At 65.7% G+C, this 42,791-nt stretch carries 42 protein-coding genes and 1 tRNA gene (1 of these 43 only partly in view); 24 read left to right on the top strand and 19 right to left on the bottom strand.

Annotated elements, in window-relative coordinates:
- Nucleotides 1–122: 122 nt before the first annotated feature.
- Nucleotides 123–1,193: an ABC transporter ATP-binding protein gene (locus R3P93_RS13680; RefSeq protein WP_094638718.1), complete on the bottom strand. Its 1,071-nt coding sequence runs from the start codon at nt 1,191–1,193 to the stop codon at nt 123–125.
- A 116-nt stretch (nt 1,194–1,309) separates the two neighbouring features.
- Between R3P93_RS13680 and R3P93_RS13675 the strand changes: the two genes are divergently transcribed.
- Nucleotides 1,310–3,118, top strand: a complete 1,809-nt coding sequence (locus R3P93_RS13675) for a multicopper oxidase family protein (RefSeq protein ID WP_317533242.1) — start codon at nt 1,310–1,312, stop codon at nt 3,116–3,118.
- A gap of 36 nt (nt 3,119–3,154) precedes the next feature.
- A complete protein-coding gene (locus R3P93_RS13670) occupies nt 3,155–4,993 on the top strand; it encodes a DUF222 domain-containing protein (protein WP_317533241.1) in 1,839 nt (612 codons plus the stop codon).
- 254 nt (nt 4,994–5,247) lie between these two features.
- Here R3P93_RS13670 and R3P93_RS13665 read toward each other — a convergent pair whose 3' ends face one another.
- Complete coding sequence (locus R3P93_RS13665; RefSeq protein ID WP_317533240.1) at nt 5,248–6,180, bottom strand: polysaccharide deacetylase family protein; 933 nt, start codon at nt 6,178–6,180, stop codon at nt 5,248–5,250.
- Between the two features lie 346 nt (nt 6,181–6,526).
- On the opposite strand from R3P93_RS13665, the gene R3P93_RS13660 reads away from it, so the two are divergent.
- The 11 genes from R3P93_RS13660 (at nt 6,527) to R3P93_RS13610 (ending at nt 18,059) form a co-directional block, all read left to right on the top strand.
- Nucleotides 6,527–7,132, top strand: coding sequence for a TetR/AcrR family transcriptional regulator (locus R3P93_RS13660; RefSeq protein WP_394855302.1), 606 nt, complete (start codon nt 6,527–6,529; stop codon nt 7,130–7,132).
- On the top strand, nt 7,129–8,637 hold the full coding sequence (locus R3P93_RS13655) for a flavin-containing monooxygenase (protein ID WP_068054035.1): 1,509 nt from the start codon (nt 7,129–7,131) through the stop codon (nt 8,635–8,637). The genes R3P93_RS13660 and R3P93_RS13655 overlap by 4 nt, the downstream gene beginning before the upstream one ends.
- Nucleotides 8,634–10,325, top strand: a complete 1,692-nt coding sequence (locus R3P93_RS13650) for a GMC oxidoreductase (RefSeq protein ID WP_094687634.1) — start codon at nt 8,634–8,636, stop codon at nt 10,323–10,325. The genes R3P93_RS13655 and R3P93_RS13650 overlap by 4 nt, the downstream gene beginning before the upstream one ends.
- Entirely contained in the window at nt 10,325–10,966 is a 642-nt protein-coding gene (locus R3P93_RS13645) for an acetoacetate decarboxylase family protein (RefSeq protein WP_317533239.1), read from the top strand. Before R3P93_RS13650 ends, R3P93_RS13645 begins: the two co-directional genes overlap by 1 nt.
- Nucleotides 10,967–11,011: 45 nt before the next feature.
- The gene (locus tag R3P93_RS13640) at nt 11,012–11,446 is read left to right on the top strand and encodes a Fur family transcriptional regulator (protein ID WP_149407288.1); all 435 of its coding nucleotides are present in this window, start codon (nt 11,012–11,014) and stop codon (nt 11,444–11,446) included.
- A gap of 91 nt (nt 11,447–11,537) precedes the next feature.
- Nucleotides 11,538–13,070 carry a catalase gene (locus R3P93_RS13635; protein ID WP_269596518.1) on the top strand — a complete coding sequence of 511 codons (1,533 nt, stop codon included), beginning with the start codon at nt 11,538–11,540 and terminating at the stop codon, nt 13,068–13,070.
- A 135-nt stretch (nt 13,071–13,205) separates the two neighbouring features.
- Nucleotides 13,206–13,679, top strand: coding sequence for a Dps family protein (locus tag R3P93_RS13630; RefSeq protein ID WP_068054046.1), 474 nt, complete (start codon nt 13,206–13,208; stop codon nt 13,677–13,679).
- 80 nt (nt 13,680–13,759) lie between these two features.
- Nucleotides 13,760–14,452 carry an HAD family hydrolase gene (locus R3P93_RS13625; protein WP_317533238.1) on the top strand — a complete coding sequence of 231 codons (693 nt, stop codon included), beginning with the start codon at nt 13,760–13,762 and terminating at the stop codon, nt 14,450–14,452.
- Nucleotides 14,449–16,248, top strand: a complete 1,800-nt coding sequence (locus tag R3P93_RS13620; protein ID WP_317533237.1) for a glycoside hydrolase family 15 protein — start codon at nt 14,449–14,451, stop codon at nt 16,246–16,248. The genes R3P93_RS13625 and R3P93_RS13620 overlap by 4 nt, the downstream gene beginning before the upstream one ends.
- A 29-nt stretch (nt 16,249–16,277) precedes the next feature.
- Entirely contained in the window at nt 16,278–17,078 is an 801-nt protein-coding gene (locus R3P93_RS13615; protein WP_149407291.1) for an SDR family NAD(P)-dependent oxidoreductase, read from the top strand.
- Nucleotides 17,079–17,087: 9 nt separating this feature from the next.
- Nucleotides 17,088–18,059 (top strand): LLM class F420-dependent oxidoreductase, encoded by a 972-nt coding sequence (locus R3P93_RS13610; protein WP_149407292.1) that lies wholly within the window; start codon nt 17,088–17,090, stop codon nt 18,057–18,059.
- Nucleotides 18,060–18,112: 53 nt separating this feature from the next.
- Here the strand turns inward: R3P93_RS13610 and R3P93_RS13605 are convergent, their stop codons facing one another.
- From R3P93_RS13605 to R3P93_RS13580, 6 genes are all read right to left on the bottom strand, one after another.
- The gene (locus R3P93_RS13605; protein ID WP_317533236.1) at nt 18,113–18,868 is read right to left on the bottom strand and encodes an ABC transporter permease; all 756 of its coding nucleotides are present in this window, start codon (nt 18,866–18,868) and stop codon (nt 18,113–18,115) included.
- Nucleotides 18,865–19,611: an ABC transporter permease gene (locus R3P93_RS13600; protein WP_317533235.1), complete on the bottom strand. Its 747-nt coding sequence runs from the start codon at nt 19,609–19,611 to the stop codon at nt 18,865–18,867. The genes R3P93_RS13605 and R3P93_RS13600 overlap by 4 nt, the downstream gene beginning before the upstream one ends.
- Nucleotides 19,608–20,510, bottom strand: a complete 903-nt coding sequence (locus R3P93_RS13595) for an ABC transporter ATP-binding protein (protein ID WP_317533234.1) — start codon at nt 20,508–20,510, stop codon at nt 19,608–19,610. The genes R3P93_RS13600 and R3P93_RS13595 overlap by 4 nt, the downstream gene beginning before the upstream one ends.
- Before the next feature lie 92 nt (nt 20,511–20,602).
- Nucleotides 20,603–21,028: an SRPBCC family protein gene (locus tag R3P93_RS13590; protein WP_068054078.1), complete on the bottom strand. Its 426-nt coding sequence runs from the start codon at nt 21,026–21,028 to the stop codon at nt 20,603–20,605.
- A 117-nt stretch (nt 21,029–21,145) separates the two neighbouring features.
- Nucleotides 21,146–21,219 (bottom strand) — tRNA-Pro (locus R3P93_RS13585).
- A 17-nt stretch (nt 21,220–21,236) separates the two neighbouring features.
- A complete protein-coding gene (locus R3P93_RS13580; RefSeq protein ID WP_231893981.1) occupies nt 21,237–22,175 on the bottom strand; it encodes a metallophosphoesterase in 939 nt (312 codons plus the stop codon).
- Between the two features lie 206 nt (nt 22,176–22,381).
- Between R3P93_RS13580 and R3P93_RS13575 the strand changes: the two genes are divergently transcribed.
- Entirely contained in the window at nt 22,382–22,846 is a 465-nt protein-coding gene (locus R3P93_RS13575; protein ID WP_032395267.1) for a GatB/YqeY domain-containing protein, read from the top strand.
- A 63-nt stretch (nt 22,847–22,909) separates the two neighbouring features.
- On the opposite strand, the gene R3P93_RS13570 is transcribed toward R3P93_RS13575, so the two are convergent.
- Nucleotides 22,910–25,258 (bottom strand): penicillin-binding protein, encoded by a 2,349-nt coding sequence (locus tag R3P93_RS13570; protein WP_094638699.1) that lies wholly within the window; start codon nt 25,256–25,258, stop codon nt 22,910–22,912.
- Nucleotides 25,259–25,552: 294 nt separating this feature from the next.
- Here R3P93_RS13570 and R3P93_RS13565 point away from each other — a divergent pair, with 294 nt between their 5' ends.
- The gene (locus R3P93_RS13565) at nt 25,553–25,876 is read left to right on the top strand and encodes a WhiB family transcriptional regulator (protein ID WP_008712729.1); all 324 of its coding nucleotides are present in this window, start codon (nt 25,553–25,555) and stop codon (nt 25,874–25,876) included.
- Between the two features lie 21 nt (nt 25,877–25,897).
- Here the strand turns inward: R3P93_RS13565 and R3P93_RS13560 are convergent, their stop codons facing one another.
- The 3 genes from R3P93_RS13560 to R3P93_RS13550 are packed head-to-tail and all read right to left on the bottom strand — an operon-like array spanning nt 25,898 to nt 29,451.
- Nucleotides 25,898–27,028 (bottom strand): ArsA family ATPase, encoded by a 1,131-nt coding sequence (locus R3P93_RS13560; protein WP_094638698.1) that lies wholly within the window; start codon nt 27,026–27,028, stop codon nt 25,898–25,900.
- Nucleotides 27,025–28,032 (bottom strand): ArsA family ATPase, encoded by a 1,008-nt coding sequence (locus R3P93_RS13555; RefSeq protein ID WP_068054088.1) that lies wholly within the window; start codon nt 28,030–28,032, stop codon nt 27,025–27,027. The genes R3P93_RS13560 and R3P93_RS13555 overlap by 4 nt, the downstream gene beginning before the upstream one ends.
- A 45-nt stretch (nt 28,033–28,077) precedes the next feature.
- Nucleotides 28,078–29,451: a wax ester/triacylglycerol synthase domain-containing protein gene (locus tag R3P93_RS13550; RefSeq protein WP_317533233.1), complete on the bottom strand. Its 1,374-nt coding sequence runs from the start codon at nt 29,449–29,451 to the stop codon at nt 28,078–28,080.
- Nucleotides 29,452–29,508: 57 nt separating this feature from the next.
- Here R3P93_RS13550 and R3P93_RS13545 point away from each other — a divergent pair, with 57 nt between their 5' ends.
- Both R3P93_RS13545 and R3P93_RS13540 read left to right on the top strand, forming a co-directional pair.
- Complete coding sequence (locus R3P93_RS13545; protein ID WP_094638696.1) at nt 29,509–29,676, top strand: DUF4177 domain-containing protein; 168 nt, start codon at nt 29,509–29,511, stop codon at nt 29,674–29,676.
- A gap of 6 nt (nt 29,677–29,682) precedes the next feature.
- The gene (locus tag R3P93_RS13540; protein WP_068054093.1) at nt 29,683–30,141 is read left to right on the top strand and encodes a RidA family protein; all 459 of its coding nucleotides are present in this window, start codon (nt 29,683–29,685) and stop codon (nt 30,139–30,141) included.
- A 67-nt stretch (nt 30,142–30,208) separates the two neighbouring features.
- Here the strand turns inward: R3P93_RS13540 and R3P93_RS13535 are convergent, their stop codons facing one another.
- A complete protein-coding gene (locus tag R3P93_RS13535; protein WP_176460210.1) occupies nt 30,209–31,063 on the bottom strand; it encodes a Gfo/Idh/MocA family protein in 855 nt (284 codons plus the stop codon).
- A 58-nt stretch (nt 31,064–31,121) separates the two neighbouring features.
- Between R3P93_RS13535 and R3P93_RS13530 the strand changes: the two genes are divergently transcribed.
- Nucleotides 31,122–31,913: an MBL fold metallo-hydrolase gene (locus tag R3P93_RS13530; RefSeq protein ID WP_317533232.1), complete on the top strand. Its 792-nt coding sequence runs from the start codon at nt 31,122–31,124 to the stop codon at nt 31,911–31,913.
- 27 nt (nt 31,914–31,940) lie between these two features.
- On the opposite strand, the gene R3P93_RS13525 is transcribed toward R3P93_RS13530, so the two are convergent.
- Both R3P93_RS13525 and R3P93_RS13520 read right to left on the bottom strand, forming a co-directional pair.
- On the bottom strand, nt 31,941–32,615 hold the full coding sequence (locus tag R3P93_RS13525; RefSeq protein ID WP_027494494.1) for a Crp/Fnr family transcriptional regulator: 675 nt from the start codon (nt 32,613–32,615) through the stop codon (nt 31,941–31,943).
- 267 nt (nt 32,616–32,882) lie between these two features.
- A complete protein-coding gene (locus R3P93_RS13520; RefSeq protein ID WP_068054099.1) occupies nt 32,883–33,152 on the bottom strand; it encodes a hypothetical protein in 270 nt (89 codons plus the stop codon).
- Nucleotides 33,153–33,325: 173 nt separating this feature from the next.
- Here R3P93_RS13520 and nth point away from each other — a divergent pair, with 173 nt between their 5' ends.
- Genes nth through marP form a run of 4 tightly spaced genes read left to right on the top strand, consistent with a single transcriptional unit; the run spans nt 33,326 to nt 36,568 of the window.
- Nucleotides 33,326–34,012: an endonuclease III gene (nth, locus tag R3P93_RS13515; RefSeq protein ID WP_231893979.1), complete on the top strand. Its 687-nt coding sequence runs from the start codon at nt 33,326–33,328 to the stop codon at nt 34,010–34,012.
- A 50-nt stretch (nt 34,013–34,062) separates the two neighbouring features.
- Complete coding sequence (locus tag R3P93_RS13510; protein WP_149407340.1) at nt 34,063–34,671, top strand: TlpA family protein disulfide reductase; 609 nt, start codon at nt 34,063–34,065, stop codon at nt 34,669–34,671.
- Between the two features lie 23 nt (nt 34,672–34,694).
- Nucleotides 34,695–35,381, top strand: a complete 687-nt coding sequence (locus R3P93_RS13505) for an NUDIX hydrolase (RefSeq protein ID WP_094670605.1) — start codon at nt 34,695–34,697, stop codon at nt 35,379–35,381.
- Nucleotides 35,378–36,568 (top strand): acid resistance serine protease MarP, encoded by a 1,191-nt coding sequence (gene marP / locus R3P93_RS13500; protein WP_317533231.1) that lies wholly within the window; start codon nt 35,378–35,380, stop codon nt 36,566–36,568. The genes R3P93_RS13505 and marP overlap by 4 nt, the downstream gene beginning before the upstream one ends.
- Here the strand turns inward: marP and R3P93_RS13495 are convergent.
- A complete protein-coding gene (locus R3P93_RS13495) occupies nt 36,565–37,068 on the bottom strand; it encodes a MarR family winged helix-turn-helix transcriptional regulator (RefSeq protein ID WP_217901101.1) in 504 nt (167 codons plus the stop codon). The two genes, marP and R3P93_RS13495, sit on opposite strands and share 4 nt — an antisense overlap.
- Before the next feature lie 99 nt (nt 37,069–37,167).
- On the opposite strand from R3P93_RS13495, the gene R3P93_RS13490 reads away from it, so the two are divergent.
- On the top strand, nt 37,168–38,079 hold the full coding sequence (locus tag R3P93_RS13490; RefSeq protein ID WP_394855304.1) for an NADP-dependent oxidoreductase: 912 nt from the start codon (nt 37,168–37,170) through the stop codon (nt 38,077–38,079).
- A gap of 27 nt (nt 38,080–38,106) precedes the next feature.
- Here R3P93_RS13490 and R3P93_RS13485 read toward each other — a convergent pair whose 3' ends face one another.
- Nucleotides 38,107–39,039 (bottom strand): alpha/beta fold hydrolase, encoded by a 933-nt coding sequence (locus tag R3P93_RS13485; protein ID WP_317533229.1) that lies wholly within the window; start codon nt 39,037–39,039, stop codon nt 38,107–38,109.
- A gap of 22 nt (nt 39,040–39,061) precedes the next feature.
- Nucleotides 39,062–39,556 carry a phage holin family protein gene (locus tag R3P93_RS13480; RefSeq protein ID WP_068054119.1) on the bottom strand — a complete coding sequence of 165 codons (495 nt, stop codon included), beginning with the start codon at nt 39,554–39,556 and terminating at the stop codon, nt 39,062–39,064.
- Between the two features lie 250 nt (nt 39,557–39,806).
- On the opposite strand from R3P93_RS13480, the gene R3P93_RS13475 reads away from it, so the two are divergent.
- Nucleotides 39,807–41,177, top strand: a complete 1,371-nt coding sequence (locus tag R3P93_RS13475) for an MFS transporter (RefSeq protein WP_179272182.1) — start codon at nt 39,807–39,809, stop codon at nt 41,175–41,177.
- Between the two features lie 67 nt (nt 41,178–41,244).
- Here R3P93_RS13475 and acs read toward each other — a convergent pair whose 3' ends face one another.
- Nucleotides 41,245–42,791, bottom strand: the 3' portion of a protein-coding gene (gene acs, locus R3P93_RS13470) for an acetate--CoA ligase (protein WP_317533228.1). The gene runs 424 nt beyond the window's last position; only the last 1,547 of its 1,971 coding nucleotides appear in the window; its start codon lies off the right edge, out of view — the gene reads right to left on this strand; it ends in the stop codon at nt 41,245–41,247.

Genomic DNA, 42,791 nt, shown 5'->3' with positions numbered 1-42,791 from the left:
TTCGCCACCGCATCAAACACTCTGCCCGCCCCAGAAAAAAAAACGTCACATCTCGGTTGTGTGGCTTGTGGGCCGGGTGGGGTTTGGCGCCCCCCGCGCCCCCCCCCCCCCCCCCACGACGATCAGTTCAGGCGGTGACCCTCGGCGGAGGCGTCGAAGATGTGCGCGTGCGCGTCGTCGATACGGACGTGGACGCGGTCACCCTTCTCGGGTGGGCTGCGCCAATCGGCCCGTGCGACGATGGTCTCGGTGCGGCCGTTGATGTCCGCACGGCCGAACACGAAGGCCTCGGAGCCGAGTTCCTCGACCACGTCGATCTCCAGAGCGATTCCGCTGCTCGCGATCTCGATGTGCTCGGGCCTGATGCCGAACATCACCTCGGTGGCCGAGCCGAGAGTTTGTCGCGGCACCGGTATCACCTGATCGGCCAGGCGAACGCCGCCGTCGGTGACCGGGACGCGGAACAGATTCATCGACGGTGAGCCCATGAACCCGGCGACGAACGCATTGACCGGCTTCCGGTACAGCTCGCGCGGGGTGGCGCACTGCTGCAGCACACCACCTTTCAGGACGGCGACGCGATCGCCCATCGTCATGGCCTCGACCTGATCGTGGGTGACGTAGACCGTCGTCGTCCCGAGCCGGCGCTGCAACTGCGCGATCTGGGTGCGCGTCTGGACTCGCAGTTTGGCGTCGAGATTGCTCAGGGGCTCGTCCATCAGGAACACCTGGGGTTGGCGAACGATGGCGCGGCCCATGGCAACTCGCTGCCGCTGCCCGCCGGAGAGCGCCTTGGGCTTGCGATCGAGAAACGGCTCGAGGTCGAGTAGATTCGCGGCCTCCTCGACGCGAGTGCGAATGTCGTCCTTGTTCGCCTTCGCCAACTTCAGAGCGAAGCCCATGTTCTCCGCGACGGTCATGTGCGGATACAGCGCATAGTTCTGGAACACCATCGCGATGTCGCGATCCTTGGGTTCGGAGTGGGTGACGTCCTTGCCGCCGATGAGGATGCGACCGGAATTGACCTCTTCGAGCCCCGCGAGCATCCGCAGCGACGTCGACTTTCCGCAACCCGACGGGCCGACCAGAACGAGGAATTCACCGTCCTCGATGTGCAGGTCGAGCTCGTCCACCGCGGGGGCGTCTGAGCCCGGAAACAGCCTGGTGGTGCGCTCGAAAGTAATCGTTGCCATGACAGATAGATCCCTCCACCGGCAGGAACGTGCCGGACGATCCGAGTGTGGGGTGACGGCGGGAGCCGACGGGCACATAGTATGGCCCCAATCACAACAAGGAGAGAGGTGGCTCGGTGAGCGGATCTGTGTCCAGGCGAACCGCCCTTCGAGGGCTCGCCGTCGCCGCAGTAGCCGCTGGTGCCGCTGCACTCCCGGTGGCGTCGACGACGCGCCGCGCGATGGCCGACGACTTCCTTCGTGGCCAGAGCCCCCTGCTGTTCCACTCACCGCCCCTCACGCCGTTCCGGGACGAGCTGCCCAGGTTGCCGCTGATCAGCGGTACCGAGGTGACGTTGGACGCGCACAGCTCCACCCACGTGTTCCACGCCGATCTGCGACCCGCGCCCACCTTCGGATACGGCCAGTGCGACTACCGCGGACCGACCATCGAGTCGCGGACCGGCCAGCCCTGGACACTGAAGTACTCCAACACAACCGCAGGCAACCCGCTCGCCGCCGACATCGACACCTCGCTGCACGGCATGAGCGAGATGGACCGCACGATGACACCGACGGCGCTGCACTTGCACGGTGCCGTCACCGAACCGGCGAGCGACGGTCACTCCGAGATGCTGGTGCGCCCGGGGGAGTCGATGACGCACAACTTCTCGGGGCTCAACGACGCCGCGGGACTCTGGTACCACGATCACGCCATGTCGATGACGCGCATCAACGTGTACGCGGGCCTGCTCGGCATGAACCTCGTGCGGGACCGTTGGGACACCGGTACGTCCGACAATGTGCTGGGTCTGCCGTCGGGTGAGTTCGAGCTGCCGTTGGTGCTGCAGGAAAAGATCATGAATCCCGACGGCAGCATGAGTATCCGTTCCAACATCACTGTGCCGCAGGGTAAATGGGAGGGCGGCGGCACCGGAGACGTGGGCGTCGTCAACGGCAAGATCTGGCCGACGATGGAAGTCGCCAGGGGAATGTACCGACTGCGCGTCGTCAACGCCGGGTCGTACAGCGTGTGGAACCTGTTCTTCACCAACAGACTTCGATTCTGGGTCATCGGGAACGACGGGGGATTGCTCGACGCTCCGGTGGAAGCCACCAGCATCCGACTCGCCCCGGCCGAGCGCGCCGACATCCTCGTCGATTTCGGTGCCGTGGAGCCGGGCGCACTGATCGAGCTGCTCAACGACGAGCCACCACCCGCTCAGGCGGCATCGCTCGGTGCGGTCCCGATGCCGATGTTCTGCCAGTTCCGCGTCGCGTCCGCGGCGGGGTTCCGGGGCGGCATGCCGACGCTGCTGCGCGGTGGCAAGGGGCAGCCGGATGTGTTGCCGCCGTTGCCGACCGCGACATTCACGCGAACGGTCACCGTCAACCAGCCGTCCGGTGGGCTCAACCTGGACATGACGCTGATGAACCTGAACAACCTGAGGTACTCGGACCCGGACATCGAGATGCCCAAGCAGGGGACCGTGGAGATGTGGAACATCGTCAACACGACGGTGGAGCCGCACCCGATTCACCTGCACCTGGCCCACTTCCGGACGCTGGGACGCATCCCGATCGACCTCGCCGCCTACCAACGTGATTTCCCCAGGCCCACATTCGGTACCCGATGGGCTCCGCCGGTGGAGAAGTTCCTCACCGGTCCGTCGGTGCCCCCGGCGGCGTGGGAAGCCGGGTGGAAGGACACCGTCAACACCTACCCGGGCACCGTCACGCAGATCCTCGTTGGATTCCCGACGGCCGACGAGCTCGGGTTCGACCCCGACGCCACCTTCGCCGGGCCGGCCGCGCACCACGGCGGCGAGCACGGTGGACACGACATGGGTGGGGGCGGCGAACTGCAGGGGTACATGTGGCACTGCCACATGCTCGATCACGAGGACCACGAAATGATGCTCAGGTACCGCACCGTCGCTCCGTGACAAAGCTTGTCGGTGGGTGGGTATAGCTTTCGTGGTGTGAAGACATGGGGGGATGTGTTCGGGCTCGGCGACCAGGATTTGGTCTCCGAGCTCGCTGGCGTGTCCTCCCTCGAAAACGAGCTCGCTGCAACGCGATTGACGCTGCTGGCGGAGATGGACCGGCGCGGTCTGGCCATGAAACTCGGCTACTCGTCGGTGACCCGGTGGTACGCGCGATCGGTGCGTATCACCGACGGGTCCGCGGCCCGTCAGATGGAGCTGGGGCAGTGGCTCACCGACCGGCCCAGCGTGTTGGGTGCCCTCGCAGGTGGTGACGTCCACGCCGCGCACGCCTCGGCGATCGCCGACGGCTACGCCACCGTGGTGGTCGCCGACCCCACCCTCGACGAACAACGCCGCGACGCGGTCGTCGCCGAACTGCTCGAAACCGCCATGCGCAGCACCGCCGGGCAGGTCGCCTCCCGCGCGCAGGCACTGGCGCATTCTGCGGCCGAGGACGCCAGAGCCCGCCACGAGCAGGCAGAGAAGCAACGACAAGAACAGGAGCGGGAACAGGAGCGGGAGCAAGAGCGGGACCGTGCGAGCCGAGCTGACGCGGGTGACGCAGCCGGCTCGGGCGAGCCCGAACCTGCTCGGCCCGAACCTGTTCCAGCTGGACCGCCGCCGATACCAGTGTCGGAGAACCCGGAGTTGAACCGTTTCGATGTTCACCCGCTTGCCAGTGGCCGCTTTCAGATGGGCGGCAACGTCGACCGACTCCTCGCCGAGAAGCTGCTCACCGCACTGTCGGCGTTGACCGCGCCGCAGCCCGGCCCCGGCGGTGAACGCGACCTACGTGGTCCGTCGAAGCGGCGGGCCGATGCCCTCGATCGGATCCTCGACCGGCACCTGAGCGGTGGTGGCCGCGGATCGGCGGGCGGGTCGCGGGCATCGGTGCACCTGATCGTCCCGCTGCGGGACCTGCTCGCCGACCGCGGACACACGCAATCGAACAGGCCAACAACGGGTTCGAAGGCATCCGGTGCAGGCGGCCACTCACAAACAAGCGATACCGAGGGCGGTCCCGATCGTGGCAACGGTCGTCGCGTCAGCGGGAGCGGCGCTGATGCCGATGCCGGTTCACGGACCGGTGATACCGAGGGCGGTCCCGATCGTGGCAACGGTCGTCGCGTCAGCGGGAACCTTGCTGGCATCGGTGACAGTTCACGGACCGGTGATGCTGGCGGCGGTCCCCACGTCAGCGAAAGCAGTGCTGGTGCCGGCGACAGTTCACGGACCGGTGATGCCGACACGGGTCCCGACGATGCTGATGGCGGTCACGACGTCGGGAGCGGTGTCGGCGACGGTTCACCGACCGGTGATCCCCGCGGCGATCGTGTCGGTCCCAGCACTGGTGCCGGTGACCATCGCGGACAGAGGTCGGCACCTGAGCCCGGTGATGCCGACTGGCCGTTCCACTTCGACTGGACCGGGCCGATGAGCCGCGCTTTTGCCGAACTTCTCACCTGCGATGCCGACCTCACACCGGTCATCGTCGACCACCACGGCGTCCCGCTCGCACTCGGCCGCACCACCCGACTCGCCAGCGACGACCAACGCATCGCCCTGACCATCCGCGACCGATGCTGCGTGATGTGCGGCCGCCCCGCACAGTGGTGCCAGGCCCACCACGTGAAGTTCTGGGAACACGGCGGCCGCACCGACCTGAACAACCTCGCGCTGGTCTGCGGAGAATGCCACCGCCTCGTCCACCACGGCGACTGGCAACTGCTCATGGGCGACGACGGACACCCCTACGCCGTCCCACCCGAATCCATCGACCCCACACGACAACCCATCCCCAGCTACCACCGCCGAAAACGGCGCGCAGCCTGACAACACATCAGTCGCGCCACTCGGCCGCCCAAGCCATTCCCTCTCTCGAAGCCGTGCGCCGGCCGCGCGGCTTCGGCGGGCTGGCCCCCTGCGCGCACGGTGCTGTCGATCAGCGCTGACGGGCCAGGCACCTCACACATCAGCAGTTTTCCTGCCCGCCCGAGCTTTCACCAACGCCGGGCTGGCTTTGAACAGTCGGTAGGCATCGATGTGGACCAAATCGCTGGCGGCACCAGCGGTGTACTGTCCGTCGCCTATCCGTCGCGCAGCGGTCGACGGCCGGTGTCCGAGGGAGCTACGAGACCGCGATAGTGCGTGGCGATCTCGCCCGGTGTGGTGAACCAGACGCCGTCGCTGTTGTCGAGCATGTGCTGCAGGGCGGACCGGAACCGGCGAAGTCGGTAAGGCTGTCCGGTGAGAAACGTGTGCAGAGAGATGGCGAGCACTACGGGTTGGTGCTCCGAATTCTCCTTCAGTTCGTCGAAACTGTCGATTATGTTGCGCTCGAACGTCGCTGCGGTCTGGTGATGGTGAACGAACACCGGAAGGTCGTTCACCTCGTGCGGGTACGGAACGCTGAGCAACGGGCCACCGCGGGTCCTCAGCCAGACCGGCTGATCATCGATGGGCCAGTCCAAGGTGTATTCGTAGCCACGTTCGGCGAGCAGGTCCTCGGTCACTCGGCTGGGGTTGGCACCGGGGCTCATCCAACCCCGAGGCGGTGCTCCCTCGTGGCGCTCGATGGCGGTCGTCACCTCGTCGATCGAGCGTCGTTCGGCTTCCTCGTCTTGATCGTTCGGTTGCACGGCGTTCGTTCGTCCGTGCGCGACGACCTCCGCATCGAGGGCGCGGAAGGCGTCGACCAGCTGCGGAGCATGCTCGTACACCTCGGTATTGACGAGCAATGTCGGGCGAACTCCACTCCGGTGCAACGTCTCTGCGATCCGGAAGCCGCCGACGCGGTTGCCGTACTCGCGCCAACCCCAGTTGTAAGTGTTCGGCTGGTCCATCCCGGGTGTGTAGCCCAGCCCTGGCCCTCCGTCGTCGTACGGGAAGTGCTCGCAGTTGACTGCCACGTACACCGCGAGGCGCGCCCCACCCGGCCACTCGAACTGTGGGCGATCGCCGATGGGGGAGTAGTCGAAGCGGCCATGAGAAGCGAGGGGCATGGCGACGGAATTGCCCATGGTCGATCAGCGCAAACTGTGGTGCCAGCTTGTCTGCGGTCGCCGAGTCGGATCCACTGCTGCAGTCGGCTGAGGTGAACGCGTGGATTACCACGACTGCGCATGCGGCCCCACGAACACCGACGGTCGAGATTGTCATCGGCCCTCTTTTGCCTGATTCGACGCAGCATTCGCGTGGCTACAGCAGGTCGAACCGACCTGATCGTAGAGCCTAGACAGTGGAAATAGTTTGGAAAGCGGTGCGCGCAGTCCAGTCGACTTTCCGATCAACCGGTGAGATCGAGACCGACTGCTTCCCGAAGCAAACTTAAAGTCAGGCTGGACTGTTTGTTGATTTAGCGCTACTGTGCCAAGTGTGACTACCGACACAGGGCTCGACGACTCAGCGCCCACCGAGCGCCGAACGCAGGCCGAACGCACTGCGGGCACCCGGGCGAAGCTGCTCGACGCCGCGATCGATTGTCTGGTCGAACTGGGCTTCGCCAAGACCAGCACCCAGGAGATCGCGCGGCGTGCCGGTGTCTCGCGGGGAGCGCAGCTGCACCACTTCCCGACCAAGGAGTCCTTGCTGATCGCGGCCGTCGAGCACCTCGTCGATCGTCGTCTCTCGGAGATCCTCGAAGCCGAACCGGACCCCGAGCGAGGACCCGAGATCCTCGCCGACGCATTCTCCGGGCCCCTGTTCTACGCCGCGCTCGAGCTCTGGGTGGCTGCCCGTACCGACCCGGCGCTGCACGAGGCGATGATCCCCTTGGAGCGGCGCGTCGCCGAGGCCATTCAGGGCGGTGCCCAGATCGTCATGGGTAGCCGGATGTCCCCCGAATCCATCGAGCTCAGTGTCGAACTCGCCCGCGGACTGGCCGTCTCGGCGCTGTTCCGCACTCCCGAAGCCGACGCGCTGCTGCGCGGTCGGCTCCTTCCCGTCTGGTCCGAAAAGGTGATGGATTCGTGAACGCAACTCTCCCCGAACAGCTCGACGTGCTGGTGGTCGGTGCCGGTTTCGCAGGCCTGGCCGCGGTGGCGAAGATCCTCGCCGCCGACCCGACCGCCGACGTGACCGTCATCGAGCGCGCGTCCGACGTGGGTGGCACGTGGCGAGACAACACCTACCCGGGGTGTGCATGCGACGTGCCGACCTCGCTGTACTCGTTCTCGTTCGCCCCGAGCCCCAAGTGGAGTCACACCTTCGCGCGTCAGCCCGAATTGTTCGACTACCTGCGTTCGGTGGTGGATCGTCTGGACCTGAACGATCGCATCGTCACGAACTGTGAGTTGCAGTCCGCGACCTGGGACGAGGTGAACAAGCGTTGGTCGGTGCAGACGTCGCAGGGTTCGGCGAGCGCGCGTGTTCTGGTTGCCGCCACCGGCGCGTTGTCCACTCCGAAGATCCCGGACGTCCCCGGCATCGACACGTTCTCGGGCACCGTGTTCCATTCTGCGACCTGGAATCACGAGCACGACCTCACCGGCGAGCGGGTCGCCGTGATCGGCACCGGGGCGTCTGCGGTGCAGTTCGTCCCCGAGATAGTCGACCGGGCCGAGCGGCTCACCGTCTTCCAGCGCACCCCCGCGTGGGTGATTCCGCGCCTGGACCGCACCATCGGCCGGCTCGAGCGCACGCTGTACGAGCGAATCCCTCTGGCGCACCGCGCGGTTCGCGGTGTCATCTACGGCTACCGCGAGGCCTACGTGACCGTGCTGGCGGACAACCCGTGGCTGCTGCCCGCGGTGAAGGTGTTCGCGAAATCGAATCTGAAGCGCCAGGTCAAGAACCCGGTGAAACGTGCGGCGCTGACTCCCGACTACGCGCCCGGCTGCAAAAGGCTTCTGCTGTCCAATGATTGGCTGCCGACACTGGACCGGCCGGACGTCGATCTCGTCACGTCGGGGCTGACGTCGGTGACCGAGAACGGCGTCGTCGACGCCTCGGGCCGCAACCACGAGGTGGACACCATCATCTTCGCTACGGGGTTCACCCCCACCGAGCCGCCGGTGTCGCATCTGCTGCGCGGCAACGACGGTCGGACGCTCGCGGAGCACTGGGGCGGTAGCCCGCAGGCGCATCTCGGCACCACCGTCGCCGGCTTCCCGAACCTGTTCCTGATGTACGGCCCCAACACCAACCTCGGGCACAGTTCCATCGTCTACATGCTCGAGTCGCAGGCCAACTACGTGGTGTCCGCGCTGCACGCGATGAAGGATCGCAGGATCGCGGCCGTGGAGGTCAACGAATCCGCTCAGCGGCAACACAATTCGTGGGTCGATTCCGCGCTCGACGGCACCGTGTGGAATGCCGGCGGGTGCTCGAGCTGGTACCTCGACGCCAACGGCCGCAATTCCACGATGTGGCCCACCTACACATTCCGGTTCCGCAACAAGACGCGCGAGTTCGACGTGCCGAACTATCGGCTCGTCTCCGACGCTCTCGACTCAGACAACGAGGTGGTATCCGCATGAGCGACTACGACGTATTGATCATCGGCTCCGGTTTCGGCGGCAGTGTCGCCGCGTTGCGGGCAGTCGAGAAGGGGTACCGGGTGGCGGTTCTCGAGTCCGGTCGACGGTTCGAGGACGACGAGCTGCCGAAGACCAGCTGGCGGCTGCGCAAGTATCTTTGGGCTCCGGCGTTGGGTTGCTATGGGGTGCAACGTATCCACCTGCTGCCCGATGTACTGGTGATGGCAGGGGCAGGCGTCGGCGGAGGTTCGCTGAACTACGCGAACACCCTGTATCAACCCCCGGCGAAGTTCTTCGAGGACCCGCAGTGGGGTTCGATCACCGATTGGCAGCGCGAGCTGAATCCGTACTACGACCAGGCCCGGCGGATGCTCGGCGTCGAGACCAACCCGACCATCACCGCCTCGGACAAGGTGATGAAAGAGGTGGCCGAGGACATGGGGGTGGGGGACACGTTCACCTCGACCCCGGTGGGCGTCTACTTCGGAGATCGCGGCCGCACCGCGCCCGACCCGTTCTTCGGCGGTGCCGGGCCCGAGCGCACCGGCTGCACCGAATGCGGAGCGTGCATGACCGGCTGCCGCGTCGGCGCGAAGAACACCCTCGTCAAGAACTACCTGTACCTCGCCGAACACGCAGGCGCGCATGTTCTTCCGTTGACCACCGTCGTGGACGTGCGGCCGAACGGCGCGGGCTACGACGTGGTGACGCGTCGGACCGGTGGCAAGCTGCGTCGCAAGGAGAAGACGATCACCGCCGATCAGGTGATCTTTTCGGCCGGCACCTACGGCACCCAGAAGCTGATGCTCGCGGCCAAGGAGAAGGGCTCGCTCCCGCGGTTGTCGGACAAGATCGGCTCGTTGGTGCGCACCAACTCCGAGGCCGTGCTCGCCGCGACCGCTCGCGGCCGTGAGGTCGACTACCACGAGGGCGTGGCCATCACGTCGTCGTTCCACCCGGACGATCACACGCACATCGAGCCGGTGCGATACGGCAAGGGCAGCAACGCAATCGGCCTACTGCAGACCGTGCTCAGCGACGGCGGCGGGAAGGTGCCGCGCGTGCTCAAGACGCTCGGCGTCGCGCTCCGTCACCCCGGCGCTGCGGTACGGAGCCTGTCGGTGCATCGTTGGTCGGAGCGAACCGTCATCGCGTTGGTGATGCAGACCGACGACAACTCGCTCGAGCTCGGATCCAAGAAGGGGCCGTTCGGGCGTCGCCTCACCAGCAGGCCCGGCGCGGGTGATCCACCGCCGCAGTGGATTCCGCAGGGGCACGAGGCAATTCGTCTGCTCGCGGACAAGATCGGCGGTGACCCGGGCGGGTCGATCGCCGAGATCGTCAACATTCCGATGACCGCGCACTTCCTCGGTGGCTGCGCGATCGGCGACTCGCCGCAGACCGGCGTGATCGACGGTTACCAGCGCGTCTACGGCTACGAGGGGCTGCACGTGCTCGACGGTTCGGCCGTCAGCGCCAACCTCGGCGTCAATCCGTCCCTGACGATCACCGCCCAGGCCGAGCGAGCAATGGCGTTGTGGCCCAACAAGGGTGAGCCCGACCGGCGACCCGCGGTGGGCTCTGGCTATCAGGAGATCGCACCCACTCAGCCCGTGCAGCCGGTGGTGCCGGTGTCGGCACCGGGCGCCCTGCGGCTTCCACTGACCGTCGTGGGGAGGGATTCCTGATGTGGAGTGTCACCGAATCCGATACCGATCGCACCGACTGGCCGGTCAGTCCGGCAGCGCCGTGGCCGGCGAACGTGCGAGCCACGATCTGGTGGCATCGGGCCCGCTCGTCGGACTTCGCACCTGTCGGTGCCAAGACGTTGCCGATCACGATGGCGATGGTCGTCGACTACGTCACCTCACCGGTCGGCCCGTACCGCGAGATCCTGGCGAGCCCGGTGCTGCGCCGCGACGTCGGACGCGTTCCGCGGATGGCGGTGCCGTTCATCGCCGTCGATTCCGCGACATCTGTCCACGGCGGCCGGACCAACTGGCACCTGCCCAAGGTGCTGGCCGAGTTCGAGGGTGACGTGCTGGGCGAGGCCGGGGCGAGCGGCGACGAATGGTCGGTGCGGACGACGTCCCGCGCCGTGGGACCGCAGTTCCCGGTGCTCGGCTCCCTCGGTTTCGCGCAGCCCGTGTCCGGCGGCTCGGCCATCGCCACCGCGAGCCTGAAGGGCAAAGCCAGGTTGGCCCGCGTCGAGGTGGACGCGAAGGGCCCGACGCTGAGTCGCTGGATGCCGTCGGGCACGTATTTCGGCTTGCAGATCGTGACCGGTTCGATGCGGACGGGTGAAGCGCGCCTGGTCGGCCAGCCCTGAACCCTTTTTCTTGACTTAGTCCAGATTAGGGGCATACTGGAGTGCATGCAGCTCACCGAACGCGTCGACCCCGCAGCGCAGTTGCGCTCGGTCGGTCTCCGCGTCACCGGACCCCGGGTTGCAGTTCTGAATGCGGTCACAGCCCGACCGCATTCGGACGCCGACGACATCGCTGCCGCCGTCCGTGAGGACGGTGGTTCGGTGTCGACCCAGGCCGTGTACGACGTGCTCAGGGCTTGCGTCGATGCAGGTTTGCTCCGTCGCATCGAACCCGCCGGCTCGGCCGCGCTGTACGAGAGCCGTACGGCGGACAATCACCACCACCTCGTGTGCCGAGAGTGCCGCGTGGTGGCCGATGTCGACTGCGCCGTCGGAGCGTCGCCGTGCCTCGTACCCGGGGACACGCACGGATTCGTCGTCGACGAGGCCGAAATCGTGCTCTGGGGTTTGTGCGGCGACTGCACGAGGCATTCCGTCTGACATTGCGGTCCAGCGTACGGCCGCTCGGTTTCACAGCTTTTTCGAAGAGCAGCCCTCTTCGGACTCTATTCAGCCCTTCAGGAGGCTTCGTATGACCAAGCCGATCAGCAACAAGCCGACCACCAGCAACTCGGGAATCCCCGTCCCCAGCGACGATCAGTCGCTGACCGCCGGGACGCAGGGACCGATCCTTCTCCACGACCACTACCTCATCGAGAAGATGGCGCAGTTCAACCGCGAGCGGGTCCCGGAGCGCGTCGTGCACGCCAAGGGCGCAGGCGCGTTCGGCGAACTCGAGATCACCGGGGACATCAGCAAGTACACCAAGGCGAAGGCGTTGCAGCCCGGTGCCAAGACCGAGATGTTGGCGCGCTTCTCCACCGTCGCCGGCGAGCAGGGTAGCCCCGATACCTGGCGTGACCCGCGCGGATTCTCGCTGAAGTTCTACACCGAGGAAGGCAACTGGGACCTGGTCGGCAACAACACCCCGATCTTCTTCGTCAAGGACCCGATCAAGTTCCAGGACTTCATCCGCAGCCAGAAGCGCATGCCCGACTCCGGTCTGCGCGACAACAACATGCAGTGGGACTTCTGGACCCTCTCGCCCGAGTCGGCGCACCAGGTGACGTGGCTCATGGGCGACCGGGGTATCCCCAAGTCGTTCCGCCACATGGACGGGTTCGGTTCGCACACGTACCAGCTCATCGCCGAGGACGGCACGAAGACCTGGGTGAAGTTCCACTTCAAGACCGATCAGGGTATCGACTACCTGACGCAGGACAAGGCGGACGAGGTTGCGGGTACGTCCCCCGATCATCACCGTCAGGACCTCTTCGGATCCATCAAGAACGGCGACTTCCCCAGCTGGACCCTCAAGGTGCAGCTCATGCCGTACGACGAGGCCGAGAACTACAAGTACAACCCGTTCGACCTCACCAAGGTCTGGTCGCAGAAGGACTACCCGTTGATCGAGGTCGGCAAGATGACCTTGAACCGCAACCCGGAGAACTTCTTCGCGCAGATCGAGCAGAGCTCGTTCGAGCCGTCCAACACCGTGCCCGGCATCGGCTTCAGCCCCGACAAGATGCTGCTCGGCCGCGTCTTCTCCTACGCCGACGCGCACCGGTACCGCATCGGAGCCAACTACGCGCAGCTGCCGGTCAACGCCCCGAAGTCCGAGGTCAACTCGTACTCCAAGGACGGCAACATGCGGTACTCGTTCAACTCCCCGGAGACGCCCGTCTACGCGCCGAACTCGTTCGGCGGCCCGTCGGCGGACACGAACAAGTACGGCGACGACGGAGCATGGGACTTCGAGCCCCGCTTCGTGCGCACCGGGTACATCGAGCACCCCGAGGACGGCGACTTCGTGCAAGCGGGAGCCCTGGTCCGCGAGGTCATGGACGACGCGCAGCGCGAGCGCCTCGTCGGGAACATCGTGGGGCACGTCCTCAACGGCGTCAGCGAGCCCGTTCTGAGCCGGGTGTTCGAGTACTGGACCAACGTCGATCCCGAGCTCGGCAAGAAAGTCGAGGAAGGCGTTCGGTCGCAGCAGAACGAGACCGCACCGACCACGGGTGCAGGCGCAATCGACGATCCTGCCGACGAAGCAGCCAAGGTCTGATGTTGGGATCGGCGTCACAGCGGATGTGACGCCGATCCGGAACAACGCGGGTCGACCTGCCGTTGTGCAGTACAGACGAAAGAACAATAATGGTGTGCGATGCATACCGTCGTCCAACGGCAGGGAGGCCACATCATGACGAACCCCATCACCAGCACCCTCGACGCAGGCCAGCAGAAGATCGCCGGCGACGCGCTTCAGGGAACCGTGGTCGATCTCATCGACCTTTCGCTCATCGCCAAGCAGGCGCACTGGAACGTGATCGGCAAGAACTTCCGGTCGGTGCACCTCGAGCTCGACGAGTTGGTCACGGCCGCACGTGAATTCACCGATCAGGCCGCCGAGCGCGCCACGGCTATCGGCGTCAGCCCCGACGGCCGCGCAGCCACCGTCTCCTCGACGGCAGGAACCAAGGGCTTCGGTGCCGGATGGACCAAGGACAGCGAAGTCGTCCCGGCCGTCGTCGACAACCTCGCCGCGGTCGTGGAGCGTCTTCGCGGACGCATCGCCGACACCGGCGAAGCCGATCCGGTGACCCAGGACCTGCTCATCGGCATCACGGCTCGGCTCGAGCAGCTGCACTGGATGTGGCAGGCCCAGGCCAGCTGACGTTTTCCCACCCGACAGGCCCCTCGCGCACAGCGGGGGGCCTGTTGTTTGCCTGCACCACCCCCGGGTATCCGAAAACCATGCCTGTTTCCAAGCCGACGGTCGACGCGGTCCTGCTCGACATCGACGGCACCCTCGTCGATTCCAACTACGTGCACGTCGACGCGTGGTCGCGCGCGTTTCGTGAGGCCGGTGGTTCCGTTCCTTCCTGGCGTGTTCACCGCTGCATCGGGATGGACGGGTCGAAGCTGCTCGAGACGCTCGTCGGGTCCTCGGACAGCGCGCTTGCCCACGAAGCGAAGAAGCTGCACGGCGAGTACTACGCTGCTGCGTCGGCGGATCTCGAAGTGCTGCCGGGTGCCCGTGAACTGTTGGCGGACTTGAACTCTCGCGGCATCACCGTGGTGCTTGCGACCTCGGCTCCGGAGAGCGAGTTGTCGACGTTGCGCGACCTGCTCGACGTCGAGGACTCCGTTGCCGTGGTGACCAGCGGTGAGGACGCCGACGTAGCCAAGCCCGAGCCCGACATCGTTGCGGTTGCACTCGAACGGGCCGGTGTCGAGGCCTCCAAGGCGGTGATGGTCGGCGACAGCGTCTGGGACATCGAGTCGGCCGGTCGCGCGGGTGTACGCGCCATCGGTGTTCGCAGTGGCGGGATCTCACGTGGTGAGTTGCTCGACGCGGGGGCGGTAGCAGTGTTCGACGACCCCGCCGATCTGCTCGCCCACATCGAGGACAGTCCCTTCTACTCCGATGAAAAGGCAAGTGCTTGAGCGAGTTCCGCAAGCCGCACCCCAGGGTCGACGGTTATGTCCCCATCGAGAGCTACGGCGCCATCGGTGACGGCCGCACCGTGGCGATGATCGCCGACGACGGCCGGATCGATTGGTTTCCGGTTCCGAACCTCGATTCGCCGCCGCCGTTCGCAGCGTTGCTCGACGCTGGGAACGGCGGATACATCCAGCTGACGCCGCTGGAGGAGTTCACCGTCCAGCGTGAATTCGTCCCTGGGACAAATGTGCTGAGCACGACGTTCCGTACCGACACCGGCACCGTTCGAGTCACCGACTCGCTGAACACCGGTGTCGCCGGGCGTCTTCCGTGGGTGGAGTTGGCCCGCCGCGTCGAGGGTCTCGACGGCACCGTCGAGCTGTCGTGGTCCGTGGCACCGGGCACCATGCTCGGCATCGCGTCGCCGTGGGCGTACGACACCGAGCACGGCACCGTGTTGCGGGTCGACGGATTGACCCTGGCCGTGCGGACTCTGGGTATCGAGGCGGTGCACGTCGCGGACCGCGACATCGGTGGTGTCTTCACCACCCACCCGGATTCTCGGCATGTGCTGGGCGTCGTGGGCACGGAGAACGAGCCGCTGCCCTTGCCCGATCCGCAGCACCTCGACGAGGGGATCGACCGGACGATCGCCAACTGGCGCGTGTGGTCCGACGAATTCTCGTACCAGGGACCGTGGTCGGAGCATGTGGCGCGGAGCGCGCTGGCTCTGAAGTTGTTGCTGCACAGCCCCTCCGGTGCCATCGCCGCCGCTGCCACCACCTCTCTGCCCGAGAACAGGACCGGTGGCAAGAACTGGGACTACCGCTACGCGTGGGTGCGCGACGCCGCGTACACCATCCGCGCGCTGCAGCGATTCGGGCTCCGCGAGGAGATCCACGCTGCAGTGGCGTGGCTGCTGAAAGTGATCCGAGTCAACGATCCGTTGGTCAACGTCTTCTACACCCTCGGTGGTGAATTGCCCGGTGGCACCGAACAACCCGACGTTCCCGGCTGGCGAGGCATCGGGCCGGTGGTCAACGGCAACGCCGCCGCGGATCAGCTGCAGCTGATGATCTTCGGTGACCTGTTCTCCATCATCCGGCAGTACGTCGACGCGGGGAACATCCTGGATGCGCAGACGGGGCGCCTATTGGCCGCCATCGCCGACGAGGCCTGCGATTCGTGGCAGCGCAAGGACGCCGGGATCTGGGAGCTCGAGGACGAACAGCACTACACCAGCTCCAAGCTCGGTTGTTGGCAGGCGCTGGACTGCGCCGTGCACCTGGCAGAAGCAGGCGAGATCCCGGGGATACCGGATCGATGGAAGGCCGAGAAGGAACGCATCCGGCTCTACATCGAGACCGAGTGTTGGTCGGACGAGCGGCAGGCCTATCTCGCGTACCCGGGTGCCGACGGTCTCGATGCGTCGGTACTGCTCGCGGCCGAGATGGACTTCGATCGGGGAGAACGCCTTTCGTCCACCATCGATGCGCTCGTCGAAGAACTCGGTGCCGGTCCGTTGATGTACCGCTACAGCGGGGTCTCGAAGGAAGAGGTGACCTTCGTGGCGTGTGCGTTCTGGCGGGTGTCGGCGCTGTCCTGCGTCGGCCGAGACGACGAAGCCGCAGCGCTGATGGACCAACTGGTGGAGCTGTCCAACGACGTCGGTTTGTACAGCGAAATGATCGATGCTTCGGATGGATCGTTTCTGGGTAACTTCCCACAGGGCTTGAGCCACCTGGCCCTGGTGAATGCGGCGCTGACCATTGCGCGCTCGCACGACGCCACAGCCTGACAGCACTCTCATACACAAGGTGGAATTTAATGGATTTGGGAATCAACGGTAGGACAGCACTGGTCACCGGAGCAGACTCCGGTATCGGCTGGCACACCGCGAAAATGCTGCTGGCCGAGGGGGTTCGCGTCGTGATCAGCGACAAGGATCAGACCTCGCTCGACGAGGCCGCAGCGAAACTCGGCGCAGCGGAGGGGCAGTTGTTCGCGTTCGCCGCGGACGTGACCGACACCGACGCGGTCGAGAACCTGGCAGCACGGACGCAGCAGGTAGTGGGCGACATCGACATTCTCGTCCAGTCCTCCGGAGTGACCGGAGCGCAGGGGCTGTTCCACGAGATCGACGAGGAGGGGTGGCGTTCCACCCTCGACATCGACCTGATGGGACCGGTCCGGCTACTGCGAGCATTTCTGCCCGCACTCCGCCGCGGTGGCTGGGGACGCATCGTGTTGCTGACCTCCGAGGACGCCGTGCAGCCGTACGACGACGAATTGCCCTACTGCTCAGCCAAAGCCGGCGTGCTGGCCCTCGCCAAGGGGCTCTCGCGCAGCTATGCGTCCGAGGGACTGCTGGTCAATGCAGTCTCTCCCGCGTTCATTCACACCCCGATGACCGACGCGATGATGGACAAGCGCGCCGAGGAGAAGGGAACCGACCGCGACGGTGCCATCGAGAGCTTCCTCGACGAGGAGCGTCCGTACATGGAGCTCGGACGCCGTGGCGAACCCGAGGAAGTCGCCTCGGTGATCACGTTCCTGTGCTCGGACCGCGCGTCCTTCGTCAACGGATCGAACTACCGAGTCGACGCCGGTTCCGTCGCAACTATCTAGGAGACACGCATGACCAATTTCGGATACACCTTGATGACCGAGCAGAGCGGCCCGAAAGAGCTGGTGCAGTACGCAGTCGGTGCCGAGAGAGTCGGCTTCGACTTCGAGGTCGCCAGCGACCACTACTCGCCGTGGCTGTCCTCCATGGGGCACTCGCCGTACGCCTGGACCACATTGGGCGCGGTGGCTCAGGCCACCGAACGCGTCGAGCTCATGACGTACGTGACATGCCCGATCATCCGGTATCACCCAGCCGTCGTCGCGCAGAAGGCTGCGACGATGCAGATCCTGGCCGACGGCCGCTTCACCCTCGGCCTCGGCAGCGGTGAGAACCTGAACGAGCACGTCGTCGGAGAGGGCTGGCCGTCCATCGACAAGCGGCAGGACATGTTCGTCGAGGCGCTCGAGATCATCAGGGCATTGCACGCCGGTGGCTTGGTCACCTACGACGGCAAGCACTTTCGCGTCGACTCCGCCCGGATCTGGGACCTGCCCGAGGGCGGCGTGCCCATCGGCATCGCAGCCGGTGGCGAGAAGGCCGTCGCGCGATTCGCCGAGTACGGCGATCACCTCATCGCCACCGAGCCCGACGCCGATCTCGTCAAGGCATGGTCGGACAACCACGAGGGCCCGGCGCGGTCCATCGGACAGATCCCGATCTCCTGGGATCCGGACAAGGACGCGGCCGTCGATCGCGCGCACGATCGGTTCCGCTGGTTCGCGGGCGGTTGGGCCGTCAACGCCGATCTGCCGACGACAGCCGGTTTCGCCGGAGCCACCAAGTTCGTCCGCAAAGAGGATGTGGCCGACACGATTCCGTGTGGACCGGACCTGGACGCCATCGTCGAGGCCGTGAAGCCGTACTGGGAGGCCGGGTACACCGACATCGCACTCGTGCAGGTGGGCGACGAGACCCAGGAGCGCTTCCTCGCCGAGGCCGCAGGCCCGCTTTTGGAGAAACTGCGCGCTGCGTCCAGCTGACTCGACGTTTCACGAGGCCCCGATCGAGAGCATTCGGTCGGGGCCTCGAGCTGTCACTGGACGTGAATGTCCTTGCGGTCGAGTGCCCTGCCTGCCGATGCGACGACCGCGACAGTGAGCAGCGCCGTGGCGGTCAGGACCGACAGTGCGGCCCCGGTGGTCAGCGAACCCGAGTCACCGAAAGTTCCGGAGGTCAACTGGGTTGCGCGAGTGGCCAGGGCATAGGGCAACACGAAGATCGCCCCGGTCACCTCGGCGGTGAGGAGGAACACCGATATACCGGCCCCGACGAGAGCGATGGCAATCGGCACCGCGAACGACCTGACGGCCATCGACAACGCGGAGTGCAGTGCCGCGACCGGTAGTGACCCCACCACTATCAGCGCACCGGTCGCGAAGAGCTCGGAAGGGAGCGTTCCGTCGAGCGAGAAGACCACCTTGCCGAGAACAACGACGGCTGCCAGCATGACGATGTTCATGGCCGCGGTCAGTGTTGCCACCACAGCCGTCTTGACGATCACGATGCGCACCGACGGAACCGGGCCACTCATCAGGGCATTCCAATTCCCGCCTCGGTGTTCGGATCTCCAAACCAGTGATGCCAGTGCCGCAACTCCGAGTGCGAGTGGGAACAGGCCGTAGAACACGACTGTGCGCAACCACAATGTGCGCCATCCCTCTGTCAGCTCTGCGCCCGACGCGATCGTGTTGAACGTTCCGACCCCCGCGATGATCAGCGGGAGGAGAACGACGACCGCCCATGCCTGCGAGCGCCTGAGCTTGATCATTTCGGCCGAGAACGCATTCATGCTCGTACCTCCTGTCGATCGAGTCGAACGGTCATGAACCAGAACGACACTGCTCCGACAACTGCGAGGGCTGCGATGCTGGCGTAGGACGGGTTCAGCGTCACCACCTGTTCGCCTCGGTAGTCGGCGGCAGACGCCAAGGAGTAGTAGCCCCACGGCGTCAAGGGTGCTGCCCAGGAGGGAAATCCGGAGGCGCAGATCGCGATGACGGTACCCACGATGCCGATTCCCAGCGCGACCAGTTGGTTGTCCACTCGCGCTGAGATCAGCAGGTGCACAGCGAGTATCACGAGGTTGATCGTCACCGCCGCCGCCGTATAGCCCAACCACAGGGCGGCAGGCAAGGGTTGGGTCACTCCGATGACGGTTCCCAGAAATACACTGCCAGCACTGGCCGCCACCGTCGCGCCGGCAACGACGAGGCCCGTCGAGACGAGCTTCGCGCGCACGAGGGCTCCGCGGTCGGCTCCATTGGTCCGGTTCAGCAGCCAGCCGTTGGATTGGTGCTCGACTTCCATGGTGCGGCTGGCTATCACGGCGAGCAGCAGCGGGGATACGACGGGGATGGCAAGGGACAGCCCGGCCAGTGGCAGTGCCCAGGAGACCGTGGTCGAATCCTTCGACGCTGTTGCGGTGAGAGCGCCGACGAAGATCAAGCCGACGATTGCGGCGACCGACACAGCGGCGATCGCGCCGATGTGCAGGTGCCTGAGTTTGGCGAACTCGTTGCGTACGGTCGTCACAATCGGCCACCCTTCGTCAAATTCATGAATACGTCTTCGAGCGACTGATCGTCGCGCCGAACGCCGTAGACGCCTGCGTTCGCTCCGACGAGTTCTGCCACCACCTGTGCGGCACCTCGATCGTCGATGCCGGACAGTCTCAGCGTGTGATCCTCGACCTCGACCGAAATGCGCTGTTGCAGAACCGAACGCGCGCAGGTTGGATCGATGACGTCGATGAGTACATCCGGAGTGGAGGCGGTGAACAGCTCGTCGCGGGTGCCCTGGAAGATCAAGCGCCCCTGGCTCAGGATCCCCAGCATGTTCGCCGTCTTGTCGATCTCGCCGAGCAGATGGCTCGAGACCATCACTGTCACGCCGTGTTCGGCGAGATGGCGGAGCAGGCCGCGGATCTCTTCGATGCCCGCCGGGTCCAAGCCGTTGGTGGGCTCGTCCAGGATTAGAAGTCGTGGTTCGCGCGCGAGCGCCATCGCGATGCCCAGGCGCTGTTTCATCCCCAGTGAGTAGTTCTTCACCTTCTTGTCGAGGTGCTCCTGCAGCCGGACGGTGGCCACCGCCCGGTCGATCTGTTCGGCGTGCAATCCGAGCGAGCGTTGCACGATGCGAAGGTTTTCCGCACCCGTGAGATGGCCGTATCCGGGTGGAGCTTCGATGAGTGAACCGATGTGCGAGAGCACTCCGCGGCGGGTCTCGTGATTCATCGGCTTCCCGAGGATCTCCACCTCGCCGGAGGTCGGTCGGATCAGGGACAGCAACATTTTCATGGTCGTCGATTTGCCCGATCCGTTCGGACCGAGAAAGCCGTAGACGCAGCCCTCAGGAATGCGAAGGTTCACGTCGTCGACGACGGTATGGGTGTCGTAGCGCTTGCCGAGGCTGTGAGTTCTGACGATGTCCATGCCTCGACGGTCCCGCATTCGGCGGCGAGAATCGTCGGTCCCGAGTATGTCCGGTGTCCTACTCGGGTATGACTTGCCGCCGGGTGGCGTCGTTACGGAGCCAGGGTCGACAGATTCTTCGAGATGCTCGACGTCAGTGCTTTACCGACGATCGCGGCGAGGCCGGGGACGGGTGCATCGAATCCGATCGTGTAGTCGAGCTCGGTGCCGCCGTCGGCGGTGGGGGTGAACTTCTGCACGCCCCAGTGGCCGCGTAGCGGGCCGCCCTTGGTGATGCGGTACTCGATCAGCGAATGGGGCTCGGAGGTGATCGTGGTTTCCTCGAACGCAGGAAGCGGACCCAGCTTCAGGCTGCGCGTCGACCCGACGCCGTTGCGGGAGGTGTCACCGTCCCGAACGCGGCCGATCTTCGCCATGAAGAGCGGGCCGAGGTTCTCGTGCTCCGACAACGCCGCGAAGACGACCTCGGGGGGAGAGACGAACCGGTGCTTGACGTGTACGCGGGTGGGGGTCGGCATGGGTCGTGAGATCCGTTCGCTCGGGGTCGACAGAGTCGACTCACAGTAGCCGTCCACCGCGTGAAAAAAAGGACCCATTCGATCGAATCGAATGGGTCCCTCTTCGTGGTCCAACTGTCGGGGTGGCGGGATTCGAACCCACGACCTCTTCGTCCCGAACGAAGCGCGCTACCAAGCTGCGCCACACCCCGTGTACCGCTGGAGAAGTCTAACTCACGACTGCCTCGGAACGCGAAACGCCCTCGTCGGAGACGTTTTTCGGACCCGTTCTCGGGGCCGGAGTCAGCGTGATCAGGGTGGCCTCGGGGCGGCAGCAGAACCGCGCAGGCGCGTAAGGCGACGTTCCGATGCCTGCCGAGACGTGCAGCTGGGTGTGCGCGCCCCACTTGGACGGGCCCTTGACCCGCGAACGATCGATCTCACAGTTCGTCACCAGCGCGCCGTAGAACGGAAGGCACAGCTGGCCGCCGTGGGTGTGCCCGGCGAGGACGAGGTCGTAACCGTCCTGAGCGAACTTGTCCAGCACTCGCGGCTCCGGGGAGTGCGTGATGCCCAGACGAAGGTCTGCGAGCGGATTGGGCTGGCCCGCGATGGTGTCGTAGCGGTCGCGCTTCAGATGTGGGTCGTCGACGCCCGCCGACGCGATCCGTACCCCGGCCACCTCGAGCTCGCGACGCACATGCGTCACGTCGAGCCAGCCCCGCTCGGAGAACGCGGCCCGCAGGTCGCGCCACGGCAACGAGTCGCCGGTCGTGCGCTTGTGGTTCTTGTCGAAGTACTTGAACGGGTTCTTCGGCTTGGGCGCGAAGTAGTCGTTGCTACCGAACACGAACAGACCCGGCCGAGCCAGCAGCGGCCCCAACGCCTGCACGACGCTGGGCACGGCGCGCTGGTGCGAGAGATTGTCTCCGGTGTTGACGACCAGATCGGGTTCGAGGCGGTCCAGCTCACGCAACCAGTTCTGCTTCATCCGCTGTCCGGGCATCATGTGCAGGTCGCTGATGTGGAGCACGCGCAGCGTCGCCGAACCCGGCTCGAGCACCGCCATCGACGTCTCACGCAGCGTGAACGCATTGCGTTCGATGAGTGTGGCGTATCCGAGACCCAACGCCGCCGCGCCCGCCGTTCCGATCACGGAACTCTTCAGCGGTGCTGCTCTGACGACGTCGCGCGCCTGCTCTGCAGCGGAGCGCAGTTGCGAGGACGCGCTGCGCAGTTGTGTGGAGGCACTGCGCAGTTGCGTCGACGTGCTGAGAAACGAGGGACTGAATTGTGCGGACACCTCATCCACGATACGGCAGCAACCGGATATGGACGTGCGAGCCGAGGACTGCGCCGCGTAGCGTTTCCGCCATGTCCGAACTCAAGGCCCGCCTCCGAACCGACCTCACCGCAGCGATGAAGGCAAAGGACAAGCTCCGCCTGGCAACGCTGCGCATGATTCTCGCCGCCATCCAGACCGAGGAGGTCTCCGGCAAGGAGGCCCACGATCTGACCGACGACGACGTTCTCAAAGTGCTTGCCAAGGAAGCGAAGAAGCGCGGCGAATCGGCCGAGATCTACACGCAGAACGGCCGCGGCGAACTCGCTGCGAACGAGCGCGCCGAAGCGCAGATCATCGACGAGTACCTGCCCACGCCCTTGACCGACGAGGAATTGGCGAACATCGTCGACACCGCGATCGCCCAGGTCGCCGAAGACCTCGGGGAGCGACCGGCGATGAAGCAGATGGGTCAGGTCATGAAGATCGCGTCGGGACTCGCCGCAGGCAAGGCCGACGGATCGCGACTGTCGAAGGCTGTCAAAGACCGCCTGTGACAATCGATGTGAGTGGAACCTCGTAGTGGACTACGAGGTTCCACTCACATGCGGCGGAGCCGCTCAGCGAGGTGCCGTGATCCCAGGGATCGCCGGAATCTGGATGCCCGGCGGTAGGTCCGGGATCTGGATGTTCGGCAGCGCGGGTGCCGGAGCCGGAGCAGGTCGAACCGAACCGTCACTGACGTAGATCGTGATGTTCGATCCGGGGACCGCCGAACCTGACGGGGACGTCGACACCACGGTGCCGCGAGCCGCCTGGTCGGCCGTGGTGGCCACCGTCACCTGGAAGCCTGCGCCCTGCAGAGTCGATGTCGCCGACGACTGGCTCTGGCCGGTCACGTCGGGTACCTGGCCGTTGGCCGAGCCGCGGACGTACTTCTGGTCGACGGGTGGCAACGCGACGGGTCCGAAGTTGGTGGCGATCGGTGTCATGGCGTCGAACCACGTTCGAGCCGGCTCGTTACCGCCGTACAGGTTGCCCGAGCTGCATGGCCGCAGCGGGAACGAGCAGATCTCGCTCGGCGTCGGTGAGTCGCCGTACGTGTACACGGCGGCGGCGTAGTTGTTGGTGAACCCGAGGAAGCCGGACGACCTGTTCGACTCGGTGGTGCCGGTCTTGCCTGCCATCGGCAGGGTCCAGCCGGCGGAGCCGGCCGCTGCGGCGGATGTGCCGCCCGGCTGATCGTCCTTGCTCATGGCATTGGCGAGGGTGTTCGCCAGTCCGGGCTCGACGACCTGCTCACACGCCTGGTGAGCAACCGGAACGGGCTTGCCGTCGCGGTCGAAGATCGAGTCGATGGGGGTGGGCGGGCACCACATGCCACCCGAGGCCAAGGTGGCAGCCACGTTGGACAGCTCCAGCGGGTTCACCCAGGTCGGTCCGAGGGTGAACGAGCCGAGATTCTGATCCTTCTGGAAATCGGCCATGGACTGGTCGGTGCCCGACGAGCCGGGGTCGTTGTACGACCGCAGGCCCAGGCGAACGGCCATGTCGACGGTCGGGGTGACGCCGACCGACTCGATCAGCTTGACGAAGGCGGTGTTGGGGGACTGCGCCAACGCGTCGGTGATGGACAGCGACGCCGGGTAGTTGCCCGCGTTCTCGACGCAGTAGGTCGCTGCCGGGCAGTTCCGTGCACCGCCGTCGCCGACGCCCTTGACCTCGACGCGCCTGGGCACCTGCAGCGTCGCGCTGGTTCCCAGTCCGCGCTCCATCGCCGCGGCGGTGGTGAAGATCTTGAAGATCGAGCCCGCACCGTTGCCGACCAGCGAGTGCGGCTGTGGCTGCACCGTCTCGTCGTCGTCGGCATTGAGGCCGTAGGTGCGGCTGCTGCCCATGGCGAGAACTCGGTGCTGGTCCTGGCCCGGCGCGACGACGTTCATGACGGTGGCGACGCCGTCGAGGTTCGGACTGGTGTTCTCCACCAGAGCGGCCTTGGTGGAGTTCTGTACCGCGGGGTCGAGCGTCGTGCGGATGAGGTACCCGCCCTTGTCGATCTGTTCCTGGCTGATTCCCGCCTCGGCCAAGTACTGCAGTGCGTAGTCGCAGAAGAATCCGCGGTCGCCTGCCGCGATGCATCCGCGGGGCAGGGTCTGGGGAACGGGCAGCACACCGAGAGGCTCGGACTTGAGCGCGGCGAGCTCGTCGGCGCGTTCGGGGAGGTTCTGGATCATCGTGTCGAGCACGGTGTTCCGGCGCTCGAGCACGCCCTCCTCGTTGGTGTACGGGTTGAGTGCGGAGCTGGACTGCACCATGCCTGCGAGCATCGCGGCCTGGACGGCGCTGAGCTGGCTCGCATCGATACCGAAGTAGGTCTGGGCGGCGTCCTGGATGCCGAAGGACGCGTTGCCGAACGGAACGAGGTTGAGGTACCGGGTGAGGATCTCGTCCTTGGTCAGTTCCTTGTCCAGCGTCAACGCCATGCGGATCTCGCGGATCTTGCGAGCGGGCGTCGTCTCGATGGCCGCTCGGCGCTCGGCGTCGGTCTTGGCCACCACGAGCAGCTGGTAGTTCTTCACGTACTGCTGATCGATGGTGGATGCGCCCTGCTCCACCTGACCGCTGGTGGTGTTGGTCAGGAACGCACGGAGCGTGCCCTGCCAGTCCACGCCCTGGTGTTCGGCGAAGCGGCGGTCCTCGATCGAGACGATGGCGAGCTTCATCTCGTTGGAGATCTGGTCGCTCGGCACCTCGAATCGACGCTGCTCGTACAGCCAGGCGATGGGATTGCCGTTGACGTCCGTCATCGTCGAGACGGCAGGCACTGCGCCCTCCACCAACTCGGCCGAGACGTTGTCGACGGTATCGGCGGCGCGGTTGGAGGCGTACCCGAACCCACCGGCCAAGGGGAACATCACGCCGGCGAGCAATGCACCGGCGAGTGCTGAACATCCGGCGAGCTTCGCCACGGTTTTTCCAACTGACACAGAGCACAGCGTACGTGGGTGTGGCTCGGACCGGCAGAGGCCTGCATGCGCCGTGTGCTGCGCCCCTGCTCGGGACGGCCGTACCAGAAATGTGACCCCGCCGTCTTGCATTCGGGGCTCGCTTTACCTAAATTATGAGCACGGTGTGATTCGCATAACACTTGATAATGAATGTGGGGCAGCTCCTAGAATTTGTGCTTCGCCTGACGAGGTACAAACTGCTTCGAGCCTCCGGGACGTCCAGCGAGGACGTCCGCAACGCAAAGGGGTATCCGCATGCACACGACAACCGCGCCGACGCGACTCGATGTAGAAGAAGCCGAGGCACGCATCGCCTGGGTGTCGCACGCCCGTTGCAAGGGCACTGACCCGGACCAGCTCTTCGTCCGGGGTGCAGCGCAGCGCAAGGCCGCAACCATCTGCCGGCACTGCCCGGTACTCATGCAGTGCGGTGCGGATGCCCTCGACAATCGAGTCGAGTTCGGTGTTTGGGGCGGCATGACGGAACGCCAGCGCAGGGCGCTGCTCAAGCAGCACCCCGAGGTCGACTCCTGGTCCGAGTTCTTCGAGACCCAGCGTCAGCAGCAAGCAGCCATCTAGTCGCCTGCCGGGCGGGCCGATTCAGCCTTTGCGAGTCAGCTGATCGGCCACTGCACGCAGCGCGGCGAGGTCGGAGACCTCGAACGGCAGTGACGGAACACCGACGATGGGCACGCGGGGGTGCGCACCGGTGAACCGGCGAAGCAACCGCACCTCACGCGCTGCCGTGACGGCGCGCTGAGCGTGGATCCGGAGGACAGCGGCGGTCAGATCCGCACCCGGGTCGTCGATCCGATCGAGTAGATCGGCCGCCGTCGCGGCGTGATCCGCCTGCACCGACGACAGCGTCGGGTGCGTTCGGTTCACCACCAACCCGGCCAGGGGCATCTTCTCCGCAGACAAGCGCTCCACGAAGAAGGCCGCCTCGCGCAGCGCGTCGGGTTCTGCGGCAGCGACGACGAGGAAGCTGGTGCCGTCCTCGCGAAGCAGCTGGTAGGTACGCGTCGCCCGCTCGCGGAACCCGCCGAACATGGAATCCAGTGATTGCACGAAAGCTGATGCGTCGGACAGCATTTGGCTACCGATCACGGTGGAGACGCCGCGCATGGCCAAACTCATCGCGCTGGTGACCACGCGGGTGATGCCGCGGCCGGGAGCGGTGAGCAGCCGGATGAACCGGCCGTCGAGGAACGAGCCGAGTCGCTGCGGTGCATCGAGGAAGTCCAGTGCATTGCGCGACGGCGGAGTGTCCACCACGATCAGATCCCACGACGAGTCCAGGGACAACTGCCCCAACTTCTCCATCGCCATGTACTCCTGCGTGCCCGAAAACGACGACGCCACAGTCTGATAGAACGGATTGGCCAGCACCTGCTCGGCCTTCTCCGGCGTCGAGTGCTCGATGACCATCTCGTCGAACGTGCGTCGCATGTTCAGCATCATCGCGTGCAGTTCACCCTTGGCACCGGCACCCAACTTCACCGGCTGCGGGCTGTTGTCGAGATCGCCGAGACCGAGAGCCTGAGCCAGGCGACGGGCCGGATCGATCGTCAGCACCACCACCCGCCTTCCCTGCTCGGCAGCGCGCAGCGCCATCGCAGCCGCGGTGGTGGTCTTGCCGACTCCGCCGGCCCCGCAGACGACGACGATCCGCGACGTGGGATCGGTCAGGATGCGGTCGACATCGAGTTCGGTTGCTACTGGTCGAGTCATCGGACACCCTGTTCTGCAAGCTTGGCGGCGAGCTCGTACAAGCCGCCGAGATCGACACCATCGGCCAACATCGGCAGCGACATCCGCGCGACGTCGAGTTCGTCGAGCGTGGTTGCGCTCTCCACCTGAGCCGAGAGCGTTGCCGCGTGCTCGATCGATTCGGTGAGCAACCCCGCAAAGTCCGCCTCGGACAACGTGATTCCTGTCTTGGCGAGACCGTCCTGAATGGCGACGGCATCGATCTCGCCCTCGGCGATGGCCTCGAGCGACTCGGCCGGCAGGTACGTCGGTTCGGTGCGATTGACGATGACCGCGCCGAGTCGAAGATCTGCCGCCTCGAGCTCACGCACCGCGTCGGCCGTCTCCTGCACCGGCAGTGCCTCGAGCAACGTCACCAGGTGCACGACGGTGTCGGCCGAGTGCAGCAACCGGACCACGCCCTCGCTCTGCGAACGAACCGGTCCGCCCTTGGCCAGGTCGGCCATGGCCTTGGTGACGTCGAGGAAGTTTCCGATGCGTCCGGTCGGCGGCGAGTCGACGACGATCTCGTCGTAGGCCCGGTTGCCCTTCTTGTCGGTCCGCACCACACATTCCTTGACCTTGCCGGTCAGCAGCACATCGCGCAGACCCGGTGCGATGGTCGTCGCGAACTCGATGGCACCGATCTTGCGCATCGCGCGGCCGGCGAAGCCGAGGTTGTAGAACATCTCGAGGTATTCGAGGAACGCGGTCTCGATGTCGATGGCCAGTGCGTAGACCTCGCCGCCGCCGTCCGCCGAGGCGACGCGTGTCTCCTTGGGCGGAAGCTGCGGCACGTCGAACAGCTGCGCGATGCCCTGCCTGCCCTCGACCTCCACCAGCAACACCCGTCGACCACCGGCTGCGAGCGCCAATGCCAAGGCGGCAGCGACCGTCGTCTTGCCGGTCCCGCCCTTACCGGATACGAAATGCAGCCGCGCGGCATCTGCCTTCGCCGGCCATCCCTCTTCGTTCGCTATGCCCACACCCCGACCATATAGAGGTCGTCCCCGGGCGTCCGACCGAAGTGTCTAACTCTGCTCGGAGTGTCGGCGGAGTCGGTCGACCAATTTCTGGGTGTACGCGTCGAGATTCGGTACTGCGTCGGGACAGGCGACCATCGCGATCGTCACCACGTCGCCCAGGCCGAAGATTCCGTGATTGAGACACCGGCCGTCTTCGAGGAACGGAAAGCCTGCCGAGAAACGCGCGACGGCACCACACAGCTCGAGGTCCGCGCGGCCACGGTCGACACTGACGACGGTCGTCTGGGCACCGACGTGCGACGGAGAGCGGTCGTGTTGTCGGAATCGGCGTCCCTGTACGAACCGGACGATCGGTGCAGGCACTCGCTCGTCCGCGCGCGCGACGCGGAGCAACGGTGCAGCCGTCACCCTGGCTCGTTCGGCCGCGAGCGACCGAGTGATCAGGTCGGCTCGCTTCGCGATATCGGGTTCTCCGACGTGGAGGTCGACCGTTCCGACCACCGCTCGATTCGCTGCCGGCCACTCCACGTCGCGCGGTAGGGCCATCGGGACGAACGCCGCGACGGTGCCTCCGGTCGCGGACAGCGGCTCGTCGCCGTCGCCGTCGCCGTCGCCGTCGCCGAGATATTGGTCGAGGCACGAGCCGACGGCACACAGAGCGGACACCGTGACCGACGCGGCACCCGCGCGGACTTCCGTCTTCTGCATCGGCACTATGCGAACGACTCGATACGGCCCCACGGCCCGGTTCAGCGCCGTGGCCGGCACCGACGGTGGGCCGGGCTGCGACCCCCGGTAGGCGCGAACAGCTCGACGGGCCTCCCACCGTGATCGAACGAGATCGACCGGTGCCCGGACCACCGCACCGAGAGTGCTCGAAACGGGATTCTCTCGCTCGGCGGTGGGATTCGGCGACGGTGCCGCACCTGTCGCGGACTGTGGTTCGAAGAGTGCGCGAACAATCCTCGATACGCCCAGCCCATCGGTCAGGGCGTGCCCGACCTGCAGTATCACCACCGTCACCGCACCCTGCATCAGCGGAGCAGAACCGATTCCACGGACCACGTGCAGGTGCCAGGAGTGCTCTCGGAGATCGAGACGAGTGCGGAGCAGGTCGCCCATCAAGATCTCGAAGTCGGCCCAAGGCGCACCGCCGAGATCGTGATCCGACATCCGCTCGGACAGCGGGGACGTATCGGGTACCCATCGCGGGTAGTCCAGATTCAGTGGCGCCTCCCGGAGCCGCAGTCCCAGGCCGGGGACCAGCGGTGCGCGGGCCTCCACGTGGGCGACGATCTCGTCGAACGAGGGCGCGGGGCGTTCGACCGAGTCGAACGCCGTCAGGGAGAACTGGTCCCGAGAATCACCGCGGTCACGCGCGAAGTGATAGATGGCGTCCTTGATATCGAGCCGATCCATGCGACGACTGTAGTTCCGGCACCGCGTCGGTGGAACCGAACGATAGGCTCAACAGTCATGAGCGAAAAGATCATCTGGGAGTACTTCACCGCGCCGGTCCTGATTCACGCCACCAAGCAGATTCTCGACAACTACGGCTCCGAGGGCTGGGAGCTCGTCACGATCATGGCGGGACCCAACGGCGGAGACACGTTGGTCGCGTACTTCAAGCGCCCGAAGGTCTGAGCGCGCGTGGCGAATTGGAGCGAACGACTGTCCGAGCTGGGCATCGAGCTGCCCGACGTCGTCCCGCCGCTGGCGGCGTACGTCCCGGCGGTGCAGGTGGGCTCGCTCGTCCACACCTCCGGCCAGTTGCCGATCGTGGACGGAAACCTGACGTCGGTGGGCAAGGTCGGCGGCGACGTCACCGCTGAGGACGCCACCGCAGCGGCGCGCCTCTGCGCCCTGAATGCGCTCGCCGCCGTGCACGCGCTCGTCGGCATCGATTCGGTGGCCCGAGTGATCAAGGCGGTCGGCTTCGTCGCCTCCGCTCCGGGATTCACCGGCCAGCCCGGGGTGATCAACGGGGCGTCGAACGTCATCGGTGAGATCTTCGGCGATGCGGGCAAGCATGCGCGCTCGGCCGTGGGTGTCGCCGAACTGCCACTCGGTGCTTCGGTGGAAGTGGAGCTCATCGTCGAACTGCGCTGACGTGCAGTGGTGTGGCTAGGTGCCCTCTGGGGCACTCAACCACGCCACTGGGGCGCAGCCGCACATGTCACTGGGGCGCAGCCGCACTGATCACTTTCTGCAGGTGTAGGCCTCGGTGTACCGAGCATTCGTGATCGACACCCTTGTCGACCGACTCGAGGAATTCGTCCAGCAGGACGGCGAAGCAGTCGGTCGACGAGGTCGAGCGGTCAGTGAGGGTCTCGACTCCGTCGGTGCCGCTGAGCTCGATCCGCATCAGGGACGGCATGATCGGCGTCCGCAGCGACAACTGCACGGTGCTCGTTGCACCGCCCTCGTGCTCGAGCACCACGGTCCAACTGTCCGACGCCACCTCACGGTGCGAGTAGGCAACGCGTGCAATGGTTCCCAGTGCGGCGTCGAGCAGATCGAACACGTGTGGGCCGATGTCGAGGATCGCCCCGTCGTCGTGTCGCCACTGCGAGTTCGCGTACGCCCCGCCGAGGACGGCACCGGAGAACCAGGTACCCGAACCCGCTGCCCACGGTCGCCCGGCGACCGCGTCGAGGAATTGCCTTGTCTCCGGGGCGAACCGGAGCGTCAGCGTCACCATCGAGCGGACGCCTGCGGCCGTCACTGCCGCGGCCAGTTCCTCGGCCTCGGCCACCGTTGCGGCAATCGGCTTGTCCAGCAACACATGTTTGCCTGCCTGCACCGCGCGGAGTGCGTACCCGGCTTGCACGGCCGGTGGTACCGCGAACGCCACCGCATCGACGGCACCCAGCAGGTCGTCGAACGATTCGAAGACCGGTGCCCCCAGCTCGGCTGCCGCTTCGGGTCTGCGTGCCCATGCTCCGGCGAAGTCGATGGCGGGATGGGCGAGTAGCGAGGGGGCTTGAGTCTTACGGGCCCAGGGCCCAGCTCCGACGAGTCCGACCTTCATGAATATCGACGGTAGTCCTCCCGGACACCGCGTGGAGCAGGCGACCTACAGTACTTTCATGGCCGACTCGAACCCCCAGCATCCCGCGTACGGACTTCTCCGGCAGGTGACGCCCACCGCGTCGGTTCTGCTCGCCGACAACCCGGGCAAGATGACGCTCGACGGGACGAACACCTGGATTCTGCAGGCACCGGGGTCGGACGAATGCATCGTCGTCGATCCCGGGCCGAAGGACAAAGCTCATCTCGACGCCGTCGCCGCGTCGGGCACGGTGGTGCTGACCCTGGTGACCCATCGCCACGCCGATCACACCGGTGGGCTGAAGCGTTTTCATCGAAAGACGGCGGCTCCGGTGCGCGCTGTCGGGGAGAAGTTCCTGCACGGGGACGGCGTGAGCCTGGCCGACGGCGAGGTCATCGAGGCTGCCGGGCTGCGCATCGAGGTTCTGCACACGCCGGGTCACACCGCGGATTCGGTGAGTTTCGTGCTGGACGACGCGATCCTGACGGGAGATACCGTCCTCGGTCGCGGCACGACGGTGCTGGACCCCAAAGACGGTTCGCTCGCGGACTATCTGCAGTCGTTGGACCGGCTCGAAGCGGCCGGCGCGGGGAAGACGGTACTTCCCGGGCACGGACCGGAGTTACCGGACACCGCCGAGGTGGCGCGAGCGTATCGCGCCCACCGTCGGCAGCGGCTGGATCAGGTTCGCTCGGCGCTCGCGGAGATCGGCGAGAACGCGAAACCGATGCAGGTGGTACGGCACGTCTATTCCGACGTCGACAAGAAGTTGTGGCCGGCTGCGCGGATGTCGGTCAAGACGCAGCTGGCCTACCTCCGAGAGAGCTAGCGAGCTGCTGTCTCGACGGAACTCGGCCTAGCGAGCTCGGCGTGCCAGACGCTCGGAGTCCGAGATCAGCACGGACTTGCCTTCGAGACGCAGCCAGCCGCGGTGCGCGAAGTCGGCCAGTGCCTTGTTGACGGTCTCGCGCGAGGCACCGACGAGCTGAGCGATCTCTTCCTGCGTCAGGTCGTGGGTCACGCGCAGCGAGCCCGCTTCCTGGGTACCGAATCGCTGGGCCAGCTGGAGCAGCGCCTTCGCGACACGTCCGGGAACGTCGGTGAAGATGAGGTCGGCCAGGTTGTTGTTGGTGCGACGCAACCGGCGAGCCAGGACGCGCAGCAGCTGCTCGGCGATCTCGGGGCGCTGATCGATCCAGTCCTTGAGCGCAGCACGGTCCATGCTGACCGCGCGCACCTCGGTGACCGTGGTGGCCGAGGACGTGCGGGGGCCGGGGTCGAAGATCGACAACTCACCGAACATGTCCGACGGTCCCATGATCGTCAGCAGGTTCTCGCGGCCGTCGGGGGAGCGTCGCCCGAGCTTGATCTTGCCCGAAACGATGATGTAGAGCCGGTCTCCGGGCTCACCCTCGTTGAACACCACGTGCCCACGGGGGAAATCGACAGGCTGCAGCTGCTTCGTCAGTGCCGCAACCGCAGAGGGTTCGACTCCTTGGAAGATGCCGGCCCGTGCCAGGACGTCGTCCACTTGCGCTCCTTTTGGGATGTCGGTGTCGCGGAAACCCGCACCACCGAAAGCGTTTGTACTCAGTTCGTGCCATGCACCGAACTGCGGTGCAGTTCAGGCGTCGACGCCGATCCGATGATCAAACACAACAATTACCTCAGGGGAGTCTACTTCGAGTCGGTGAAAACCGAGTGATCGACGCCACCACAGGTTGCCAGAGGACTCGGGCGTGTGTTCCCGTTCACCCGAAATTCATCCAAATTACGACCAATGGGACGAAACGCGCGCTCAACTGGCTCGTTGGTCGGCCAGGCCGTCGCGCGTGTCGATGGTCCGCGGCGGGGTCTGGCGGCGTTTGCGGGTGTTGAACCGGGCCAATGCGTGCGGGAAGCCCTCGTTCGCCAGAGTGGCGACCTCGGACTTGCTCGCCTGATCGAGGAATTCCTGTACTTCTTGCTCCCGGACGCCGAGCTTGCTCAGGCGAAACTCGACGCGTTCCATCGCGAGTGCGAAGAGCATGAGTAGTACCGGAAAGAGCACCACGGCGAGTCCTTGCATACCGGCCAGTTAACACCGAAAAGATCTCGATACAAACACGGTCCGCTGCTGCCGCGAGGAACGTTACGCATTCTTGTCCGTACAGTTGTGGAGTGGATTCGACAGCTCCGAAACGCCCCGACGTGCGCAAACGCGAGGAGACGCACCTCGGGCTCGTGCGTCGAGCTCGGCGAATGAACCGGACGTTGAACACTGCCTTCCCGCATGTGTACTGCGAACTCGACTTCACCACGCCGCTGGAACTGGCCGTCGCGACCATCCTGTCCGCGCAATGCACCGACAAGCGCGTCAACATGGTCACCCCGGCGCTGTTCGTGAGATACCGCACAGCCCGTGACTACGCCGAGGCCGACCGGACCGAACTCGAGGAGTTCATCCGCACCACCGGTTTCTATCGGAACAAGGCCAACTCGCTGATCGGTCTCGGACAGAAGTTGCTGGAGAACTTCGACGGCGAAGTGCCTGCGACGCTGAAGGACCTCGTCACACTCCCCGGGATCGGCCGCAAGACGGCCAACGTGGTTCTCGGCAATGCCTTCGATGTTCCGGGAATCACCGTCGACACCCATTTCGGACGGCTCGTACGGCGCTGGCAGTGGACCGAGGAGCAGGACCCGGTCAAGGTCGAGCACGCCGTAGGCGCACTCATCGAGCGCAAGGAGTGGACGCTGCTCTCGCATCGAGTCATCTTTCACGGTCGACGCGTCTGCCACGCTCGTACACCCGCTTGTGGCGTGTGCGTCCTCGCCAAGGACTGCCCCTCGTTCGGGACCGGTCCGACCGACCCCGCGACCGCAGCTGCGTTGGTGAAGGGCCCGGAAACCGATCACCTTCTCGCTCTCGCCGGAATCGTGCCGTGAACAAATCTGCCCTGCGGTGGTCACTCGTCGCTCTGATCCTTGTGGTCGGGATGGTCTACGCGCTGTGGCCCCGGAGCGACGCGCCGACCGCGCAGCCCATGGATTCGCCCGGCCTCGGGCAGCGAACACCGAGCACGGACGAGCGTCGTGCAGTCGACACCCCCGAGGCACTCGCACCACTGCGTCAGGACGCCGGTCTCGCCGCGTGCCCCACGGCGTCGGGCACCGCCGCGGGCCCGTTGACGGGCATCACCCTCGAATGCATCGGCGACGGCTCGTACGTCGACCTCGGGCAGGCACTCGCGGGCCGCCCTGCCTTGCTCAACATCTGGGCGTACTGGTGTGGCCCGTGCGCCGAAGAGCTGCCCTATCTGCAGCAGTACGCCGACCGGGCAGGCGAGAAGATCGAGGTCCTGACCGTCCACAACGACGCCAACGAGGCCAACGGCCTGACTCGGCTGACCGATTACGGCGTCACCCTGCCCGGCGTTCAGGACGGCGGCGGCCGCGTCGTCGCCGCCGTCGGAGCACCCAACGTGCTGCCCGTTTCCGTTTTGATATCTGCGGATGGCACTGTCGCCAAGGTGCTGCCACAACCTTTCCGGAGCGTCGACGAGATTGCCGACGCCGTACGCGTGAACCTCGGAGTCGACTCGTGAGCGCACCCGACTGGCTCGGACGCATGCTCGACGTGGCAGGCAGGGCCGGCGGCCTGACCGACACCACCGGCATCAACCCCGTGCTGCAGCGTCAGGCACCGCCGTCCGACCGACCGCGGTCCGCCGCTGTGCTGGTGCTGTTCGGCGGCCCCGCCTCCGCAGATCCCACCTCGCCCGGTGGATTGCCCGCCGACGCCGACGTCCTGCTGACGCAGCGCGCGTCGACGCTGCGCGATCACAGCGGGCAGATCGCCTTCCCCGGCGGAGCCACCGACCCGGGCGACGACGGCCCGGTCGGCACGGCACTGCGCGAGGCGCAGGAGGAAACCGGACTCGATCCGGCAGGCGTCGTGCCACTGGCGACGATGCCCGGCATCTACGTTCCGCCGTCACGCTTCGATGTGGTTCCGGTGCTCTCGTACTGGGAGCGACCGACCCCGGTGCGCGTCGTCGATCCCGGGGAGACCGAGCGAGTGGTGCGAGTTCCATTGCGCGAGTTGCTCGATCCGGACAATCGATTCCAGGTGCGCCACCCTGCGGGCTACCAGGGCCCGGCGTTCGCTGTGCAGGGAATGCTGGTGTGGGGGTTCACGGGCGGTATCCTGGCGGGTCTGCTGGCTGTATCGGGCTGGGAGCCCGAATGGGACACGGGGGACATACGCGATCTGGAGGCCAGCTTGACTGCGGTAGGAGCGAGGCTCGATCGGTGACGGGTTCAGGGTGGGTCGATATCGCGGTGGTCGCCATCGCACTGCTGGCGGCGTCGTCGGGATGGCGGCAGGGGGCGGTGGCGTCGGCGCTGGCGTTTCTGGGGGTCGTCCTCGGTGCCGTTGCCGGCATTCTGGTGGCACCGCACGTGCTCGAGCACGTCGACGGTGCGCGGACGCGGGTGTTCGTCGGTATCGCACTGATCGTGGTGTTGGTGATCGTCGGTGAAGTCGCCGGCATGGTCCTCGGGCGGGCCTTGCGCAGCGGAATACATTCGCGCGCAGCGAGATCCGTCGACAGCACGGTCGGAGCCGGGCTGCAGGCGGTGGCGGTGCTCGCCGCTGCGTGGCTGCTGGCCATTCCGCTGACGTCGTCCTCGCAGCCCGAGGTGGCCAGTGCGGTGCGCGGGTCGTCGGTGCTCGGTCAGGTCGATCAGGTGGCACCCGACTGGCTGCGGCAGGTACCCGAGGAATTCTCGGCGTTGCTCGACACCTCCGGACTGCCGGACGTCATCGGACCGTTCGGTCGCACCCCGGTCGCCGAAGTCGCTGCGCCCGACTCCGGTATCGCAGCCGGACCTGTTCCGGTGCAACTGCAATCGAGTGTCATCAAGATCAACGGCATCGCACCGAGCTGCCAGAAGGCTCTCGAAGGCTCCGGTTTCGTCGTCGGATCCGATCTGGTGATGACCAACGCGCACGTGGTCGCCGGCACCTCCGAGGTGACCGTCGATTCGCCCAACGGACCGCTCGACGCAGACGTCGTGCTGTTCGACCCCGAGGAAGACGTTGCCGTGCTTCGTGTTCCACAGCTGCAGGCACCGGTGCTGACCTTCGCCCCGACGCCAGCCGAATCCGGTACCGACGCGATCGTGCTCGGTTACCCCGGCGGCGGTCCGTACACGGCGAGCCCGGCGCGTGTCCGCGAGATCATCAACCTCAGCGGGCCGGACATCTACCGCACCGGAACCGTCCAGCGTGAGGTCTACACCGTGCGCGGATCGGTGCGGCAGGGCAATTCCGGTGGACCCCTGGTCAACTCGTCCGGAGAAGTACTCGGAGTCGTGTTCGGCGCTGCCGTCGACGACCCCGACACCGGATTCGTGCTGACCGCGTCGGAGATCGCTGACGAACTTGCACAGAGCTTCGCTGCCCCGGTGCCGGTCGGCACCGGAGACTGCGTCGTCTAGTCGTCAGGGCCTGGCGAAGTCCGGCTGGGCAACAGATGTACACAATCTTGTCTGAGTGGGGTCAGGATCGCCTCGGCCAGCTGCTCGAGCTGGTCGATCCGGCCGGGGCCGAGGTGCTCGAACACCCGTCGGCGCACTTGCTGCACGTACCCGGGCTCGATGCGGTCCACCGCCTGCGAGCCGGCATCGGTCAATCGTGCCAATGTTCGTCGTGCGTCCTCGGAATCGCTTCGTCGAGTGACCCACAGCTTCTTTTCCATCCTGGTCACGATGCGCGACAGGTGTGAGGGCGTGACGCCTGCGCCCGCGGCCAGCTGCGTCATGTGAACGTCGCTTTCCTCGCTCGTCGACAACCAACGCAGGACCTGATACTCCGCGTGTGTGAGCCCGTGCTCGTGGCCGAGGTACGCATCGAGGGCGCCCGGTAGCCACATCATCACTCCCACGAGCAGAGACCAGGTTCGGTCTTCCTGAGGCGAGAGGTGCGGGGCATCGGACACGGGTTACACGATACCGTTGCTTGCTGCGGAAAGTATTCTCGGGTAGATTGCTTTCCGCGGGAAGTAATCTCGCACCCGATGCGTAGTACGGAGAAGCAGATGCAGGCAGCGCGATACCACCGTTACGGTGGCCCCGAAATACTCGTGGTCGAGGACGCACCGGAACCTCACGCGGAGGCGAACACCGTTCGCATCGAGGTCGGAGCCGCGAGCATCAACCCCATCGACTATCTGCTGCGCTCCGGTCGGTTGAGTGATGTGGTGCCGCTCGATCTGCCCGCCATCCCCGGCCGTGACGCGGCCGGAGTGGTCGACGAGGTAGGACCGGGGGTTGTCGGCACGCAGGTCGGAGACGTCGTGTTCGGCGTCGGTGGGATCAGTGACACCACCGCGCAGTACGCAGTACTCACCGCGTGGAGCAGTGCACCCTCGGATTGGAGCATCGAGCACGCTGCGGCCGCCGGGCTCGCTTCGAGCACGGCATCCGCGGTCATCGAGGCTCTCGAGGTCTTCGGGAGTCTGGAAGGGAAGACCGTACTGATCGACGGCGCTTCCGGAGCAGTGGGCACCGCCCTGAGTGTTCTCGCGAGGGATTCGGGGGCCGAGGTGATCGGAACCGGAAGCCCGCGCAATCACGACTATCTGATCGGCCTCGGCGTACGGCCGACCACCTATGGTCCGGGGCTTGCCGAACGGGTCGCCCTCCTCGCGCCGGGCGGGGTGGACGCGGCTGTGCACACGGCGCCGTCATCTCTGCCGGAGGACCTGATGACGTTGGTGGGCGACCCCGCCCGCGTCGTGACCGTCCTGGACGCCGAGGGTGCCGAACGTCTGGGTGCGCGAAAAATCGACGCTCGCAACGAGTCCCAGTTGTTGGAGCGCGCTTCCGAGCTGGGCCGGCGCGGAATCTATCTACCCCGGGTCGACCACATCCTGCCGTTCGCCCAGATCGCCGACGCCCACGCCGTGGCCGAGCGGGGAAGCGGCAAGGTCGTCGTCACCATGCGGTGACCCACCGCCGCGCGTAATCGAGCGCGTTCAGATTTCGCGCACGACGCGCAGGATTTCCTCGGACACCACGTCGGGTGCTTCCTGGTGGACGTAATGTCCCACGTCGCGCACTGTTCGACGCGTCAGTCCCGGTGCCCAGTGCCGATCGCGATCGAGGGTGGTGGGCAGCACGTACGGGTCGAGGTCGCCGCTGATCTGCGCGACGGGAATCGAGGTACGTACGTCCACGGCGGCCATGAAGCGGCGTCCCTCGGCGCGGAACTGGCTGCGGAATGCCCAGCGCTGATATTCGAGCGCGCAGTGCGCAGCACCCGGAATCCGGATGGCCGAGCTCATCTTGGCTGCGGTGTCGGCGTAGTCCTCGGTGTTCTTCCACGCGGACCCGGCGCGGCTGCTCATCAACTCGCCCACCGCAGCTCCGCCTCGGCGCGTCAGCAGCCTCTCCGGGCGCAGCGGAACCTGGTAGCGAACGAAATGCGGTAGCAACGCAGCGCGTTGCGCCGAATCCTTCAACACCGCTCGCCGCAGCGAGATGGGGTGCGGTGCGTTGATCAGCACCATCGAGCTCACCAAGCGGGGGTGCAACGCCGCACTGGCCCAGCAGACGAGACCGCCGTCGGCGTGACCGACGAAGGTGGCGTGCGGGTATCCCAGAGCGCGAACCAGTCCGACGATATCGCCGGCCAGTGTCCACCCGTCGTATCCGCGTGGGGGCTTGTCGGAGTCACCGTAACCGCGCAGGTCGACGGCGATTGCCCGGACGCCGGACCGAGCGAGTGCGGCAAGTTGGTGTCGCCACGAATACCAGAAGTCGGCGAAGCCGTGCAGCAGGACCACCAGCGGTGCGTCCGGTGCATGTTCGCCGACCTCGACGACGTGGAACCGGATTCCGTTGGCGTGGATGTCGCGATGGATCCACTGTCCCGGATACCGGACCGTGGACGGATCGGGCTGATTCATACTGCTCGATTCGCCCGGGCTACTACTTCTTGTAGCCGGGAACCCCGGGGATGGAATCGTGCTGGTTCGGCAGCACCGTCGACGCCTGCTTGAGCGAGTCGATGGTCTTCTCGGGCTTGCGCAGTTTCTTGACCCTGCGGTAGCCGAGGAATCCGAACAGCGCCGCAGCCAACACCATGAACGCGAACACGATGAGGAATGCGGCCCAACGGTAGAGCCACACGTCGAGCAGCTCGGCCGCGAAGAAGAAGAAGAAGAAGGTGCTGAACAGCAGAACCGTCAGGGCGATGATGAAGAAGACGCTGCCCTGCAGACCCTTCTTGACCTCACCGGTGACCTCGGCCTTGGCGAGGGCGACTTCGGCGCGCACGAGCGTCGAGACCTGGGTGGTGGCGTCCTTGACGAGGTTTCCGATGCTGGCGCTACCAGGGGTGCGGGCATCGACATCGGTCAGAGGTATCGATGAAATCGTGTTCGGGACGCCGTTTCCGTATCCCTTGTCATTGCTGACGCTCAACTCTCGACCCCTTGTAATCGCTCTGCTCGGTGTTGTGCGGAAGATCGTATCGACAGTAGTGCCTGGGTAGCAGATTAACTGTTCCGCGAAGGGCGAGCGACGCTCGGCCCTCGTTTGGACGCGTACCTCGGTACCGCCTCCCGCAAACTCGCCGATCTTGCGCGATCGGGCACCGGACACGCCCGGGTCGTGAAATTCTCAGGTGTTCATCAGGTAATTTGCAGGGAACTTCCCCCTTTCAGGAGCATCCGTGAGTTCAGCACACGCCGTCGCGCCCGACGGCGCAATTCCCGCACCTCAGGTGCCGCGGTCACGCATCGTGATCGCCTCGATGGTCGGCACGTCCATCGAATTCTTCGACTTCTACATCTATGCCACCGCCGCTGTACTCGTCTTTCCGCGTCTGTTCTTCCCCGCGGGCAACGACACCACGGCGCTGCTGGCGTCGTTCGCGACCTTCGGTCTGGCGTTCATCGCGCGGCCCGTCGGGTCGATTCTGTTCGGCCACTTCGGTGATCGCATCGGACGCAAGGCGACCCTCGTCGGCTCCCTGCTCACGATGGGCGTCGCGACTTTCGCGATCGGCTTGTTGCCGACGTACGCCGCGGTGGGTCTGTGGGCACCGGCCCTGTTGGCGATCATGCGCTTCACCCAAGGCGTCGGTCTCGGTGGTGAGTGGAGCGGTGCAGCATTGCTGGCGACGGAAACCGCGAAACCGGGCAAGCGAGCCTGGGCCGCGATGTACCCGCAGCTGGGCGCGCCCATCGGCTTCTTCTTCGCCAACGGCATCTTCCTGCTCATCGTCATCGCGACGGGCTACGATTCTGCGAACTCCGGCACCGACCACGCGTTCCTGACGTGGGGCTGGCGAATCCCGTTCCTGCTCAGCGCGATCATGGTCATCATCGGTCTGTACGTCCGGCTCAAGCTGGAGGAAACGCCGGTGTTCAAGCTGGCCGTCGAGCGTGGGCAGAAGGTCAAGACTCCGCTGGCTCAGGTGTTCAAGACCAGCTGGCGTCAGCTGATCATCGGTACTTTCGTCATGCTCGCCACCTACACGCTCTTCTACATCATGACCACGTGGGTGGTCAGCTACGGAACGGGCAAGGTCTCCGACGTCAACGGGCCCAAGCTGGCCATTCCGTACACCGACTTCCTGGAATTGCAGCTCATCGCCGTGCTGTTCTTCGCGGCTCTGATTCCGGTCGCCGGACTGCTCGCCGACAAGTACGGCCGCCGTCCCACGCTCATCGTCATCACCACGGCGATCGTAATGTTCGGACTGTCGTTCCACTGGTTCGCAGATCCGGCGTCCGCGTCGGCAGGCAAGATGTTGGTGTTCATGTGCGTCGGCCTCGGCCTGATGGGTCTGACCTTCGGACCGATGAGTGCCGTTCTGCCCGAACTGTTTCCGACCAACGTGCGCTACACGGGCTCGGGAATCTCGTACAACACCGCGTCGATCCTCGGGGCCGCAGTCGCCCCGTTCATCGCCACCTGGCTGGTGAGCAGCTACGGCGTCGGCTGGGTGGGCGTCTACCTCGCCATCGCCGCGGCGTTGACGCTGATCTCGTTGATCATCATGAAAGAAACACGGGATCAGTCGCTCGACAGCGTGTGAGCGGCTGCGCCGCACGTGAGCGGAAACTCGGAGCAGGGGTCGAGTTTCCGCTCACCTGCGCTGAGCGCTAGCGGCCCTTCTTGATCGCCTCGAACACCTTCGGGTCGACGAGGGTGGAGACGTCGCCGAGTTCGCGGCCCTCGGCCACGTCGCGCAGTAGGCGACGCATGATCTTGCCGGATCGCGTCTTCGGCAGCTCGGGCACGATGGAGATCTCGCGTGGCCGGGCGATCGGTGAAATCTCCTTGGAGACCTGAGCTTTGAGCTCCGCGATCAACGCGTCGCCGGTGTTCTCCTCGCCGGCCCGCAGGATGACGAATGCGACGATGCCCTGACCGGTGGTGTCGTCGGCGGCACCGACCACCGCGGCTTCGGCGACACTGTGATGGGTGACCAGTGCCGATTCCACCTCGGAGGTGGAGATGCGGTGGCCCGAGACGTTCATGACGTCGTCGACGCGGCCGAGGACCCACAGTGCGCCGTCCTCGTCGTACTTGGCACCGTCACCGGCGAAGTACCAGCCTTCTTCGGCGTAGCGGGACCAGTAGGTGTCCTTGTAGCGGTCCATGTCGCCCCAGATGCCGCGCAGCATCGCCGGCCAGGGCTCGTCGAGCACGAGATATCCGTTGCCGCCGTTGCCGAGTGGCTTGGCGTCGTCGTCGACGATCTTGGCGCAGATGCCCGGTAGCGGGGTCATTGCGGAGCCGGGCTTGGTGGAGGTGACGCCGGGCAGTGGGGAGATCATGATCGCGCCGGTCTCGGTCTGCCACCAGGTGTCGACGATCGGTGCGGTGCCGCCACCGACGACGTCGCGGAACCAACGCCACGCCTCGGGGTTGATGGGCTCGCCGACGGAGCCGAGCAGACGGATCGAGCTCAGATCGTGGGCCTCGGGAATCTCCTTGCCCCACTTCATGAATGTTCGAACGAGGGTGGGGGAGGTGTAGTAGATCGAGACCTTGTACTTCTCGATGACGTTCCAATGCCGGTGCTCGTCGGGCGAATTGGGCGTGCCCTCGTAGACGACCTGCGTTGCGCGGTTCGAGAGCGGGCCGTAGACGATGTAGGAGTGTCCGGTGACCCAGCCGATGTCGGCGGTGCACCAGTAGACGTCCTTGCCTGCCTTGTGGTCGAAGACGTTGTGGTGGGTGTACGAGGTCTGCGTCAGGTAGCCGCCGGAGGTATGGATGATGCCCTTCGGCTTACCCGTCGTGCCGGAGGTGTACAGGATGAACAGCGGGTGCTCGGCCGGGAAGGGCTGTGCCTCATGGGTTTTCGACGCCTTCGCGACGGTCTCGTGCCACCACAGGTCGCGTCCGTCGGTCCACGAGACCTCGGAGTCGGTGCGCTTGACGACGAGTACATGTTCGACTGACGCGGCAGCGTTCTCGAATGCACTGCCGGCGGCGCCGTCGACGGCCTCGTCGACGGTGTCCTTGATGGGAGCGGGCTTGCCGCGTCGCCACTGACCGTCGGTGGTGATGACGAGCTTGGCTTCGGCATCGTCGATGCGCGAGCGCAGCGCGGTGGCCGAGAAGCCGGCGAAGACGACGGAGTGGGTCAGGCCGAGGCGGGCGCACGCGAGCATCGAGACGATGGCCTCGGGAATCATGG

Origin of the sequence: Rhodococcus cerastii (assembly GCF_033042195.1) — a bacterium.
Taxonomy (GTDB): domain Bacteria; phylum Actinomycetota; class Actinomycetes; order Mycobacteriales; family Mycobacteriaceae; genus Rhodococcoides.
The sequence above is the reverse complement of the archived record's forward strand: the minus strand, read 5'-3'. Positions and strand labels throughout refer to the sequence as shown.

Excerpts from the sequence above, each read along its gene's own strand:
- R3P93_RS13535 (WP_176460210.1), bottom strand. The coding sequence starts at position 31,063 with ATGAAGGTCGGACTCGTCGGAGCTGGGCCCTGGGCCCGTAAGACTCAA.
- R3P93_RS13490 (WP_394855304.1), top strand. The coding sequence starts at position 37,168 with ATGCAGGCAGCGCGATACCACCGTTACGGTGGCCCCGAAATACTCGTG.
- R3P93_RS13560 (WP_094638698.1), bottom strand. The coding sequence starts at position 27,028 with ATGACTCGACCAGTAGCAACCGAACTCGATGTCGACCGCATCCTGACC.
- R3P93_RS13595 (WP_317533234.1), bottom strand. The coding sequence starts at position 20,510 with ATGGACATCGTCAGAACTCACAGCCTCGGCAAGCGCTACGACACCCAT.
- R3P93_RS13605 (WP_317533236.1), bottom strand. The coding sequence starts at position 18,868 with ATGAATGCGTTCTCGGCCGAAATGATCAAGCTCAGGCGCTCGCAGGCA.
- R3P93_RS13645 (WP_317533239.1), top strand. The coding sequence starts at position 10,325 with ATGTGGAGTGTCACCGAATCCGATACCGATCGCACCGACTGGCCGGTC.
- R3P93_RS13680 (WP_094638718.1), bottom strand. The coding sequence starts at position 1,193 with ATGGCAACGATTACTTTCGAGCGCACCACCAGGCTGTTTCCGGGCTCA.
- R3P93_RS13615 (WP_149407291.1), top strand. The coding sequence starts at position 16,278 with ATGGATTTGGGAATCAACGGTAGGACAGCACTGGTCACCGGAGCAGAC.
- R3P93_RS13575 (WP_032395267.1), top strand. The coding sequence starts at position 22,382 with ATGTCCGAACTCAAGGCCCGCCTCCGAACCGACCTCACCGCAGCGATG.
- R3P93_RS13565 (WP_008712729.1), top strand. The coding sequence starts at position 25,553 with ATGCACACGACAACCGCGCCGACGCGACTCGATGTAGAAGAAGCCGAG.
- nth (WP_231893979.1), top strand. The coding sequence starts at position 33,326 with ATGAACCGGACGTTGAACACTGCCTTCCCGCATGTGTACTGCGAACTC.
- R3P93_RS13630 (WP_068054046.1), top strand. The coding sequence starts at position 13,206 with ATGACGAACCCCATCACCAGCACCCTCGACGCAGGCCAGCAGAAGATC.
- R3P93_RS13590 (WP_068054078.1), bottom strand. The coding sequence starts at position 21,028 with ATGCCGACCCCCACCCGCGTACACGTCAAGCACCGGTTCGTCTCTCCC.
- R3P93_RS13550 (WP_317533233.1), bottom strand. The coding sequence starts at position 29,451 with ATGGATCGGCTCGATATCAAGGACGCCATCTATCACTTCGCGCGTGAC.
- R3P93_RS13665 (WP_317533240.1), bottom strand. The coding sequence starts at position 6,180 with ATGGGCAATTCCGTCGCCATGCCCCTCGCTTCTCATGGCCGCTTCGAC.
- R3P93_RS13530 (WP_317533232.1), top strand. The coding sequence starts at position 31,122 with ATGGCCGACTCGAACCCCCAGCATCCCGCGTACGGACTTCTCCGGCAG.
- R3P93_RS13610 (WP_149407292.1), top strand. The coding sequence starts at position 17,088 with ATGACCAATTTCGGATACACCTTGATGACCGAGCAGAGCGGCCCGAAA.
- R3P93_RS13545 (WP_094638696.1), top strand. The coding sequence starts at position 29,509 with ATGAGCGAAAAGATCATCTGGGAGTACTTCACCGCGCCGGTCCTGATT.
- R3P93_RS13505 (WP_094670605.1), top strand. The coding sequence starts at position 34,695 with ATGCTCGACGTGGCAGGCAGGGCCGGCGGCCTGACCGACACCACCGGC.
- R3P93_RS13625 (WP_317533238.1), top strand. The coding sequence starts at position 13,760 with ATGCCTGTTTCCAAGCCGACGGTCGACGCGGTCCTGCTCGACATCGAC.
- R3P93_RS13650 (WP_094687634.1), top strand. The coding sequence starts at position 8,634 with ATGAGCGACTACGACGTATTGATCATCGGCTCCGGTTTCGGCGGCAGT.
- R3P93_RS13485 (WP_317533229.1), bottom strand. The coding sequence starts at position 39,039 with ATGAATCAGCCCGATCCGTCCACGGTCCGGTATCCGGGACAGTGGATC.
- R3P93_RS13640 (WP_149407288.1), top strand. The coding sequence starts at position 11,012 with ATGCAGCTCACCGAACGCGTCGACCCCGCAGCGCAGTTGCGCTCGGTC.
- R3P93_RS13510 (WP_149407340.1), top strand. The coding sequence starts at position 34,063 with ATGGTCTACGCGCTGTGGCCCCGGAGCGACGCGCCGACCGCGCAGCCC.
- R3P93_RS13635 (WP_269596518.1), top strand. The coding sequence starts at position 11,538 with ATGACCAAGCCGATCAGCAACAAGCCGACCACCAGCAACTCGGGAATC.
- R3P93_RS13520 (WP_068054099.1), bottom strand. The coding sequence starts at position 33,152 with ATGCAAGGACTCGCCGTGGTGCTCTTTCCGGTACTACTCATGCTCTTC.